Origin of the sequence: Microbacterium sp. TWP3-1-2b2, from assembly GCF_049896145.1 — a bacterium.
GTDB lineage: Bacteria > Actinomycetota > Actinomycetes > Actinomycetales > Microbacteriaceae > Microbacterium.
This window is the reverse complement of the sequence record NZ_JAFCTS010000002.1, coordinates 1-54,474: the sequence shown is the minus strand read 5'-3', so window position 1 is coordinate 54,474 and position 54,474 is coordinate 1. Positions and strand designations below refer to the sequence as shown.

59 protein-coding genes and 1 riboswitch (1 of these 60 only partly in view) are annotated in these 54,474 nt (G+C 66.8%); of the genes, 31 read left to right on the top strand and 28 right to left on the bottom strand.

The genetic code is table 11. The features are described 5' to 3' along the window. Window positions 1-44 carry the final stretch of an ABC transporter substrate-binding protein gene (locus ACP7AR_RS15765; RefSeq protein ID WP_426187921.1) on the top strand. The gene continues 1,294 nt to the left of window position 1, outside the view, so the window shows 44 of its 1,338 coding nt (coding positions 1,295-1,338); its start codon lies off the left edge, out of view; its stop codon occupies window positions 42-44. Between the two features lie 168 nt (window positions 45-212). Further along, on the top strand, window positions 213-1,232 hold the full coding sequence (locus ACP7AR_RS15760; RefSeq protein WP_426187919.1) for a LacI family DNA-binding transcriptional regulator: 1,020 nt from the start codon (window positions 213-215) through the stop codon (window positions 1,230-1,232). A gap of 41 nt (window positions 1,233-1,273) precedes the next feature. Here ACP7AR_RS15760 and ACP7AR_RS15755 read toward each other — a convergent pair whose 3' ends face one another. The 7 genes from ACP7AR_RS15755 to ACP7AR_RS15725 all read right to left on the bottom strand — a co-directional run bounded on the left by ACP7AR_RS15755 (window position 1,274) and on the right by ACP7AR_RS15725 (window position 8,269). Then, window positions 1,274-2,458, bottom strand: coding sequence for a thiolase family protein (locus ACP7AR_RS15755; RefSeq protein ID WP_426187917.1), 1,185 nt, complete (start codon window positions 2,456-2,458; stop codon window positions 1,274-1,276). Window positions 2,459-2,475: 17 nt separating this feature from the next. After that, entirely contained in the window at window positions 2,476-3,666 is a 1,191-nt protein-coding gene (locus ACP7AR_RS15750; protein WP_426187915.1) for a bifunctional 2-methylcitrate synthase/citrate synthase, read from the bottom strand. Window positions 3,667-3,669: 3 nt separating this feature from the next. Further along, the gene (prpB, locus tag ACP7AR_RS15745) at window positions 3,670-4,572 is read right to left on the bottom strand and encodes a methylisocitrate lyase (RefSeq protein ID WP_426187913.1); all 903 of its coding nucleotides are present in this window, start codon (window positions 4,570-4,572) and stop codon (window positions 3,670-3,672) included. Next, window positions 4,572-6,089 (bottom strand): MmgE/PrpD family protein, encoded by a 1,518-nt coding sequence (locus ACP7AR_RS15740; protein WP_426187911.1) that lies wholly within the window; start codon window positions 6,087-6,089, stop codon window positions 4,572-4,574. The genes prpB and ACP7AR_RS15740 overlap by 1 nt, the downstream gene beginning before the upstream one ends. Further along, window positions 6,086-6,772: a GntR family transcriptional regulator gene (locus ACP7AR_RS15735; RefSeq protein WP_426187909.1), complete on the bottom strand. Its 687-nt coding sequence runs from the start codon at window positions 6,770-6,772 to the stop codon at window positions 6,086-6,088. Before ACP7AR_RS15735 ends, ACP7AR_RS15740 begins: the two co-directional genes overlap by 4 nt. A 74-nt stretch (window positions 6,773-6,846) precedes the next feature. Continuing rightward, window positions 6,847-7,212, bottom strand: a complete 366-nt coding sequence (locus ACP7AR_RS15730) for a VOC family protein (RefSeq protein ID WP_426187907.1) — start codon at window positions 7,210-7,212, stop codon at window positions 6,847-6,849. A gap of 94 nt (window positions 7,213-7,306) precedes the next feature. Then, a complete protein-coding gene (locus ACP7AR_RS15725) occupies window positions 7,307-8,269 on the bottom strand; it encodes an EamA family transporter (protein ID WP_426187905.1) in 963 nt (320 codons plus the stop codon). A gap of 39 nt (window positions 8,270-8,308) precedes the next feature. Between ACP7AR_RS15725 and ACP7AR_RS15720 the strand changes: the two genes are divergently transcribed. Further along, entirely contained in the window at window positions 8,309-8,839 is a 531-nt protein-coding gene (locus tag ACP7AR_RS15720) for a CGNR zinc finger domain-containing protein (protein ID WP_426187903.1), read from the top strand. Between the two features lie 19 nt (window positions 8,840-8,858). On the opposite strand, the gene ACP7AR_RS15715 is transcribed toward ACP7AR_RS15720, so the two are convergent. Continuing rightward, on the bottom strand, window positions 8,859-9,461 hold the full coding sequence (locus ACP7AR_RS15715; protein ID WP_426187901.1) for a glucose-6-phosphate isomerase family protein: 603 nt from the start codon (window positions 9,459-9,461) through the stop codon (window positions 8,859-8,861). A gap of 98 nt (window positions 9,462-9,559) precedes the next feature. Here ACP7AR_RS15715 and xylB point away from each other — a divergent pair, with 98 nt between their 5' ends. From xylB to ACP7AR_RS15695, 4 genes are read left to right on the top strand one after another with little or no spacing between them, the layout of a single operon-like run. Next, window positions 9,560-11,068, top strand: coding sequence for a xylulokinase (xylB, locus tag ACP7AR_RS15710; protein WP_426187899.1), 1,509 nt, complete (start codon window positions 9,560-9,562; stop codon window positions 11,066-11,068). A 22-nt stretch (window positions 11,069-11,090) separates the two neighbouring features. Further along, window positions 11,091-12,041, top strand: a complete 951-nt coding sequence (locus tag ACP7AR_RS15705; RefSeq protein WP_426187897.1) for a phosphoglycerate dehydrogenase — start codon at window positions 11,091-11,093, stop codon at window positions 12,039-12,041. Between the two features lie 10 nt (window positions 12,042-12,051). Next, complete coding sequence (locus ACP7AR_RS15700; RefSeq protein WP_426187895.1) at window positions 12,052-12,981, top strand: shikimate dehydrogenase family protein; 930 nt, start codon at window positions 12,052-12,054, stop codon at window positions 12,979-12,981. A 26-nt stretch (window positions 12,982-13,007) separates the two neighbouring features. Beyond that, a complete protein-coding gene (locus ACP7AR_RS15695) occupies window positions 13,008-13,967 on the top strand; it encodes a phosphotriesterase family protein (protein ID WP_426187893.1) in 960 nt (319 codons plus the stop codon). Between the two features lie 191 nt (window positions 13,968-14,158). Here ACP7AR_RS15695 and ACP7AR_RS15690 read toward each other — a convergent pair whose 3' ends face one another. From ACP7AR_RS15690 to ACP7AR_RS15680, 3 genes are all read right to left on the bottom strand, one after another. After that, entirely contained in the window at window positions 14,159-15,163 is a 1,005-nt protein-coding gene (locus tag ACP7AR_RS15690; RefSeq protein WP_426187891.1) for an ABC transporter substrate-binding protein, read from the bottom strand. A 77-nt stretch (window positions 15,164-15,240) separates the two neighbouring features. Further along, the gene (locus tag ACP7AR_RS15685) at window positions 15,241-16,272 is read right to left on the bottom strand and encodes an ABC transporter permease (protein ID WP_426187889.1); all 1,032 of its coding nucleotides are present in this window, start codon (window positions 16,270-16,272) and stop codon (window positions 15,241-15,243) included. Then, a complete protein-coding gene (locus ACP7AR_RS15680; RefSeq protein WP_426187887.1) occupies window positions 16,272-17,774 on the bottom strand; it encodes a sugar ABC transporter ATP-binding protein in 1,503 nt (500 codons plus the stop codon). Before ACP7AR_RS15680 ends, ACP7AR_RS15685 begins: the two co-directional genes overlap by 1 nt. A gap of 196 nt (window positions 17,775-17,970) precedes the next feature. On the opposite strand from ACP7AR_RS15680, the gene ACP7AR_RS15675 reads away from it, so the two are divergent. After that, a complete protein-coding gene (locus ACP7AR_RS15675) occupies window positions 17,971-18,843 on the top strand; it encodes a sugar phosphate isomerase/epimerase family protein (protein WP_426187885.1) in 873 nt (290 codons plus the stop codon). Between the two features lie 4 nt (window positions 18,844-18,847). On the opposite strand, the gene ACP7AR_RS15670 is transcribed toward ACP7AR_RS15675, so the two are convergent. From ACP7AR_RS15670 to ACP7AR_RS15660, 3 genes are read right to left on the bottom strand one after another with little or no spacing between them, the layout of a single operon-like run. Next, window positions 18,848-19,267: an RbsD/FucU domain-containing protein gene (locus ACP7AR_RS15670; RefSeq protein ID WP_426187883.1), complete on the bottom strand. Its 420-nt coding sequence runs from the start codon at window positions 19,265-19,267 to the stop codon at window positions 18,848-18,850. A gap of 9 nt (window positions 19,268-19,276) precedes the next feature. Then, window positions 19,277-20,248, bottom strand: a complete 972-nt coding sequence (locus ACP7AR_RS15665; protein ID WP_426187881.1) for an aldo/keto reductase — start codon at window positions 20,246-20,248, stop codon at window positions 19,277-19,279. Beyond that, a complete protein-coding gene (locus ACP7AR_RS15660) occupies window positions 20,235-21,530 on the bottom strand; it encodes an L-fuconate dehydratase (RefSeq protein WP_426187879.1) in 1,296 nt (431 codons plus the stop codon). The genes ACP7AR_RS15665 and ACP7AR_RS15660 overlap by 14 nt, the downstream gene beginning before the upstream one ends. 125 nt (window positions 21,531-21,655) lie before the next feature. Between ACP7AR_RS15660 and ACP7AR_RS15655 the strand changes: the two genes are divergently transcribed. Together ACP7AR_RS15655 and ACP7AR_RS15650 are read left to right on the top strand one after the other, a co-directional pair. Continuing rightward, on the top strand, window positions 21,656-22,516 hold the full coding sequence (locus tag ACP7AR_RS15655) for a fumarylacetoacetate hydrolase family protein (RefSeq protein WP_426187877.1): 861 nt from the start codon (window positions 21,656-21,658) through the stop codon (window positions 22,514-22,516). Next, entirely contained in the window at window positions 22,513-23,265 is a 753-nt protein-coding gene (locus tag ACP7AR_RS15650) for an SDR family NAD(P)-dependent oxidoreductase (protein ID WP_426187875.1), read from the top strand. Before ACP7AR_RS15655 ends, ACP7AR_RS15650 begins: the two co-directional genes overlap by 4 nt. Window positions 23,266-23,464: 199 nt before the next feature. Here ACP7AR_RS15650 and ACP7AR_RS15645 read toward each other — a convergent pair whose 3' ends face one another. Continuing rightward, entirely contained in the window at window positions 23,465-24,364 is a 900-nt protein-coding gene (locus tag ACP7AR_RS15645) for an amidohydrolase family protein (protein ID WP_426187873.1), read from the bottom strand. A gap of 47 nt (window positions 24,365-24,411) precedes the next feature. On the opposite strand from ACP7AR_RS15645, the gene ACP7AR_RS15640 reads away from it, so the two are divergent. Continuing rightward, window positions 24,412-25,098: a FadR/GntR family transcriptional regulator gene (locus ACP7AR_RS15640; RefSeq protein ID WP_426187871.1), complete on the top strand. Its 687-nt coding sequence runs from the start codon at window positions 24,412-24,414 to the stop codon at window positions 25,096-25,098. A 24-nt stretch (window positions 25,099-25,122) separates the two neighbouring features. Here ACP7AR_RS15640 and ACP7AR_RS15635 read toward each other — a convergent pair whose 3' ends face one another. Next, window positions 25,123-25,791, bottom strand: coding sequence for a transaldolase family protein (locus ACP7AR_RS15635; RefSeq protein ID WP_426187869.1), 669 nt, complete (start codon window positions 25,789-25,791; stop codon window positions 25,123-25,125). A 123-nt stretch (window positions 25,792-25,914) separates the two neighbouring features. On the opposite strand from ACP7AR_RS15635, the gene ACP7AR_RS15630 reads away from it, so the two are divergent. From ACP7AR_RS15630 to ACP7AR_RS15605, 6 genes are read left to right on the top strand one after another with little or no spacing between them, the layout of a single operon-like run. Further along, window positions 25,915-26,859 (top strand): ribokinase, encoded by a 945-nt coding sequence (locus tag ACP7AR_RS15630; protein WP_426187867.1) that lies wholly within the window; start codon window positions 25,915-25,917, stop codon window positions 26,857-26,859. A gap of 23 nt (window positions 26,860-26,882) precedes the next feature. Continuing rightward, a complete protein-coding gene (gene rbsD, locus ACP7AR_RS15625) occupies window positions 26,883-27,281 on the top strand; it encodes a D-ribose pyranase (protein WP_426187865.1) in 399 nt (132 codons plus the stop codon). Continuing rightward, complete coding sequence (locus tag ACP7AR_RS15620; protein WP_426187863.1) at window positions 27,282-28,118, top strand: GntR family transcriptional regulator; 837 nt, start codon at window positions 27,282-27,284, stop codon at window positions 28,116-28,118. A gap of 30 nt (window positions 28,119-28,148) precedes the next feature. Continuing rightward, window positions 28,149-28,430 carry a hypothetical protein gene (locus ACP7AR_RS15615; protein WP_426187861.1) on the top strand — a complete coding sequence of 94 codons (282 nt, stop codon included), beginning with the start codon at window positions 28,149-28,151 and terminating at the stop codon, window positions 28,428-28,430. 22 nt (window positions 28,431-28,452) lie between these two features. After that, window positions 28,453-29,508, top strand: a complete 1,056-nt coding sequence (locus tag ACP7AR_RS15610) for a PLP-dependent cysteine synthase family protein (RefSeq protein WP_426187859.1) — start codon at window positions 28,453-28,455, stop codon at window positions 29,506-29,508. An 18-nt stretch (window positions 29,509-29,526) separates the two neighbouring features. Further along, window positions 29,527-30,033, top strand: a complete 507-nt coding sequence (locus ACP7AR_RS15605; protein ID WP_426187857.1) for a glycine cleavage system protein R — start codon at window positions 29,527-29,529, stop codon at window positions 30,031-30,033. Between the two features lie 105 nt (window positions 30,034-30,138). Here ACP7AR_RS15605 and ACP7AR_RS15600 read toward each other — a convergent pair whose 3' ends face one another. Beyond that, window positions 30,139-31,152 (bottom strand): aldo/keto reductase family protein, encoded by a 1,014-nt coding sequence (locus ACP7AR_RS15600; RefSeq protein ID WP_426187855.1) that lies wholly within the window; start codon window positions 31,150-31,152, stop codon window positions 30,139-30,141. A 53-nt stretch (window positions 31,153-31,205) separates the two neighbouring features. Further along, window positions 31,206-31,934 carry a FadR/GntR family transcriptional regulator gene (locus ACP7AR_RS15595; RefSeq protein WP_426187853.1) on the bottom strand — a complete coding sequence of 243 codons (729 nt, stop codon included), beginning with the start codon at window positions 31,932-31,934 and terminating at the stop codon, window positions 31,206-31,208. A 146-nt stretch (window positions 31,935-32,080) separates the two neighbouring features. Here ACP7AR_RS15595 and ACP7AR_RS15590 point away from each other — a divergent pair, with 146 nt between their 5' ends. The 4 genes from ACP7AR_RS15590 to ACP7AR_RS15575 are packed head-to-tail and all read left to right on the top strand — an operon-like array spanning window position 32,081 to window position 36,502. Then, on the top strand, window positions 32,081-33,301 hold the full coding sequence (locus ACP7AR_RS15590) for an aminotransferase class V-fold PLP-dependent enzyme (protein WP_426187851.1): 1,221 nt from the start codon (window positions 32,081-32,083) through the stop codon (window positions 33,299-33,301). A gap of 44 nt (window positions 33,302-33,345) precedes the next feature. Continuing rightward, the gene (locus ACP7AR_RS15585) at window positions 33,346-34,659 is read left to right on the top strand and encodes an ABC transporter substrate-binding protein (RefSeq protein ID WP_426187849.1); all 1,314 of its coding nucleotides are present in this window, start codon (window positions 33,346-33,348) and stop codon (window positions 34,657-34,659) included. Between the two features lie 2 nt (window positions 34,660-34,661). Beyond that, on the top strand, window positions 34,662-35,612 hold the full coding sequence (locus ACP7AR_RS15580) for a carbohydrate ABC transporter permease (RefSeq protein WP_426187847.1): 951 nt from the start codon (window positions 34,662-34,664) through the stop codon (window positions 35,610-35,612). Beyond that, entirely contained in the window at window positions 35,609-36,502 is an 894-nt protein-coding gene (locus tag ACP7AR_RS15575) for a carbohydrate ABC transporter permease (RefSeq protein WP_426187845.1), read from the top strand. The genes ACP7AR_RS15580 and ACP7AR_RS15575 overlap by 4 nt, the downstream gene beginning before the upstream one ends. A gap of 9 nt (window positions 36,503-36,511) precedes the next feature. Here the strand turns inward: ACP7AR_RS15575 and ACP7AR_RS15570 are convergent, their stop codons facing one another. Further along, the gene (locus tag ACP7AR_RS15570; RefSeq protein ID WP_426187843.1) at window positions 36,512-37,129 is read right to left on the bottom strand and encodes an NAD(P)H-dependent oxidoreductase; all 618 of its coding nucleotides are present in this window, start codon (window positions 37,127-37,129) and stop codon (window positions 36,512-36,514) included. A 72-nt stretch (window positions 37,130-37,201) separates the two neighbouring features. On the opposite strand from ACP7AR_RS15570, the gene ACP7AR_RS15565 reads away from it, so the two are divergent. Continuing rightward, window positions 37,202-37,777 carry a TetR/AcrR family transcriptional regulator gene (locus ACP7AR_RS15565; protein WP_426187841.1) on the top strand — a complete coding sequence of 192 codons (576 nt, stop codon included), beginning with the start codon at window positions 37,202-37,204 and terminating at the stop codon, window positions 37,775-37,777. 18 nt (window positions 37,778-37,795) lie between these two features. Here the strand turns inward: ACP7AR_RS15565 and ACP7AR_RS15560 are convergent, their stop codons facing one another. Both ACP7AR_RS15560 and ACP7AR_RS15555 read right to left on the bottom strand, forming a co-directional pair. After that, window positions 37,796-39,337, bottom strand: coding sequence for a DUF4407 domain-containing protein (locus tag ACP7AR_RS15560; protein ID WP_426187839.1), 1,542 nt, complete (start codon window positions 39,335-39,337; stop codon window positions 37,796-37,798). An 80-nt stretch (window positions 39,338-39,417) separates the two neighbouring features. Next, window positions 39,418-39,987 (bottom strand): TetR/AcrR family transcriptional regulator, encoded by a 570-nt coding sequence (locus ACP7AR_RS15555; protein ID WP_426188562.1) that lies wholly within the window; start codon window positions 39,985-39,987, stop codon window positions 39,418-39,420. Window positions 39,988-40,044: 57 nt separating this feature from the next. Here ACP7AR_RS15555 and ACP7AR_RS15550 point away from each other — a divergent pair, with 57 nt between their 5' ends. Then, entirely contained in the window at window positions 40,045-40,680 is a 636-nt protein-coding gene (locus ACP7AR_RS15550) for an NAD(P)H-dependent oxidoreductase (protein ID WP_426187837.1), read from the top strand. Here the strand turns inward: ACP7AR_RS15550 and rlmN are convergent. Beyond that, window positions 40,629-41,891, bottom strand: coding sequence for a 23S rRNA (adenine(2503)-C(2))-methyltransferase RlmN (rlmN, locus tag ACP7AR_RS15545; protein ID WP_426187835.1), 1,263 nt, complete (start codon window positions 41,889-41,891; stop codon window positions 40,629-40,631). The genes ACP7AR_RS15550 and rlmN overlap by 52 nt on opposite strands. Window positions 41,892-42,013: 122 nt before the next feature. On the opposite strand from rlmN, the gene ACP7AR_RS15540 reads away from it, so the two are divergent. Next, window positions 42,014-42,652 (top strand): bifunctional 4-hydroxy-2-oxoglutarate aldolase/2-dehydro-3-deoxy-phosphogluconate aldolase, encoded by a 639-nt coding sequence (locus ACP7AR_RS15540; protein ID WP_305687532.1) that lies wholly within the window; start codon window positions 42,014-42,016, stop codon window positions 42,650-42,652. Between the two features lie 2 nt (window positions 42,653-42,654). Continuing rightward, window positions 42,655-43,401, top strand: coding sequence for a sulfite exporter TauE/SafE family protein (locus tag ACP7AR_RS15535; protein WP_426187832.1), 747 nt, complete (start codon window positions 42,655-42,657; stop codon window positions 43,399-43,401). 23 nt (window positions 43,402-43,424) lie between these two features. Here the strand turns inward: ACP7AR_RS15535 and ACP7AR_RS15530 are convergent, their stop codons facing one another. Together ACP7AR_RS15530 and ACP7AR_RS15525 are read right to left on the bottom strand one after the other, a co-directional pair. Beyond that, entirely contained in the window at window positions 43,425-44,258 is an 834-nt protein-coding gene (locus ACP7AR_RS15530; protein WP_426187830.1) for an SDR family oxidoreductase, read from the bottom strand. Window positions 44,259-44,277: 19 nt separating this feature from the next. After that, on the bottom strand, window positions 44,278-45,039 hold the full coding sequence (locus tag ACP7AR_RS15525) for an SDR family NAD(P)-dependent oxidoreductase (RefSeq protein ID WP_426187828.1): 762 nt from the start codon (window positions 45,037-45,039) through the stop codon (window positions 44,278-44,280). A gap of 97 nt (window positions 45,040-45,136) precedes the next feature. Here ACP7AR_RS15525 and ACP7AR_RS15520 point away from each other — a divergent pair, with 97 nt between their 5' ends. The 3 genes from ACP7AR_RS15520 to ACP7AR_RS15510 all read left to right on the top strand — a co-directional run bounded on the left by ACP7AR_RS15520 (window position 45,137) and on the right by ACP7AR_RS15510 (window position 47,100). Next, window positions 45,137-45,496, top strand: coding sequence for a DUF488 domain-containing protein (locus ACP7AR_RS15520; protein ID WP_426187826.1), 360 nt, complete (start codon window positions 45,137-45,139; stop codon window positions 45,494-45,496). A gap of 138 nt (window positions 45,497-45,634) precedes the next feature. Further along, entirely contained in the window at window positions 45,635-45,913 is a 279-nt protein-coding gene (locus tag ACP7AR_RS15515) for an AbrB/MazE/SpoVT family DNA-binding domain-containing protein (RefSeq protein WP_426187824.1), read from the top strand. Then, window positions 45,910-47,100 carry a macrolide family glycosyltransferase gene (locus ACP7AR_RS15510; protein WP_426187822.1) on the top strand — a complete coding sequence of 397 codons (1,191 nt, stop codon included), beginning with the start codon at window positions 45,910-45,912 and terminating at the stop codon, window positions 47,098-47,100. The genes ACP7AR_RS15515 and ACP7AR_RS15510 overlap by 4 nt, the downstream gene beginning before the upstream one ends. 60 nt (window positions 47,101-47,160) lie before the next feature. Here ACP7AR_RS15510 and ACP7AR_RS15505 read toward each other — a convergent pair whose 3' ends face one another. Next, entirely contained in the window at window positions 47,161-48,303 is a 1,143-nt protein-coding gene (locus ACP7AR_RS15505; protein WP_426187820.1) for a hypothetical protein, read from the bottom strand. A gap of 139 nt (window positions 48,304-48,442) precedes the next feature. Here ACP7AR_RS15505 and ACP7AR_RS15500 point away from each other — a divergent pair, with 139 nt between their 5' ends. Further along, complete coding sequence (locus tag ACP7AR_RS15500; protein ID WP_426187818.1) at window positions 48,443-49,168, top strand: phosphotransferase; 726 nt, start codon at window positions 48,443-48,445, stop codon at window positions 49,166-49,168. After that, on the top strand, window positions 49,165-49,560 hold the full coding sequence (locus tag ACP7AR_RS15495; protein WP_426187816.1) for an MmcQ/YjbR family DNA-binding protein: 396 nt from the start codon (window positions 49,165-49,167) through the stop codon (window positions 49,558-49,560). The genes ACP7AR_RS15500 and ACP7AR_RS15495 overlap by 4 nt, the downstream gene beginning before the upstream one ends. A 96-nt stretch (window positions 49,561-49,656) precedes the next feature. Here ACP7AR_RS15495 and ACP7AR_RS15490 read toward each other — a convergent pair whose 3' ends face one another. The 3 genes from ACP7AR_RS15490 to ACP7AR_RS15480 form a co-directional block, all read right to left on the bottom strand. Continuing rightward, window positions 49,657-50,454 (bottom strand): energy-coupling factor transporter transmembrane component T family protein, encoded by a 798-nt coding sequence (locus ACP7AR_RS15490; RefSeq protein ID WP_426187814.1) that lies wholly within the window; start codon window positions 50,452-50,454, stop codon window positions 49,657-49,659. Further along, window positions 50,451-51,908 carry an ABC transporter ATP-binding protein gene (locus ACP7AR_RS15485; protein WP_426187812.1) on the bottom strand — a complete coding sequence of 486 codons (1,458 nt, stop codon included), beginning with the start codon at window positions 51,906-51,908 and terminating at the stop codon, window positions 50,451-50,453. Before ACP7AR_RS15485 ends, ACP7AR_RS15490 begins: the two co-directional genes overlap by 4 nt. 2 nt (window positions 51,909-51,910) lie before the next feature. Beyond that, window positions 51,911-52,552: an ECF transporter S component gene (locus ACP7AR_RS15480; RefSeq protein WP_426187810.1), complete on the bottom strand. Its 642-nt coding sequence runs from the start codon at window positions 52,550-52,552 to the stop codon at window positions 51,911-51,913. Beyond that, a riboswitch (TPP riboswitch) is annotated at window positions 52,543-52,654 on the bottom strand. Its footprint overlaps the gene before it by 10 nt. A gap of 116 nt (window positions 52,655-52,770) precedes the next feature. On the opposite strand from ACP7AR_RS15480, the gene ACP7AR_RS15475 reads away from it, so the two are divergent. Further along, a partial coding sequence (locus ACP7AR_RS15475; protein WP_426187808.1) for a D-alanyl-D-alanine carboxypeptidase family protein occupies window positions 52,771-54,474 on the top strand: 1,704 nt, incomplete at its 3' end.

Here is a 54,474-nt window from a genome sequence, read left to right as displayed (position 1 = left end):
TCGATCAGGCACAGGAGACCGTGCTGAACGAACTGGGCCAGTAACCCAGGGAGAGTCCGGATGCGGGCGGGTGTTCATTCGCCCGCCCGCATCCGCCGTTAATATGATCCTCCGCGGCACGGCCGTCGTGATCCCGGACGATCACGACGGCATGACTAGAGTGAGAACAACGGCGGCAGTGGTGGCGATGGGCGGGACCGATGGATTCGACGATGCACGACGTCGCACAGCTCGCCGGCGTCTCCATCAAGACGGTCTCGAACGTCATCAACGACTACCCGCACGTCCGGCCCGACACACGTAATCGGGTGCAGGCTGCCATCGACGAGCTGGACTATCGACCGAACCTGTCGGCACGCGGTCTTCGCTCGGGCCGCACAGGGGTCATCGGCCTGGCCGTACCGGCGCTGCGCGAGAACTACTTCGCCGAGCTCGCCGACGCGATCATCCGGGCGGCGGATGCGCGCGGTCTCGGCGTCGTCGTCGAGCAGACGAGCGGCGACAGGGAGCGCGAACTCCAGGTCGTCACCGGTGGCCGCCTCCGGCTCACCGACGGCCTGATGTTCAGCCCCTCGGCGCTCGGCCAGAACGATGCCGGATCGCTGAGCACCGAGTTCCCGCTGGTGCTGCTGGGCGAGCGCATCTTCAACGGCCCGACAGACCATGTCGCGATGCACAACACGTCCTCGGCGCGCGCGGCCGTGGAGCATCTCCTCGACATCGGGCGGCGAAGGATCGCGATCATCGGCGCCGAGCCTGAACGGGGCGATGAAGTCAGTTCAGCGAGCTTGCGCCTGGACGGCTACCTCCAGGCTCTCGAGGGCGCCGGCATCGCCAGCGACCCAGCGCTGATCCGCCCGAGCGCGCACTGGAGCCACTCGGCCGGCGCGTCGATGACGCGTCAGCTGATCGAGGACGCGGTCGCGTTCGACGCGATCTTCGCTCTCAACGACACATTGGGATTGGGCGCACTTCGCGCACTCGGCGAGGCAGGGCTTCGCATACCGGAAGACGTCGCCGTCATCGGCTTCGACAACATCGACGAGGCGCGATTCTCGCTCCCCTCGCTGTCCAGCGTGGACGTCGGCAGCGAACAGATCGCCACGACGGCGGTCGATCTGCTCATCGAGCGCATCGCGGAGAAGGGAGCCCGCCGGCCTCCGCGCACGGTCAAGCCGGACTTCCGCATCATCAGGCGCGAGTCCACCGGCTTCTCCGGCAACGGGAGGTAGCGCGCGGCCGCTCAGACCAGCCGTGCTGTCGGTGCGGCTGTTCAGAGCCGTTCGATGATGGTGGCATTGGCCATGCCGCCGCCCTCGCACATGGTCTGCAGCCCGTAGCGGCCGCCGGTCGCTTCAAGCTGATCGATGAGCGTACCGAGCAGGCGTGTGCCGGATGAGCCGAGCGCATGGCCGAGCGCGATCGCTCCTCCACGCGGATTCAGTTTGGCGGCGTCCGCGCCCAGCTCCGCGGCCCAGGCGAGCGGGACGGAGGCGAATGCCTCGTTGACCTCGTACGCATCGAGTTCGTCGATCGCGAGTCCGGCGCGATCCAGGATGCGGCGCGTGGCGGGAATCGGACCGGTGAGCATCATCATCGGGTCATCGCCCACCACGGAGAATGCGTGGAACCGGGCCCGAGCGCGGAGTCCGAGAGCCTCGGCCCTCTCCGCACTCATGAGCAGCGCTGCCGAGGCGCCGTCTGTGAGCGGCGAGGAGTTGCCGGGGGTGATGCTCCACGTCAGTTCAGGGAACCGAGCCGCAAGAGCGTCGGTGCGGAAGGCGGGCTGGAGCCCGGCGAGCTTCTCGACCGTGGTCCCCTGGCGTACGGTCTCATCGGTTCGGGCGTCCGGCGCCTCCTCGACGTCGATGACCGTGCGATCGAAGAATCCGTCTGCCCAGGCCTGAGCCGCACGACGGTGCGACTCGGCCGCGTACGCGTCGAGTTCCTCGCGGCTGAAGCCCCAGCGCTGCGCGATCAGCTCGGCCGAGACGCCCTGGTTCACCAGACCGTCGGGGTAGCGGGCGCGCAGCCGCGGCGACATCGGCGACCCACCGGTGGCGGAAGACCCGAGCGGAACGCGGCTCATCGACTCCACCCCGCCCACCAGCACCGCGTCGTATGCGCCGGCGATGATGCCCTGGGCTGCGATATGCACGGCCTGTTGACTGGATCCGCACTGCCGATCGATCGTCGCACCCGGCACCGTCTCATCGAACCCCGCCGCCAGCACCGCCTGTCGAGCGATGTTCATCGACTGATCGCCGACCTGGCTGACGCAGCCGAGGAGCACGTCGTCGATCTGCCGGGACTCCAGTCCGTTGCGTTCGAGGATGGCGTTCAAGACCCCTGCCGCGAGGTCGACCGGGTGCACCTCGCTCAGAGCGCCGCCCGGCTTGCCGCGCCCCACCGGGGTGCGGACGACGTCGATCAGAACCGCTTCGCTGCCTCTTGTCATGATTCCCCTTGGTTGGATCAGCCCGCAGCCTCCTCCGGACGCTCCTGCACCTCGACGGCTGCGGTGTCGGGTTCGTACTCCTGGATATGCCGCTCATCCGGGCCGTTGTAGGCGGACAGCGGGCGGATCAGCGCATTGGAGGCCTGCTGCTCGAGGATGTGCGCCGTCCAGCCGGTGATGCGAGCGGCGACGAACAGCGGGGTGAACGTGAGGGTGTCGTAGCCGATCAGGCTGTAGGCCGGCCCTGATGGGTAATCGAGGTTCGGGTAGATGCCCTTACGTGCGACGAACTCGCTCTCGAGCTTGTCGTAGAGCTCGGCGACGTCAGGGCGGTCGTAGTGCGCGACCAGGGTGTCGAGCGCGGCCTTCATGGTCGGCACACGCGAGTCGCCGCGCTTGTACACGCGATGGCCGAAGCCCATGATCTTGCGCTTCTCGGCGAGCGCCTTGTCGAGCCACTTCTCCACTTCCGACGCGCTGCCGATCTCGTCGAAGATGTGCAGCACTGCCTCGTTCGCGCCACCGTGAAGCGGTCCCTTCAACGCGCCGATCGCGCCGACGACTGCCGAGTAGAGGTCGCTGAGCGTCGAGGTGATCACGCGTGCGGTGAACGTCGACGCGTTGAAGGAGTGCTCTGCGTACAGGATCATCGAGCGGTTGAACGCGTCCACGACCACAGCATCCGGCTCTTCGCCGAACGTGAGCCACAGGAAGTTCGCCGCGTAGTCGAGATCGTGACGCGACTCGACCGCATCCAGCCCGTGACGACGACGCTGACCGTACGAGACGATCGCCGGCAGCGCCGCGAACAGCTGCAGGCTGCGCTGCAGGTTCTCCTCCGGGGTGCCGACGGCATCCAGCACGTTGCTGATGCCCGCCGTCTCGATGGCGCCGATCACGCTGACCGCTGTGCGCACCTCGTCCATCGGGTGCGAGTCGAGCGGCAGACGGTCGATCGCGTCCTTCACCACGGGGGCGAGCGCGCGATGCGCGCGCTCAGCGGCGCGCAGCTCTTCCAACTGGGCTGCAGTGGGCAGCTCGCCGTGCCACAACAGGTAGGCGACGGCCTCGAAGGGCTGCGTCGCCGCCAGTTCCTGCACCGGATATCCCCGGTACAACAGACTGTTCGTCTCCGGGTTGACCTTGCTGACCGCCGTCTCGTCGGCGATGACCCCTGCGAGGCCCTTCTTGATCTCGTTGTCAGCCACTGCTCACTCCTTCGTAACGGTGAAGTTGAAGACGCCGGAGTCGAAGTGGTTGTACGACTCGTAGTCGATGAGGTCGTAGAGGTCGGCGCGGTGCTGCATCTCGCCGAGCTTCGAGGTCAAGTGCCCCTCATGGTTCAGCGTATCGAGTGCACGACCGGTCGCGCCCATGGCGATGCGCAGCATCGACACCGGCCAGATGACGATGTTCACCCCCACATCGCGCAATTGGGAGGTCGAGAACAGGTCGCTCTTGCCGAACTCGGTCATGTTGGCCAGGATCGGCACATCCACTGCCGCCCTGATCGCGGCGAACTCCTCCAGCGACCTCATCGCCTCGGGGAAGATCGCGTCGGCACCGGCATCGACCAGCGCCTTGGCGCGTTCCTTCGCCGCTTCGAGCCCGTCGACGGCGGCGATGTCGGTGCGCGCCATGATGAGGAAGTTCTCGTCGCGACGCGCGTCGGCGGCGGCCCGGATGCGTTTGATCGCCGTCTGCTCGTCGACCACGGCCTTGCCGTCCAGGTGACCGCACCGCTTCGGGTTGATCTGGTCCTCGATGTGGGCTCCGGCGAGACCGGCATCCTCGAGGGTCTGGATCGTTCGGGCCACGTTCATCGGCTCGCCGAACCCGGTGTCGGCGTCGATGATCGCCGGCAGTTCTGTCATCCTCGCGATCTGCTGGCCACGGCCGGCGACCTCGGTGAGAGTCGTCAGACCAATGTCCGGCAGACCGAGATCGGCCGAGAGCACGGCGCCCGAGATGTAGACGCCCTCGAACCCCTTCTGCTCGATGAGCCGTGCACTCAGCGGGTTGAACGCGCCGGGGAACCGGAGCAGCTCACCGGAGGCGAGGCGCTCACGGAACAGTCGCCGCTTCTCGGCGGGCGTGGTGGTGGAATACAGCATCAGAACAACCCCTTGGTGGTCGGATCGGGTGCCACGACACCGGGCTTCGCGATGATCGAGAGCTCCGCCACCTCTGCCACGGTGAGCTCCGGCAGACGCTGAACCAGCGAGAGGAACCGTTCGATCTCGACCTCTTCGAGCACCGGCGCAGCCAGCAGACGGAACTTGTTGATGTAGTTCTCGCGCGCGAACGGCCGGGCGCCCAGAGGGTGCGCATCGGCGACGGCGATCTCATCGATGACCTTCGAGCCGTCCTTCATCGTGATCTCCACACGACCGCCGAATGCCTTCTCGCTGATGTCGTTCGAGTGGTAGCGACGGGTCCACTCGGCATCCTCGAGGGTCGTCACCTTGTTCCACAGTTCCACGGTGTCCGGGCGTGCGGCGCGCTCGGGCGTGTAGGAGTCGACGTGGTGCCACGAGCCGTCCTGCAGCGCGACGGTGAAGATGTACGGGATCGAGTGATCGAGCGTCTCTCGGGAGGCGGTCGGGTCGTACTTCTGCGGGTCGTTCGCTCCGGAGCCGATCACGTAGTGCGTGTGGTGGCTGGTGTGCAGCCCGACGGATTCGATCTTCGACGTGTCGACGCCCTCGTTGTGCAGTTTGCGAGCCAGGTCGATCCAGGCCTGAGCCTGGTACTCGGCCGAGTGCTCCTTCGTGTAGGTGTCGAGGATCGCGCGCTTCGCCTCGCCTGCGGCGGGCAGCGGCACCTCGTAGGCAGCATCCGGCCCATCCAGCATCCAGGCGATCACGCCGTCTTCGCCTTCGTAGATGGGTGAAGGGCTGGTCTGGCCGCGCATGGCACGATCGACGGCCTCGACGGCCATCTTGCCTGCGAAGGCCGGGGCGTGCGCCTTCCATGTCGAGATCTCGCCCTTGCGGCTCTGCCGAGTGGCGGTCGTGGTGTGCAGCGCCTGGCTCACGGCCTGGTAGATCGTCTCGGCGTCGAGGCCGAGGAGTGTGCCGATGCCGGCAGCGGCCGACGGACCGAGGTGCGCGACATGGTCGATCTTGTGCTTGTGCAAGCAGATCGCCTTCACCAGGTCGACCTGGATCTCGTATCCGGTGGCGATGCCTCGTACGAGCGCACGTCCGTCGGCGCCGGTGTGCTGGGCGACCGCGAGGATCGGCGGGATGTTGTCGCCCGGGTGCGAGTACTCGGCCGCCAGGAATGTGTCGTGGTAGTCGAGTTCGCGCACGGCGACACCGTTGGCCCACGCTGCCCACTCAGGGCTGGTGCGCTTCTCGATCGAGGCGCCGAACACTGTCGCTCCGGCGCCGCCGGTCGACACAGGGTGGCTGAACGCCTGATCGCGGGCGGCGATGATCGGACCGCGGGTGAGGGATGCCGCGGCAACAGAGGCGTTGTCGATGACGCGGTTGATGATCATGTCGACGACGTCCTGCTCGACCTCGACGGGATCCGCCCCGACCTCGGCGATCTTCCAGGCCAGCTGGTTCTCGCGGGGCAGGTCTTCTTCGCTCTTGTAGACGCGGACGTGGTGGGTGACGGTCATGACTGTCCTTCGTTCTGAGTGATGTCAGGGTTCTGGATGCTGCCGAGGATGCTGGTGAGAGCGTTCCGCAGATGCACATGCGTGGCGTGCGCGGCGAGGTCGCCGTCCCGCTCGGCCAGCGCCTCGGCGATGAGCCGGTGCTCGGCCACAGACGCGGCGAGCCGCGCGGGGATGTCGCGCGACAGCCGACGCACTCGCACCAGGTGGGTTCGCACGGTGCGCAAGGCTGAGGCGATGTAGTCGTTGTCGACCGCGGCATCGACGGCCCCATCGAAGCGGGCGATGAGCGCGTAGTACTCGTCTCGACCGGTGACCGCGTCGAGGGATGCTCCGGCATCCGCGAACTCTGCGGCAAGGCGTGCGAACAGCCCGGCATCACCTCGCATTGCAGCGAGGCGGGCGGCGGATTCCTCCAGTGCGCGACGGATCTCGAAGAGCGACCGGATGTCGTCAGCATCGATGCCGGTGACGACCGTGACCCGTGGGGACTGCTGCTCGACCAGTCCGTCGGCGCTGAGCTGCTGCAGCGCCTCACGCAGCGGCGTGCGGCTGACTCCGAGACGAGCTGCCTGCTCGACCTCGGCCAGAACGGTGCCGGGTGCGAGCTCGCCGGACTGGATCTCCTCCAGCAGAGTCGCATATGCGCGATCGCTGGCCCTGGTTCGCTCGACTGCGGTGCTCACATCCTCAGTGTATACACAATTCGCCCGATCGGATCAGGGGACCACTATTTGAGCGGGCAACGTATACAAAGCACTCAGCCGGCGTCGGTCACACCCTCGTACAGTCCGATGGCGTTGCCATCGGGGTCGGCGATCACGGCCCACCAGCTCGTCTCACTGATGGGCTGTTTGCCCATCAGCAGCGTCGCGCCTGCATCCACCGCCGCCGCAACGGTCTCATCGATCGAGTCGACCTCGACGTACGAGCGCGGCTGGGTGAAGTCGGCGCTGCGTGGAGCGAGTCCTCCCCCGCTGATCTTGTTCGGCGCCTGCCACATCGGGTAGTCCTCGAACCCGGGGATCTCTGCGATCTCCCATCCGAACAGCCTGGAATAGAAGGCCTTGGCCCGCTCCATGTCGCCCACAGGAATGTCGATGTGGGTGATGTCTCCGTGAGCCATGTCGATGCCCTCTCTGTCGCGTCACCGACCCCGATCGAGAACCGGCCCGGCCAGTCTCGTCCGCACTGAGGTCGAGATCAAGAGGCACCTCGGATCACGTCAATGCGGGCTCACCCGCCTCCGCAGCCGCAGGCTCGCCGAGCTTCACGACCACCACGCCGGCCAGCACCAGCGCGGCACCGAGGCCCTGCACCAGGTTCGGCAGCTGCCCCAGCAGCAGCCAGCCGAACAGCAGTGCAGCCACCACCTCGGCGAGCGCGATGAAGGACGCGAGCCTCGAGCCGAGCAGGCGCGTCGAGGCGATGCCGAGTACGTACGCCAGCGCAGTCGCAATGATGCCGATCGCGAGCACCGGCACGAACCATGGGACGGTTCCGAACCGGTAGGTCACATCGTCCGCGTTCCAGGCGATGGGGACGATGCCGACGAGACCCGCCAGAGTCAGACCGATCGCACCGACGAAGAGACCGGCACCCGCCAGAGCGATCGGTGGAAGCCCGGTGTCGCTTCTTCCGGACAGCAGGAAGTACGCCGCCGCCCCGATCATGGCGCCGAACGCCCAGAGCACTCCGCCGAGGTCGACGATGCGGCCGGACAGGACGTCGAGCATGAGGATGAGTCCGATGAAGGCGACGACGGCACCGACGATGCTGCGTGCGGTCGGTTTCTCTCCGCGCCTCAGCCATAGCCACAGCACGACGGCCACGGGCGCGGTGTACTCGATGAGGAGCGCGAGCCCGACATCCATCACCGCGACCGCCTGGAAGTAGAACAGCTGCGTCGCCGTCACCGCGAGCAGGCCGTAGGCGGCGATGATCAGAGCATTGCGGCGCAGCTGCACCCACCGCCCGCGCACCGCGATGATCGTGGGGATCAGCAGCACGAGCGCCGCCACCCAGATCCGCACTGTGACGGCCGCACCGGGCGTCCACCCCGCGTCGATCAGCCCACGCGCCCACGCACCGGACATCCCGAACGAGAACGCCGCGCCGATCGCGAGTGGCAGCCCGAGTCCCCAGCCGGATCGGACGCGCCTGTCATTTGCCAACGTAGCCATGATCAATGACACTAAGACGCGATCATGTAATGTGTCAATATGCTTTTCACGGATGACACGGTCGAGGCGCTGCGGGCCGCAGTCCACCTCGCCAACACCGCCGAGCAGCCGGACACGCTGGTCACCGCAGAGGACTTCGCCGCCTTCCTCGAGGCGTTCCCGTATACGGGGCGGATCGACAGCGACGACGACGAGCTCGCCGAGCTGCGAGCCTTGCGTCCTCGGCTGCGCTCGGTACTGCTCTCATCACGCGACGAGATGGTCGCCGGCATCAACAGCGCGCTCGGAGAAGTCACCCTCGATGCGCGACTGGTGCGCCACGACGGCGCGGATTGGCATCTGCACGCCGTGGCAGACGACCGTCCACTCGCCGAGCGCATCCTCGCGGAGACGGCGATGGGGCTGATCGACGTCGTGCGCGCGGACGAGGGCAGCCGGATCTCGGTGTGCGCCGACGAGGATTGCGGCGGCGTGGTCCTCGACCTGTCCCGCAACCGCTCTCGCCGCTACTGCTCTACGGCGTGCACGAACCGCAACGCCGTCGCCGCGTACCGGGCCCGGCAGCGCTGAGCCCCCGTCCCGACCGCGGCTATGAGCGGTATCCGGTGTGGTCGGGGTTCGCCTTGAGCGCCCAACCGTCGCCGTCTGCGACCACGAGGTTCTTCATGCCGCCGGCCTCAGCGATCACGGCGTAGTCCTGCCCCGCATCCGCGGAGTAGCAGAACAGCGTGACGAACGGCTCGTCCCCCACGTTCACGCTGCGATGGATCCAGTGACCTGGCACGTCGACGGCCTTGCCGGGCGTGAGCTCGACGGCCGAGGTCTGTCCATCCAGGGTCTCCAGCAGCATGACGCCGCGCCCGCTGAGGCAGTAGTACAGCTCGGCCCGGTCGGCGATCGCGTGCAGATGACCGCGAGTGACGGCGAACTCCTCACCGTAGCGACCCGGCAACACCGTGCTCGTGCCCACGATCAGGGCGCCTGGGCCCTCCTGGTAGCGGTGGTCGTCGACCCAATAGACGAGTTCATCCGTACCGCGCTCGCCGACGGCATCCTGCCAGGCCCGCCCATCGCGGTACACGCCGTCCATGTCGCCCAGGTATTTCTCGTAGCGGCGAGACCGCCCCTGGATGCCGCCCTCCGGCGAGATCTCCAGCAGGGTGGGGATGTCCACAGCGGGTGGGGTGCTCACGATGATCTCCTACGACTTGTAACTACAGGACTTGTAATTACAGGTATACTCCAAAACAGCACGATCTGGAAACGCAACCACCGAAGCAGGCACCCACTGTGATCATCGCTCACGACCTCGGCACCACGGGGAACAAGGCATCGCTGCACCATGACGACGGCCGGCTCGTGGCATCCACGACGGTCGGGTACCCGGCGCACTTCGCCGCCGGCGGAGTGGCGGAGCAGAACCCGCAGGACTGGTGGGATGCCGTGGTCTCGGCGACTCGCGAACTCCTCGCCCGCACCGAGACCGCTCCTTCCGACGTGCAGGGACTCGTCGTGAGCGGTCAGATGATGGGAGCGGTTCTCCTCGATGGAGATGGCGCGCCGGTGCGTCCCGCGATCATCTGGGCGGACACGCGCGCGAGTGCGCAGCAGCGGGAGCTGGAGCAGGAGCTCGGCGCAGAGCATGCGTATCTGTTGCTCGGGCACCGACTCAACCCGACCTATTCGATCGAGAAGGTCATGTGGGTGCGCGACAACGAGCCGGACGTCTGGTCACGTGTGCGCCGCTTCTGCATCGCCAAGGATTACATCGTGCTGCGCCTCACCGGACGCCTGGCGACCGACCGCTCCGACGCATCGGGCACGAACGCCTACGACCAGCAGACCGGCGACTGGTCGGATGAGGTGCTCGCCGCTGCCCGCCTTGACCGGTCCCTGTTCCCCGAGATCCTCGACTCCACTGCGATCGCCGGTCCACTCACGGATGCCGCGGCATCCGCCCTCGGACTGCACGATGCTCATGGCCGGCACAGGAGTGTGCGCGTGGTGATGGGCGGCGGCGATGGCCCGATGGCCGCCGTCGGATCGGGCATCGTCGCACCGGAGGACGGCGCGTACGTGAGTCTCGGCACATCCTCGTGGATCTCGTTCGCCTCGAAGGCTCCCCTGATCGACAAGGGGATGCGTACTTTCACCTTCGACAACGTCGTGCCGAACAGCTTCGTCCCCACCGCGACGATGCAGGCCGGCGGCGCCTCGATCCAGTGGATCAGCGAGGCGCTGTCGCCCGATCCGCAGCATCCGGACACCGCTCGACTGACTGCCGAAGCCGGCGGCGATCTCGACACCGAGGACCTCTATTTCCTGCCGTACCTGCTCGGCGAGCGCTCCCCCATCTGGGATCCGAACGCCCGTGGCGCCTTCGTCGGCATCGGTCGCCATCACTCCCGTCAGCACCTCGTTCGCGCAGTGCTGGAGAGTCTCGGATACAACCTGCTCAGCAGCATCCACGCCTTCCGCGAGTCGGGCGCGATGATCGATCGCATCGACGCGGTCGGCGGCGGCGCGCAGAGCGACGCGCTGCTGCAGGTCCTCGCCGACGTGTGGGGCATACCGGTGCGGCGGCGCACGATCGTCGAAGAGGCGAACAGCCTCGGGGCGGCCGTCACCGGTGCGGTCGGACTCGGTCTCGCCGACTTCTCCGCAGCACGCGAGCTGAGCGAGGTGACGGCGGAGTTCACCCCGGATGCCTCCCGCCACAGCATCCACGCCGCACGGCACTCGCGCTTCACCTCGGCCTACGACGCCCTGGCGCCGTGGTTCGCGGGAGCCCCACGATGATGGCGCCCGGAGGGGGCGACTGATGGGCATCATCCTCGCCACCAGCCGCTCGTTCTCGGACGGCGACCTCGACCTCGTCACGCGCGCGACCGACGCCGGCCATGAGATCGTGCGGGGCCCTGCGCACCACGACCTGTCAGCGCTCGCCCCGCTGCTCGCAAGAGCGGACGCCTGGATCGCCGGCACCGGCCCCGTCACCGCCGCCCACCTCGACGCTGCCCCGAACCTCAAAGTGCTCGCCCGCTACGGCGTCGGCACTGAGGCTGTCGATCTCGCCGCCGCCGAGGCCCGAGGCATCCCGGTCACCAACACGCCCGGCGCCAACGCCGACGCTGTCGCCGATCACGCCCTGGGCCTCATGCTCGGCGCGCTCCGCTTCATCCCCGACGGCGACCGTCGCGTGCGCCGGGGCGACTGGGGCGTGCGCCGCGGACGCGAGCTCGGCGCCGCAACCGTCGGCATCATCGGCTTCGGACGCATCGGACAGGGCGTCGCACGGCGTCTGGGCGGGTTCGGTCCGCGGATCATCGCCGCCGATCCCTTCCTCCCCGCCGAACGCATCCGCGATCTCGGCGCCGAGCCTGCAGAACTCGATGAACTGTTCGCATCCGCCGACGTCATCAGCCTGCACGCACCAGGGGGCCAGCGGCTCGTCGATGCTGACCGGCTCCGCAGCATCCGTCCTGGCACTGTCATCATCAACACCGCCCGCCCCGATCTCGTCGACGAAGCAGCCGTGGCGAAGGCACTCGAGGACGGCCGCCTCTCCGGCTACGCCGCCGACACGCTCGACGGCGACACCGCGGCATCCGCCAGTCCCCTGCTCGCCGATGACCTCGCCGACCGCGTGATCGTGACGCCGCATCTGGGCGCGCAGACCACGCAGGCCGTCGACAACATGGGCTCGTATTCGCTCGACGACGTTCTGGCGATCCTTGCCGGCGAACAGCCGACCCATCCCGTCACACGCTGAAAGGCCTCGCATGACTGCTCCCTCATCCGACTACATGGGCTTCGTCGGCGTCACCACCGGTTCGTCGTCGATCATGAAGGTGTTCCCGCTGTGGGCCGACATCCTCGGCCTGCCCACCCGCACGCTCGTCGGGCACGACCTGCCAATGGATGCCACGCCGGAGCAGTACGTCGGGCTCGTCGAGCAGATCCGCGACGACCCGCATCACCGTGGCGCCCTGGTCACAACGCACAAGATGAACGTGTACGCCGCAGCATCGGGCCTGTTCGACGAGCTCGATCCCTTCGCGGTCTCGTGCTCTGAGATATCCAGCATCGCCAAGCGCGGCTCGCTCCTGTCCGGGAGGGCGAAGGACCCCATCACGGTCGACCTCGCGCTGAGCGATTTCCTGCCCGCCGACCACTTCGCCACCACCGGTGCCCAAGTCATCATCCTCGGCGCCGGAGGCTCGGGCACGGCCCTCAGCTGGGCGCTCTCCGAGCGGACGGACGCCCCCTCGCGTGTGGTCGTGACCGCCCGCGACGACGAGAAGCTCGATCACCTGCGCGAAGTGCACCGCCAGCACGGCACCCCTGACGGGTTCATCGAGTATGTGCGCACGGATGCTCCGGAAGACGCCGCCGCTATCGTCGCAGCCGCTCCCCCAGGCTCCCTGATCGTCAACGCCACAGGGCTCGGCAAAGACCGCCCTGGCTCTCCCCTGCCGGATGACGTCGTCTTCCCCGACGCCGCGTACGTCTGGGAGTTCAACTACCGGGGCTCGCTGGAGTTTCTGCATCAGGCACGCGTGCAGGAGAGCGCTCGAGCCCTGCATGTGATCGACGGAGGGCGGTACTTCATCCACGGATGGTCCCAGGTCATCGCCGACGTGTTCGAGCTCGACCTCACACCCGAGATCGTCGAACGACTCGCCGACGCCGCGGAGTCCGCGCGACGATGACGCAAGCGGCGCGTACTCGAAGAGCCATGATCCGCACCGTCCTCGGCGACATCGACCCGACACTGCTCGGGCCGACGAACTACCACGAGCACCTGTTCCAGATCAGCCCCCTGCTACCAGGAGACGAGCTCGACGACGAAGCCGCGTCCGGCGCGGAAGCCGCGCTGCTGCGCGGCAGCGGCTTCGCAGCCATGGTGGATGCCACGCCCTTCGGACTCGGTCGTGACCCCGAAGCGCTCGCACGCATCAGTGACTCCACCGGATTGCACGTCGTCGCCACGACAGGGCGGCACCGTGAGGCGCACTACGGCGACGAGCATCCGATGCAGGTGTGGACGGCCGAACAGCTCGCAGAGCTCCTCATCGCCGACGTGACCACCGGCATGGCCGCGAACGACGCGGAGATCTTCGAGAGCCCCGACGTGCGAACCGCCCGCAACCCGACCGGCTCTCCCGTACGCGCTGGGTTGCTCAAGGCCGGCATCGACTACTGGCGGATCAGCCCGTTCGAACGGACGACGCTCGAGGCACTGGCCGCAGCGCACCGAGCGACGCTCGCACCGATCATGGTGCATCTGGAGTTCTGCACGGCGGCGCACGAAGTGCTCGATCTGCTGGCCGCCGACGGCGTCGCACCCGATCGGGTCGTTCTCGCGCACGCCGACCGGGATCCGGATGTCGGGCTGCACGCGTCGCTCGCTGAACGGGGTGCATATCTCGGCTACGACGGATTCGCGCGGCCGCGCACCCGCAGCGACGCCGAACTGCTGGCACTGAGCGCCGCCGTCGTCGAACAGGGCGGCGGCGACCGCATCCTGCTCGGCGGGGATGTCGCTCGGCGCACCCGCTACGTCTCCTACGGCGGCATGCCCGGCCTCGCCTATCTCGGCGAGCGGTACATCCCGCGCCTGCGCTCCCTCGTCGGCGACGACGCTGTGGACCGGATGCTGGTCGCCAACCCCGCCAGGTTGCTCGCCCTGGCGTGATCCCGGCGGCGCTCCGCCGCACACGTGCAGGATGCGCACACTTGCAGGGTGAATGCACGGATGCAGGGCGACACGCCGTGATCTGGCCCTGCATCCGTACGATCGCCCTGCATCCGTGCACCCGATGCGTTTGCCGGGACACGGAAACGGCCCCTCGCCCGAAGACGAGGGGCCGAAGCCGACCGATCAGATCACTCGTAGAGGACGGCTGCGATTTCCTCGTCTTCCATGTTCTCGGCGTCGTACCAGTACGAGCCGGTGTCGTAGAACTCCTCGACATCGTCGCCGTTGGCGGCGTCGAATGCGGCCTGGACGACCTGCTCACCGATGCCGATCGGGTCCTGGGTGATGGCGCCGGCCATGGTGCCGTTCTTGATGGCTTCGATCTGCGCCGCACCGGAGTCGAACCCGATGATGGTCAGCTTGCCCTTCTCCAGGCCGAGCTCGCCGACGGCGTTCACGACGCCGATGGCCGAGCCCTCGTTGGTGCCGTAGATGCCCTTGAGGTCGGGGTGCGCGGCGATCATGGCCTTGGCGATGTCTGCCGACTTCAGGTGGTCGCCGTCGCCGTACTGGATGTCGACGATCTCGATGTCCGGGTAGTCGGCCTCGATCTTCTCGACGAAGCCATCACGGCGCTCGACACCGGTCGAGTTGATCTGCGAGTGGCCGACGATGCCGACTTCACCCTCGCCGCCGATCAGCTCTGCCATGTGCTCTGCGGCCAGGGCTCCGGCGACCTTGCTGTCGGTCGCCGAGAGGCTCAGGCCCACGTCGCCGTTGCACGGGGCGTCGAAGTAGACGACAGGGATCTCCTTCGACTTCGCCTGCTCCAGCGGAGCGACGCACGCCTCCGGATCGAGAGCGGCGTAGGCGATGGCATCCGGGTTCTTGTCGATGGCCGTGGTGAGCATCTCGAGCTGCTGGGCGATCTCGGTCTCCGCGGCAGGGCCTTCGAAGGTGATCTTGACGCCGAGTTCTTCTGCCTTCTGCTCTGCGCCCTTCTTCACCGCCTGCCAGAACTGGTGCTGGAAGCCCTTCGACACCAGCGCGATGTACATCTCGCCGTCGCTGCTGCCGCCGCCGTCGGGGGCGCCCTCTTCGATGATGTCGCCGCCGCCGCCTGCGCAGCCCGCCATCACGAGCGCGGATGCGGCCATGAGTGCCGCGAATGCGGTCTTCTTGCCAAATCGCATGGAAACTCCATTGTTCGGTGATTACTTGTGGATGCCGGCCTCACGGTCGGCGCTGTGGTGGATAGGGAGGGAAAGGATCAGGTTCGCTGGCGGTTGCGCAGCGAGTCGAGGAAGACCGCCAGCAGCACGACCACGCCGACGACGATGTTGCGCCATTCGGTCTGGATCGACAGGATGCTGAGGCCGTTGACGAGCACACTCATGATGAGTGCGCCGATGACCGTGCCGATGATCGATCCGCGACCGCCGAGCAGGGACGTACCGCCGATGATCACGGCGGCGATCGCCTGCAGCTCGTAGCCCGTACCGATCTGCGGCTGCGCCGAGTCGAGGCGAGAGGCGATGACCACACCGGCGATCCCGGTGAAGGCACCGGCGAACATGTAGACGAAGATCGTCCAGCGTCGGGTGTTCACACCGGAGAGCCGCGTTGCCTCCTCGTTCGAGCCGATCGCGAAGGTGTAGCGGCCGAGCAGCGTCTTCGACAGGACGAGGAACGCGATGATAGCGAGCACGGCGGTGATGAGGACGGCGTTCGGGATGCCGGGAATGATGGCACCGAGCGCGATCCGCTTGAAGTCGGGGGCCGACGTCGAGAAGTAGATCGGGGCGACGTTGGAGATGACCAGGGCGAGACCGCCGGCGATCATCATCATGGCGAGCGTCGCGATGAACGGCGGCAGCCGCAGGAACGTGACGTTGAACCCGTTGACGAGGCCCATCAGCACACCGGTGGCGATACCGCCGATCACGCCGATCCAGACCGGGAGACCCATATTCGTGATGAGCACACCCGTCATCACCGAGCAGAGAGCCATACCTGTGCCCAGCGACAGGTCGATGCCTCCCGTGATGATGACGAACGTCGTCCCGAGGGCGAGGATGCCGATGACCGCCGTCGACAGCAGCACAGAGGCGATGTTGCTGAAGGTGAAGAAGTTCGGACTCGCGAGTGAGAAGAAGATCAGCAGCACGACCAGCGTGCCGAACGCCAGGGACTGCTGCACCTGACGCTTGAGGAAGGCACGAGTGTCACGCTTGTCGGTGTTCTCGGCCATTGCCTGCTGGATGACGGTCGTCGTCGATCCGGACTGTTCTGGGGTGCTCATCAGTCTTCCTCCCCGTGGGCTGCGAGTTGCATGATCTTCTCCTGGCTGGCTTCTTCGTTGCGGAGCGTTCCTGTGATCCGACCGTTCGCGAACACGGCGATGCGGTTCGCGACGCGGAGGATCTCGGGCAGCTCCGATGAGATGACGATGATCGACTTCCCGGCATCCGCCAGCTGCTGCATGAGGCGGTAGATCTCTTCCTTGGCGCCGACGTCGATGCCGCGGGTCGGTTCGTCGAAGATGAGGATGTCGCAGTCGCGCATGAGCCATTTGGCGATGACGACCTTCTGCTGGTTTCCGCCGGACAGCAGCTTCACGACCTGGTTGACGGACGGGGTCTTCACACGAAGCTGCTGGACGTACTCCTTGGTGCGCTGCTTCGCCTTGCTGTCGCCCATCCACCCGATGGCGCCTGCGTACGAGTCGAGCGAGGCGAGAACCGTGTTGAAGGTGACGCTCTGCTCGAGCATGAGTCCGAGGCGCTTGCGGTCTTCGGAGAGGTACCCGAGGCCGAGTTTGACCGCGTCCGCCGGTTGATTGATCTTCGCTGCCCGTCCGCCGACTTCGATGACGCCGCCGTCTCGGGGATCGGCTCCGATGATGGCGCGGGCCGTCTCGGTGCGTCCGGCGCCCATGAGGCCGGCGAATCCCAGGATCTCTCCCTTGTGGAGCTGGAACGACACGTCTTTCAGCAGCGTCCTCGTCGTGAGTCCCTGCACGTCGAGCACGACAGGATCGCCGAGATGCTCGCGCGCCTCTGGGCGGGTTCCCTCGTCGATCACACGCCCGACCATCATCTCGATGATCTTCGGCACGCTGATCTCGCTCTTCTCGAGTGATCCGATGTATCGCCCATCGCGCAGCACCGAGACGCGGTCGGCGAGACGACGCAACTCGTCCATACGATGCGAGATGTAGACGATGCCGGTGCCGCTGGCCTTGAGCTGCTCGATCAGGACGAACAGCGTCTCGACCTCGCTGTCGGTGAGGGCGGAGGTCGGCTCATCCATGATGAGCACCTTCGCGTTGAACGACAAGGCTTTCGCGATCTCCACCATCTGCTGCTCGGCGACCGTCAGCTCACCCACCAGCTGTCGCGGGTTGAGGTTGATGCCGAGTCGGCCCAGCAGTTCGGCCGTCTGCTTGTTGAGTCTGCGCTCGGACAGCAGGAGGGCGGAGGTGGGCTCGCGGCCGATGTAGATGTTCTGCGCCACGGTGAGGTCGGGCATCAGGTTGAGTTCCTGATGGATGATCGTGATGCCGAGGTGCTGCGCCTGCAACGGGCTGGTGAGCTCGACCTCCTTACCCTCGAAGGCGATGGTGCCCTCGTCGCGTGTGTAGATCCCGGACAGGATCTTCATGAGCGTCGACTTGCCCGCACCGTTCTCGCCCACGAGCACGAGCACTTCACCGGCGTGCACTTCGAGGTGCACATCCTGGAGTGCCTGGACCCCGGGGAAGCCCTTGCTGATGCCGTCGACCCTGAGGATGGGATCGCTCATGTACTCACCTGCTTCCTTGGAGGTCGTGTGCGGATTCCGTGTGATGGAATCCATTTCAAACATCGGGTCAATTCTGTACCAGCGTCATCTCCGACGCAAGTTGTATCTAAATGTACCTACTCGAGTCCTGCCATGCTAGACCTGTAATAACAACTTTGTCACGGATGCGCGCGAACGCGCAGAGAGAAGGACGCACATGCTCATCGGCGCGCACGGACTGGTCTTCACGGGATCCTTCGAAGAGGCGGGCCTGCGGCGCGCCATCGAGGGCACGAAGCAGGCAGGCTTCGATCTGATCGAGATCCCTCTGATGGACGCTTCATCTTTCGACTCGGACCTCGCCGCGCGGATGCTGCGCGACAACGACCTCGCCGTGACGGCATCCCTCGGGCTGACCTCCGCGACCGACCTCACCAGCGAGGACGCGGCGGTCGTCGCATCCGGAGTCGCGATGCTGGAGCGCTGCCTCGACCACGTCGCCACGATGGGCGGCGACGTGCTGTGCGGTGTTATCTATTCGGCGATGGGCAAGTACATGTCGCCGGCGACACCGAAGGGCATCGAGAACAGTCAGCGTGCGATCTCAGACCTCGCTGCCAAGGCTGCAGCCCGCGGCATCCGCCTCTCGCTCGAGGTCGTGAACCGCTACGAGTCGAACGCCTTCAACACAGGGCGAGGTGCGCTCGGCTTCCTCGACGGCGTCGCAGGCGATGTCAGCGTGCACTTGGACACCTACCACATGAACATCGAGGAATCGGATTTCTTCCAGCCCGTGCACGACGTCGCTGCGGCGGGAAAGCTCGGCTACGTGCACATCGGCGACAGCCACCGCGGCTACCTCGGCACCGGCACAGTCGACTTCGCGACCTTCTTCCGCGCGCTGCACGACGTCGACTACGACGGCCCCGTCGTGTTCGAATCGTTCTCGTCAGCCGTGGTCAGCGCCGAGCTGAGCAACACGCTCGGCATCTGGCGGAACCTCTGGCAGGACTCGGACGATCTCGCCGCTCACGCCAATCGCTTCATCCGCGACGCCATGCACGCCGTGGAGAGCATCGATCGGCACTGACCGCCTACGCGGACGCGTGCCCGACCACACCCTTGCGCAGCAGCGCATTGCCGTACTTGCGGGTCTCGCCGGTGCGCACCATGAGGTAGGCGGGCGCGGCGATCTCGTAGTAGGCGAAGCGCTCCACGAACCGGGTGGTGTCGACGGTGGTGCCGGCGGCATCCATGAGTTCGCACTGCACGTCCAGCACCTCGCCGTCGGCGGATTCCATCAGGTCGAGGCCCGGCGCATCGTCGAGCGGGATCACCGTGCGGATCGCCGCCAGCACCTCGGGCGTCGTGGTGCCGGGCAGATCGATCGCGCGTTCGCCCAGGGCCCAGGCGGGAAAGTGCGCATCCGCGATCACGACGGCATCGGAGTGCCCCATCCGATCCAGGTGCAGCAGCAGTTCGCCGGTGAGCAGCGGGTTGATTCCTTCGAGCATGATTCCTCCTCAGACGGTGGATGCCGGGATGAGCCGATCCTCGACGAGCTCATCCCAGAACTCGTCGGGAATCGTGAGAGCCGCGAGTTCGGCGTTCTGCCGCACCTGCTCAGGGCGTGAGCTGCCCAGCACCACCGACCGCGTCGACGCGTCCCGAAGCGGGAACTGGACGGCCGCCGCAGGAAGCGGCACGTCATGCGCGCTGCAGACGGCGACGATGCGCTGCAATCTGTCCCAGATCTCGTCCGGCACGCCACCGTATTCGTAGCGACCGTCCCGTGTCGGCTCGGCCTTCGCGAGCAGTCCTGAATTGAACACGGATGCCGCGACCACCCCGGTGCCGCGATCGCGGCACGCGGGCAGCACGTCGACCGCGGCCGGCTGCTCGAGCAGCGTGTAACGCCCGGCGATCATGATGATGTCGAGGTCGGCCTCTCGCACCGAACGCGCCAGCGCCGCGGATGCCATCGATCCGATGCCGATCGCCTGCACACCGCCCTCAGCGCGCACCGCCTCGAGAGCGGGGAAGGCCTCGGCGAGCGCGAGGTCGAGGTCATTGCGCTCCGGATCATGCAGGAAGACGAGGTCGATCCGGTCGAGCCCCAATCGCTCACGCGATTCATCGAGGGACGCGCGGATGCCGGCATCCGAGAAGTCCCACACGCGCTGCAGGGCATCCGGCACGAAGAAGTCGTGGGCGGTGTCGAGACCGCCGTCGAAGTCGGGGTTCGGTCGAAGGAGACGGCCGGCTTTGGTCGAGACGACGAATTCGTCACGTGGCTTGGTCTGCAGGAAGGCCCCGAGACGTCGCTCCGACAGTCCCAGGCCATAGTGCGGTGCGGTGTCGTAGTAACGGACTCCGCTCTCCCACGCCGCCTCGAGCACTGCCCATGCTTCATCGTCGGAGAGCTCACGGAAGAGGTTTCCGACATTCGCGGCGCCGTATCCGAGCGTGGGCAACTGCAGTTCAGTCGATGACATGCTCGCCCTTCCAGGTGTACTTCGCGATGCTCTCCGCCTTCATCTCCATGCTGGCACCGGGAGTCGTGGGTGCCATGTACGAGCCGCCTTGGATGTCGGTGGGCACGACGAAGTGCTCGTGCAGGTGATCGACGAATTCGATCAGACGACCCTCACGGGTGCCGGTGACGGCGACGAAGTCGAACATCGACAGGTGCTGCACGGCCTCGCACAGTCCGACGCCGCCGGCGTGCGGGCACACCGGAACACCGAACTTCGCGGCGAGCAGCAGGTTGGCGATGTTCTCGTTGACTCCGGCGACGCGTACGGCATCGATCTGCATGACCTCGATCGCGTTCGCCTGCAGCAGTTGCTTGAAGATCATCCGGTTCTGCGCATGCTCCCCCGTCGCGACGCGGATCGGCGCGATCCCTCGGGCGATCTCGGCGTGACCAAGGATGTCGTCGGGGCTCGTGGGCTCTTCGACCCAGGTCGGGTTGAATTCGGCCAGCGCGTTCACCCACTCGATCGCCTCCGAAACCTCCCAGCGCTGATTCGCGTCGATCGCGATCGGGAAGTCGGGTCCGACGACCTCGCGGGCCTTGCGGAAACGGCGGATGTCGTCGTCGAGGTCTGCGCCGACCTTGAGTTTGATCTGGGTGAAGCCGTCTGCGAGCGCCTCGCGCGCGAGGCGCTCGAGCTTCTCGTCTGAGTAGCCGAGCCATCCGGGGCTCGTGGTGTAACCCGGGTAGCCGGAGGCGAGAAGTTCGGCTTCGCGCTCTTCCCTCCCCGCGACACCTGCGCGCAGGATCTCGAGCGCATCCTCGGGGGTGAGCGCGTTGGTGAGGTAGCGGAAGTCGACGAGATCGACGATCTCCTCTGGCGTCATTCTCGCGAGCAACTGCCAGAGCGGCAGGCCCGCACGCTTGGCCTTGATGTCCCAGAGAGCGTTGATGACGGCGCCGATCGCCATGTGCATGACGCCCTTCTCCGGGCCGAGCCAGCGCAGTTGCGAGTCACCGATGATGTCGCGGAACGTGGTTCCCATGTCATCCAGAAGAGGCTCGATCTCACGGCCGACCAGGTGCCCGGCGAGTGCATCGATCGCCGCGACCTGCACATCGTTTCCTCGTCCGATCGTGAAGACGAAGGCGTGGCCCTCGATGCCGTCTGCGGCGTCGGTGCGGATCACCGCATACGCTGCCGAGTAGTCCGGATCGGGATTCATCGCATCCGAACCGTCAAGGCTCAAAGACGTGGGGAAGCGGATGTCGGTGGTGTCGAGTGCGACGATACGGCTCACGGGGATTCCTCTCCTCGTGCAGCACGAATATTCTGCACGGATCTCTTGGAGTGTAAACATCGGATGTCTATACTGTCAATCAGATGGGCCGTCAGCCGGCGGTTCCCCTGAGAGGCTGGAGAACCATGAAGTTCGCGCGGCTTGGCGCCCCTGGATCCGAGATTCCCGTCCTGGTCGACGGTGATCGACACTTCGACCTCCGATCGGTGACATCCGATGTCGACGGGGATTTCCTCGCGACCGACTTCCGTGCGCGAGTGGATGCGGCGCGCGCCGCCGGCGAGCTCGCCGAACTCGAGGGCGCCGCGGATCTCCGCATCGGCTCGCCGATCGCACGCCCGAGTGCCGTCATCTGCATCGGCATGAACTACGCAGCGCACGCGGCGGAGTCGGGTTCCGAGCCGCCGAAGATCCCGATCATCTTCCTCAAGACCCCGAACACCGTGGTCGGGCCGAACGACGACGTGACGATCCCCCGAGGCAGCGAGAAGACCGATTGGGAGGTCGAGCTCGGCATCGTGATCGGCGCCCGAGCGGCTTACCTCGATTCCCCCGAGGAGGCCGATGCGCACATCGCAGGCTACGTCGTCGCCAACGACGTGTCGGAGCGCTCCTTCCAGATCGAGGTCTCCGGCGGACAGTGGTCGAAGGGCAAGATCGCCCCCGGATTCAACCCGACCGGCCCGTGGCTGGTCACCCCGGACGAGGTCGATGTGGACGATCTGAACCTCAAGAGCTTCGTGAACGGCGAGCCGCGTCAGGACTCGAACACGTCCGACATGATCTTCGACGTGCGCACCATCGTGCACCACCTCTCGCAGTACGTGACGCTCGAGCCGGGCGACCTGATCCTCACCGGCACACCTCAGGGCGTGGCACTGTCCGGCAAGTACCCGTATCTGAGGGCCGGCGACGTCGTCGAGATCCAGATCGATGGGCTCGGGCACCAGCGGCAGAACTTCGTGGCATGGGAGGCGAATCGATGAGTGCTCCTCTGGACAGTCTTGTCGCGATCGTCACGGGCGGAGCGTCAGGCATCGGCGCGGCGATCGCGACGCGTCTGCATGCGGACGGCGCTCAGATCGCAGTTCTCGACCGCGACACGTCGGGCGCCGACGAGCGCTTCGCAGCGTTCACGGCCGACATCTCTGATCGTGCAAGTGTGGATGCCGCGGTCGCCGCCGCCGCCGCGAAGTTCGGCCGCATCGACATCGTCGTGAACAACGCGGGCATCGGTGCCGTCGGAGACGTCACCGCGAACGACGACGAGGAGTGGGCGCGGGTGCTGTCGGTCAACGTCACCGGGATCGCAAGGGTGACCGCGGCGGCGCTCCCCTGGTTGCGGAAGTCCCCCGCTGCCGCAGTGTGCAACACAGCATCCATCGCCTCCACCACCGGTCTGCCGCAGCGCGCGCTGTACACGGCGTCGAAGGGCGCGGTCTCTGCGCTCACCCGCGCCATGGCCGCCGACCACCTGCGCGAGGGCATCCGCGTCAACGCCGTGAACCCCGGCACGGCCGACACCCCGTGGGTGGGTCGCCTGCTCGGCCAGGCCGTCGATCCTGACGCCGAGCGCGCAGCACTCGAAGCGCGTCAGCCGCACGGACGACTGGTCTCACCCGACGAGGTGGCCGCGGCCGTGGCGTACCTGGTGAGCCCTTCCGCGGCATCCACCACTGGCACGTTCATCGAGGTCGACGGCGGCATGGCGCAGTTGCGCCTGCGGTCGGAGTAATCCCGAAGACACGGACCCCGGGTCGGACGGACGCACCCGGGTCAGCGGCGCCGCGCGAAGTGTCGCACGATGCCGCATCCACGCGAGATTGGCGACCATTCGCGACACCTCCTGGCTCCCCTCAGACGTAGAGGTGTCGCGGGATGCCGCCTCGGTGCGGTTTTTGCGACCATTCGCGACACCTTTCGCGCGCGAGCCGCTACCCCAGCCGGTAGAAGCTCTCGGCGTTGCGCCACATGATCGCGTCGACGTCGAGGTCTCGAGCGACCGCCCACGATGCGACCGCCTCCGTCCAGGCCCCGATCGCGCCCGCATCCAGCGCAGCACGATTCTCGCCATTGCCACCATTCCAGCCGGATGCCGTGACCGCCGACACCGGCCAGTCGCTGCCGATCATCAACCTGTCGGGTCCGAACGCCTCCAGCGCGACATCGAAGAACGGCTCCAGCTGCTCAGCGCTCCACGATCCGCCCGCTTCGGCAGGCAGTCCGGAGAGCTTGCAGTGCACCTGGGCGTGCGCGGCAAGCGCGTGCATCGACGCCGCCCACTCCGCGGAAGGCGCTTCGGGCTCCACCGCGGTCCCCACCGAGGGCTTGCCGAGATGATCGAGCACGATGCGAAGCTCCGGTACCGCAGCCGCCAATGCCTCCACGTCACGCGACTGCGCCTCGCCGCGAACGCACGCATCGAAGGTCAAACCTCGGTCGACAAGAGCCGCGGCACCCGAACGGAACGCCTGCCCTCCTGCGAACCCTGCCGGCTCACCCTGCAGCAGATGCCGCACGCCGACGACGAGAGGGCGCGCAGCGACAGCATCCAGGTGACGCTCCGTCTCGGTTCCGCGATCCAACCGGGCCCCCGCGACGATCGCGCGCACGCCCACCTTCTCGGCGAGCGAGGCCACCCAGTCGGTCTCGTCGAGGTACTGCGCCTCGACGCAGTCGGCCTGCACGAACACGAAACCACGCTCGTCCTCGACCCCGTCGACAGCGGTCGCGATCTCCTCCGCGGCGAAGCGTGACAGCAACGGACCCTCGAGCCACGGGTAGTCCAGGAGCGCCGGGTCCCACAGGTGCAGATGTGAATCGAGAACGCGCATGGCACCATCCTGCCCCAGACATCCGATCAATCGCTAGGATGACGACCATGGCTGTTACCGATGAGGCGATCGAGAAGATCAAGGCGATGATCGTGTCCGGCGAGTTGTCCCCCGGAGACCGCCTCCCACCGGAGAAGGAGCTCTCAGAGCGGCTCGGCCTCTCGCGCAATTCCATGCGTGAGGCGGTGAAGGCGCTCGAGGTCATCCGCGTGCTCGATGTGCGCCGCGGCGACGGCACCTACGTCACCAGCCTCGAGCCGCACCTGCTGCTCGAGGCGATCTCGTTCGTCGCCGACATGCATGACGACGACTCGCTGCTCGAGATCTTCGCGGTCAGGCGGATGCTGGAATCCCAGGCGACAGGGCTCGCCGCAACCCTCGGCACCGCGGATGCGATCGCCGAGCTGCACACGGAGTTGGACGGTATCGACTCCGACGTCTCGATCGACGCGCTCGTGGAGCATGACATCCGGTTCCACCGCGACATCGTCCGCATGGCCGGCAACGCCTACCTCGCCAGCCTCATCGAAAGCCTCAGCGGCCAGACCGTTCGTGCACGGATCTGGCGAGGACTCACCGAGCAGGGCGCGGTCGAGCGCACCCTCTCCGAGCACCGCGGCATCGCCGAGGCGATCGCGCAGCGCGACCCGAATCTCGCGACATCCCTCGCCACCGCGCACATCGCGGGCATCGAGCGCTGGCTGCGACAGGCGGCCGCGGTCACCGAGGCATAGCCTCGGCCTGCACTTCCCGCCGCGCTAAGCGCCGATGCGGCCCATGGCGGCCTCGAATTCTGCGGCCGAACTGTCGCTCACGGAGTGCTGCAGCACCTCATCCAGCACGTCAGGCGCGGCAGTGAAGTACGGCACACCGGCCAGCCGCAGCGACACGACGTCGTCGGCAGACCTGAGACTCGCCGCGAGCACGTTCGTCGCGCTTCCCGCGCACACGGCCTGCATCTGCGGGATCAGCGCGTCGCCGTCGACTCCTGCATCGCGCAGCCGCCCGAGATAGGGCGCGATGTACGCCGCGCCGATGCTCGCCGCGGCGAGGGCCTGCGCGACCGAGTACACGGCGGTGATGAGCACGGTCGCTCCGTCGGCCACGAGGGCGGATGCTGCGGCGAAGCCCTCTGCGGTCGCCGGCACCTTCACCGCCACTCGATCGCCGAGTGCGCGGATCGTCTCGGCATTGCGCAGGAGTTCGGCACGGGACGATCCCCAGGTCTGGAAGAAGATCTCGCGCGCACCCTCCGACTCCCACTGCGCGTAGAGCGAGGGGATCTCGGCCGCGGTGCGACCGCCGCGCTCGAGGATCGTGGGATTCGTGGTCACGCCGTGCACCACCTGCGCCGTCAGCAGTCTGGAGACCCGCTCCGTGTCGGCGCTGTCGACGTACAGGCGCGGGGAGATGACGTTGACGGGCATGGGATCGACTCCTAGTGACGAACCTGTCGTTACAGGTTCGGATTCGGCTAATGTAATGACAGGACTCGGCGAAGTCAAAGACGGTGCCGAGAACGACGCGTGCCGCAGAGGATCAGGAGCCCCATGACCGTCTCACCCACCGAAGGACGCAACGGCGTCGTCATCGTCGGCAGCGTCACGGCGGATGTGACCACATTCTCACGGCGGCTGCCCGCGCGTGGCGAAACGATCCTGGGCGATCAGTTCACCATGATGCTCGGCGGCAAGGGCGCGAACCAGGCCGTGGCCGCCGGCCGCGCCGGTGCCAGAACGAGTTTCGTGGGATGCGTCGGCGACGACCTCTTCCACGACCTGGTCGTCGACGGGCTGACAGAGGCCGGCGTCGACCTCACTCATCTGCGCACAGTCCCCGGTCCCACTGGCATCGCGCACATCCGCGTCGACGCATCCGCGCAGAACGACATCGTGATGGTGCCGCTGGCCAACGCCGAGCTGAACACCGATCAGATCGACGCCGCTCTCGACGCGCTCTCCCCTACCACCTCCGTGCTGCTGACCCAGCTCGAGACACCGTCAGCGCTGACGGCGCACATCACCGCCAGAGGCCGCGAACTCGGCATGACGGTGATCCTCGACCCCGCGCCCGCCGCGCCTCTGCCCGCAGAGGTGTGGGCGAGCATCGACATCGTCACGCCGAACGAGACGGAGGCGTCGGTGCTCAGCGGGATCAAGGTGACGGATGCCGCGACTGCAGAGCAGGCCGGACGCTGGTTCCTCGCTCACGGTGTCGGGGCCGCCGTCATCACGCTCGCCGAGCAGGGTTCGTGCGTGGTGACGACAGACGGCGCGTCGATCGTCCCCCCTCTGCCGGTCGAGGCCGTCGACACCACTGCGGCCGGAGACGCCTACGCCGGCTACCTCGGCGCCGCTCTCGCGAACGGCGCCTCGCTGACCGATGCCGTCCGGCTCGCCACGGCTGCCGGCGCCCTCACCGTCACCAAGCCGGGCGCCTCCCCCAGCCTGCCCGTCCGAGCCGACGTCGATGCCTTCCTGGCATCCCGAGTCTGACTGCCACCGACCAGGAGCCCACGATGCGAAAGACCTCCACGACGATCAATCCCGCCCTTTCGCGCGTCATCAGCGAGACGGGGCACACCGACCTCATCGTCGTGACGGATGCCGGGCTGCCCATCCCGCCCGGATCGGAGCGGATCGACCTGGCTTACCGCCCCGGCGCCCCGGCGTTCTTCGATGTGCTCGACACCGTGCTCGCCGAGATGGTCGTCGAGGGGGCGACGGTGTCGGCCGAGGTCGCGGACCAGAGCCCAGAGGTGCTGGCCGGACTCCGCGAGCGGCTGCCCGGCATCGAGATCGAACTCGTGCCGCACATCGAGTTCAAGAAGCAGACGCATGCCGCCCGCGCATTCGTGCGCTCCGGGGAGTTCACCCCGTACGCCAACGTCATCCTGCACGCGGGGGTGGCGTACTAGATGTCCACCATCGCCCGGACCCAGCCGGCACCGGCGGACACGATCGACCGGCACTCCGCGGCTCCCATGTACGACCAGCTGCGTCAGCTGATCATCGACGGCATCACCAGAGACGGACTGCAGCCCGGTGATCCCCTCCCCGGAGAGCATCGGCTGTGCGAGCGCTACGGCATCTCGCGCACGGTCGTACGGCAGGCGCTCGCACAGCTCGAGCATGAGGGTCTCGTCGAACGCGTGAAGGGCAAGGGCACCTTCGTCTCCCGGCCGCGCACGAGCGAAGCGCTGGTCCACACGCTGATCGGCCTGTTCGACGATGTCGAGCGACGCGGAGGACACGTGCACAGCGACATCCTCCGCCATGAGCGTGAGGATGCCGATGCCGACGTCGCCGCGGCCCTCGAGGTACCGGTCGGATCGCCTGTCATCGCGCTGGAACGGCTCCGCCATGTGGACGGTGAGCCGTGGTCCCTGTCCACGACATGGATGCCGGAAGCCGTCGGCACCCTCACCCTCGATGTCGATCTGTCAGAGGCCTCGCTGTATCGCCTGCTCGCCGAGCACGGCGTCCGCGCCACCGACGGCGTGCGCTCGGCCGAGGCGACCGTCGCGACCCACGACCAGGCACAGCGGCTCGATGTCAGCGCCGGGTCGGCCCTGTTGCGGCTGCGCAGCATCAGTCGCGACGCGGAGGGGGTTCCGATCGAGTACTTCATCGCGCTGCACCGCGGAGACCGCTCGCGGTTCGAGTTCCAGCTGCGCCAGGAGCAGTCGCAGGCGTCGCTGCTCCACGTCGACGGCGACGGCGGAACCTCGCGAGCCGGTACAGTCTCTCTCTGAGGGCGATTGATCCCCTCGGAAGGGACGATCATGGTCGAAGAGCAGCCCAACCAGCATGACGATTCTGCACCGCCGCTGGCTGACCTGAGTACCCGCCCGAGTCCGGTTCCCGGCCCTCTCACGAAGCCGGCGCCCGTCATCCGCGCCCAGAAGAAGCGCAGGCGCTGGGTCATCGTCGTCGCCGTGCTGGTCGTGCTGGCGGGGCTGATCGCCGGCGGCATCGCGTGGAGCAACTCCCTTCAGGCCGCCCCGCAGTCGTCGAACACTGCGCTCGGCGACGAGCATCCTCCGGTACTGCCTCTCGCCGGTTGACGGCACAGCTACGCTCGAATCCATGACCTCATGGACCAGCACTGCGATCTCCCTGCTGGAAGCAGACGCCAACCGCAGCGCCGACACCCACCTGCACGTCTTCCCGCTGCCGGTCGAGTGGGGCATCGACCTGTACCTCAAAGACGAGTCAGTGCATCCGACCGGCTCACTCAAGCATCGGCTGGCCCGCTCACTGCTGCTCTACGGTCTGGTGAACGGACGCATCAAGGAGGGCACGACGCTGGTTGAGGCATCCAGCGGATCCACTGCGGTGTCGGAGGCGTACTTCGCGCGGATGCTGGGCCTCGACTTCGTCACGGTCGTGCCGCGTTCGACGAGCCCGGAGAAGATCGAGCTGATCGAGTTCTACGGCGGCCGCTGCCACTACGTCGATCGCCCACCCGAGATGTACAGCGAAGCCGAGCGCCTCGCCGCCGAGTGCGGCGGTCACTACCTCGACCAGTTCAGCTACGCGGAGCGGGCGACCGACTGGCGAGGCAACAACAACATCGCAGAGAGCGTGTTCAGTCAGCTCTCGCGCGAACGGCATCCTGTTCCGGAGTGGATCGTGGTCGGTGCGGGAACCGGTGGAACGAGCGCCACATTCGGCCGGTACGTCCGCTACCGCCAGCATCCGACCAAGGTGGCCGTGGTCGACCCTGAGGGCTCGGCGTTCTACGGCGGTTGGAGCACGGGAGCCGCCGACTACACGACTGGCACACCGAGCCGCATCGAGGGCATCGGTCGGCCGCGCGTCGAGCCGTCGTTCGTGCCGGGTGTGATCGACGAGATGCTGCAGATCCCGGATGCTGCGTCGATCGCCGCCATCCGCCTCCTCAAGGAACGCACCCTGCATTGGGCCGGCGGTTCGACGGGCACGAACCTCGTCGGCGCGTTCCAGCTCATCTCGCGGATGCGTGCCGCGGGGAGGACGGGCAGCGTCGTCACGCTGATCTGCGACGGCGGCGCCCGCTACGCCGGCACCTACTACTCCGATGAGTGGGTAGCGGCGCAGGGCTGGGACCTCGCCCCGCATCGCGCGCAGCTCGACCGGTTCCTCGAGACGGGCGCCTGGTAGCGGGGCTACGCTGGCCGCATGACCACTCTGATCCTCACCGTCGCCGGATCCGACCGCCCGGGCCTCGTCGCAGCCGTCGCTGACGTCGTCGACGCCCACGGCGGCAACTGGGAGAACAGCCAGCTCGCCGAACTCGCCGGAGTATTCGCCGGGGTCATCCAGGTGTCGGTGACGTCCGAGCGCCAGGACGAGCTCACCTCAGCGCTGCAGGCCCTCGACGGCCTGCTCACGGTGGCCGTGCATGCGGGATCGGATGCCGCGACCGCTGCCGCGCAGTCGATATCGCTGCAGATCCTCGGCAATGACAGACCCGGCATCGTCCGCGAGGTCTCCGGCGTGCTGCAGGCGCACGGTGTCAGTATCGAGACGATCGACACCGAGACCAAGGATGCTGCAATGGCCGGCGGTCGGCTGTTCGAAGCGTCCGTGACGGCCGAGGTCCCGGCATCCGCCGATCTCGACGTGCTGCGTTCGGATCTCGAGCGACTCACGTCCGAGCTTCAGGTCGACATCACCCTGACCTGACCACCCGCACCTTCGTTGAGACCCCAGGTTGCTGCCGAGACCCCAGGTTGTAGGCGTGAACAACCTGGGGTCTCGGCGAGAACCTGGGGTCTCGGCGGAAGAAACTCAGACCAGGCGCGACTTCGGGGAGACCGAGTACGTGGCTTCGGCGTCGCGGTTGACCGTGTCGCCCAGCGCCGTGTCGATCGCGGCCAGCGTGTCGGCGTCGAGCGTCACGCCGGACGCCTTGACCGTCTCGGCGAGCTGCTCGGGACGGGATGCTCCCACCAGGGCCGCTGCCACGTTCTTGTTCTGCAGCACCCACGCGATCGCGAGCTGCGGCATCGAGAGGCCGGCCTGCTCGGCGATCGGCTTGAGCTTCTGCACTGCGGTGAGGATCTCGTCGCGCAGGAAGCCCTTGATGAAGTCAGCACCGCTGTGCGGGTCGGTCGCCCGAGAACCATCGGGCACCGGCTGACCGGGCAGGTATTTGCCGCTGAGCACGCCCTGCGCCATGGGCGACCAGACGATCTGCGAGATTCCGAGCTCTTCGGATGCCGGCACGACCTTGCCCTCGATCACACGGTGCAGCATCGAGTACTGCGGCTGGTTCGAGATGAGCTGTACGCCGAGCTGCTTCGCGAGCGCGTGGCCTTCGCGCAGCTGCTCCGCCGTCCATTCACTGACGCCGATGTACAGCGCCTTGCCCTGCCGGACGACATCGGCGAAGGCCTGGAACGTCTCCTCCAGCGGCGTCTCGTAGTCGAAACGGTGCGCTTGGTACAGGTCGACGTAGTCGGTGCCGAGTCGCTTGAGCGATCCGTTGATCGACTCGAGGATGTGCTTGCGGGAAAGCCCGGTGTCGTTCGGGCCCTTCGGACCGGTCGGGAAGTAGACCTTCGTGAAGATCTCGAGCCCCTCGCGGCGCTGGCCCTCGAGCGCCTTGCCGAGCACGACCTCCGCAGCGGTGTTCGCGTAGGTGTCTGCGGTGTCGAATGTCGTGATGCCGGCATCCAATGCCGCGTGCACGGTCTGCACCGCAGCGTCGTCGCCGACCTGTGATGCGTGCGTGACCCAGTTGCCGTAGGTGATCTCAGAGACCTTGAGACCGCTGTTGCCGAGATAGCGATAGTTGACCATGTCTCAACGCTAGCGGCTGACGGAAAGAGCGGGGTCGGCTTCGTCTCGATGCGTCATCTCGGCGTTGCTGGTTGATGCTTGCGCAGCCAGAACTCCGTCTGGGCCACATGTCCGGCAGCGGCCGCCGAGGCTGCCACCGGGTCCCGGGCCTCGAGTCCGCGCAGGATCGATCGATGCCCGGCGTCGGAGAGCACCTTGATCTGCGCGGCATCCTCTGTCGTGAAGATCCGATAGGCGCGCGAGCGCGCCCGCAGCACATCGAGCAGCATCGCCAGAGCGTCGTTTCCCGCGATATCGGCGATGGCGGAGTGGAACTCGTGATCGAGCTCGGAGAGCTCCTCATCGTCGGTGACCGCCTCCAACCGATCGAGAAGCGCATCCAGCCGCCCGATCGTGTCCTGGTCGACGCGCGCTGCCGCAAGGCTCGCGGCATGAGCTTCCAGCGCACGGCGCAGTTCGTACAGCTCGATGATCGAGTCCAGGGGCAGCAGTCCCACTGTGAGGCCGAGGCCCTTGATCAGATCTGCCGCGTGCAGCTCTGACACGTAGCTGCCGGACCCGTGTCGCGTGTCGATCACGCCGAGTGCAGCGAGTGTGCGGATCGCCTCGCGAAGAGGACCCCTCGAGACGCCGAGCCGCTCGCACAGTTCGCCCTCGCTGGGTAGTCGGTCGCCGGGGCGCAGGTCACCGTCGGCGATCAATGCACGCAGACCGTGCAGCGCCGTCTCCATCGCACCCATGTGCCTGCTCTCTCTCTCGGGCGCCGGTGAGCGCCGCTCCACATTCGGAGTCTGCCGCGCCGACCCCGCTGCACCAAGTTGTATTACGACTTTGCTAAATGTACGTCTTTGAATCGCCTTTCGGGTCGGATTATGGCAAAGTTGTGCAACAAGTTTCCTTTCGTCTGATCTTCCCCGAACGAGGCACCATGCAGCAGCCGACATCCACCATCGCCCCGGTGCAGCTGGCATCCGGTATGCGTGCCCGTGATGCCTGGCCTCTCGATCCCGCGATCATCCACCTCAATCACGGCTCCTTCGGCGCGGTCCCGACCGAGGTCGTACAGCATCAGAACGAGCTGCGTGCGCAGGCAGACCGCAGTCCCGTCGGGTGGTTTCCCCGCATCGCCGAGCACGTGGCGGAGGCTCGCGCCAGAGTCGCCCCGTTCGTCGGGGCCCGCGCAGAGGACACCGCATTCGTTCCGAACGCGTCTGCCGCCGCGACCGTCGTCTACAACAGCCTGCACCTCTCCGCAGAAGATGAGATCCTCGTCACCGACCACGGCTACGGCGCGATCACGATGGGTGCGGCCCGACTCGCACGGCGCTTCGGCGCCCACGTGCGCACGGTGCACATCCCGCTGTTCGCCACCGCGGAGGAGATCATGGAGCTCTTCCGCCAGGCGATCACCGGGCGCACGCGCCTGATCGTGGTGGACCAGATCACCTCCCCCACCGCCCGCGTGCTCCCCACCGCCGAGATCAGCGCGCTCGCGCGGGAGCGCGGAATCCGCGTGCTCGTGGACGGCGCGCACGCGCCCGGACTCGTCGCCGATGCCGCGGCGGTCGGCGGCGGCGACTGGTGGTTCGGCAATCTGCACAAATGGCCCTGCGCCCCGCGCGGATCCGCGGTTCTCGTCACCGCCGATCCCGACCGGCAGGAACTGTGGCCGCTCATCGACTCCTGGGGTGCGCCGGAGCCCTTCCCCGGCCGCTTCGACACGCAGGGCACGATCGACGCGACGACATACATCAGCACCCCCGCCGCCATCGAGTTCGTCGAGCGCGAGTACACCTGGGCGCGGACCCGCACCACGATGCGCGAACTCGCCGACATGGGAGCCCGCATGATCGCCGACGCCGTACAGCCCTATGTGGCGGAGGAGGCACTCGTGCAGCTCCCCGCGGCCGCCGACGCCATGCGCCTGATCCGCCTCCCCGACGGGCTCGGCAAGACCCGTGAAGAGGCCGACGATCTCCGGATGACGTTGTTCGACAGCGTCGGCGTCGAGACGGCGTTCACCAGCTTCGAGGGTCGCGGCTACTACCGCCTCTCCGTCCACCTCTACACCGAGGTGAGCGATTTCGAGGCGTACGTCGAACGCTGCATCCCCGAGATCCTCCGCGCGGCCGAGGCCGCGGAATCCTGACCCGAATCCCCGAGAACAATCACCACACACGAAAGAGGTACGTCATGAAGCGCACTCGTCTGACGACGATCGCCGGCGTGGGCACAGTCGCCCTGCTGGCCCTGACCGCATGCTCCGGCGGCGGCTCCGATTCCTCCGCCGATGGCGGCGACGTCGAACTGCAGATGGTCGAGAGTCTGACCAACCCCGCGCGCACCGAGCTGCTGCGGGGCCTGCTCGACGACTTCGAGGCCGCCAACCCCGGCGTCACGGTCAAGCTGGTCTCGCCGCCCACCGAGCAGGCCGACCAGACCATCCAGCAGATGCTGCAGTCCGGTTCCGGCGTCGACGTGCTCGAAGTGCGCGACATCACCGTCGGCCCGTTCTCGAACAACGGCTGGCTGTACGACATGACCGATGACCTCGCGAGTTGGGACGGCTGGGATGCCCTGACCGACAACGCCAAGGCTGCTGCCGAGGGCGATGGCAAGAGCTACTTCGTCCCGTACGGCTTCTACGGCCTCTCGCTGTTCTACCGCACCGACCTGGTCGAGGAGGCCGGGTTCGACGGCCCGCCCACCAGCTGGGAAGAGCTCCTCGAGCAGGCGTCAGCCATCCAGGACCCGGCGAACAACACGTACGGCTACGCGTTCCGCGGTGGCCAGAACGGCAACACGAACGTGGTCGCCGCCATCGAGGCCTACCTCGTCGACGACCTCGATCCGAGCAACGCCTTCCTCCTCGAAGACGGTTCGACGATCTTCGCGGCGCCTGAGGCGCAGGATGCCGTCGACACGTACTTCGACCTGTTCGAGCAGGGTTCGCCGCCGTCTGCTGTCTCCTGGGGCTACCCCGAGATGGTCGCCGGGTTCACGAACGGCTCGACCGCCTTCCTGCTGCAGGATCCAGAGGTCATCGCGACCGTGCAGGAATCGAACCTCACCGAGGACCAGTGGGACACCGCACCACTGCTGACCGGCCCTGACGGCAAGGCCGCACAGCCTCTCGCCGTCGCCGGCTGGGGTGTCGCCGAGGCGAGCAAGCACAAGGCGGAGGCCGTGGAGCTCGTCGAGTTCCTCTCCTCTGCCGAGCCCGCCACCGAGTTCGCGCAGGCCAACAGTCTGGTGCCGATCATCGCCGAAGCGTCCGACGACGAGTTCTACTCGACCGGTCCGTGGACGAGCTACGTCACGATGACAGAGAACCCCGACACCTACGTCAACGTGCAGCAGCCGCGTGGCGAGAGCTGGTGGAGCGAATGGATTCAGAAGTCCGACCAGGATGTGCAGAACGTGCTGCTCGGCAACATGACCACGGCCGAACTGCTCGAGTCGTGGGATGCGTACTGGGTCGAGAAGTACGCCTCTGAAAAGGGCTGACCATGACCTTGCTGACACGTTCGGGGCGCTCCACCGGTGAATCCGGTGGGGCCGCCCCGGCGCGGCCGGGGAAGAAGGTCTTCCGCAGTCGACATGCCTGGACGATCCTCGGCTTCCTGGCCCCCGCCATCCTCTTCGTCTGCTGGTTCACCTACTACCCGATGCTGCAGGGCATCCGGATGGCGTTCCACGACTGGAACCTCTGGGACCTCACCTCGACCCCGTTCGTCGGCTTCGACAACTTCGCGCGCGTCTTCAGCGATCCGGTCTTCCCGCAGGTCGCGTGGAACTCCGTGCTCTGGGTCATCGGATCGCTGGTGCCGCAGTTCGTCATCGGCTTCCTGATCGCCCTCGCCCTTCGCACTCGATTCCGCTTCCGCGGGGTCTACCAGGCGCTGGTGTTCTTCCCTTGGGCGGTCTCGGGGTTCCTGATCGGGATGCTGTTCCGCTGGATGTTCAACGCGGAGTTCGGCGTCATCAACGACCTGCTGATGAAGACGGGGCTCATCGACGCTCCGCTGCCGTGGCTCGCCGATCCGAAGCTCGCGATGGTCGCGGTGATCGTGGCGAACATCTGGTACGGAGTGACGTTCTTCGCGATCATGATCCTCGCCGCTCTCCAGTCGGTGCCGGATGAGATGCTCGAGGCCGCAAGCCTCGACGGCGCGGGAAGGCTCCGTCAGCTGTTCTCGGTCATCATCCCCTACATCCGGATGACGCTGATGCTGACCGTGCTGCTGCGCGTGATCTGGATCTTCAACTTCCCCGACATCATCTGGGCGATGACCAGGGGCGGACCGGCGAATCAGACCCACATCATCACGACCTGGATGATCAACTACACCCAGCAGGGCAACTACGGCATCGCGAGCGCGATCGGCCTCATCGTCGTCGGGTTCCTGTTCGTGTTCTGCGCCTTCTACCTGATGGCGATGAGGAGGGCCAACCGATGAGCGCCACTGCACAGATGGTCCTTCCGACGGGCGCGCGTCGTCGTCCGATCGGGAACCGCAAGAAGAAGGTGTCCGGTCTCGGCATCCTGCGCTTCGCAGGGCTCGCCGTCTGGCTGCTGATCACGCTGTTCCCGCTGTACTGGATCGCCCTGACCTCGTTCAAGGCGCCGGCCACGGTCAATGTGTACCCGATCGAGTACTGGCCCAGCCAGCCGTCGATGCAGAACTACGCCAATCTGTTCGAGACGAGCAACTTCGGTGTGTTCCTGGCGAACTCCGCGATCGTGGCATTGGTCGCGGGTGCGACGAGCACGTTCATCGCGCTGCTGAGCGCTTTCGTGATCGCGCGCTTCGAGTTCCGCAGCAAGGGCGCGGTGCTCATCGCGTTCCTGCTCACCCAGATGATTCCCGCCTTCATCGCACTCGGGCCGCTGTATTCGATGATGGCCGACCTCGGCCTGGTCGACAGCAAGTTCGGCCTGATCCTCGTCTACGTCGCGATCTGCATTCCGTTCTCCACCGTCATGCTGCGCGGCTTCTTCGAGAACGTTCCAGTGGCGCTCGAGGAGGCGGCGATGATCGACGGATGCTCGCGGCTCGGCGCTCTGTTCCGCGTGCTCGTGCCGGTCATGACTCCCGGCATCATCGCGGCGTTCATCTTCAACTTCGTGAACTGCTGGAACGAGCTGTTCCTGTCGGTCGTGCTCATGCATTCCGACGAGAACCGCACGGTGCCGGCCGCGTTGAACGGCTTCATCTCGACGTTCAACGTCGACTGGGGCTCGATGTCCGCCGCTGCCGTCGTCACGATCCTCCCGACGATGGTGCTGTTCGCCCTCGCCAGCAAGTGGATCGTCCAGGGCCTGACGGCGGGAGCGGTCAAGGAGTAGCCGCCGCCGTCACGCCGGGGCGCCGACCCCGGCGCGGTCAGCGGTGCTCACTGCGATCTTCTCGCTCAGTTCGCGAAGCTCGGTGGCGAGAAGATCACGGTCCTTCGTGTCGGACTCGTACACGTACGTCGTGGACCCGTGCGTCGCGCCGCAGTACTTCACGATTCCTCGTTCGATCTGAGTGCTGACCGCCTGGGGTATCCCATGCCGTTCGAAGCTCTTCTTATCGTCGCCGGCGACGATGATCAGATGGATCGTGAGGCGATCCAGCATCCCGAACTGCGCCGCCCCCGGTGCCGCGTCGTAAGCCCACCCGCCGACGAAGACGCGGTCGATCCAGCCCTTGAGCAGCGCGGGCATCGACCACCAGTACATCGGGAACACCAGGATCAGGTGGTCTGCACGGTCGATTCGTTCCTGCTCGGCGACGACCTCGGCCGGCACGCCGCCCCTGCCGCGGTACAGATCCAGATCAGCGGTTGCGAATCGCGGGTCGAAGTCCTCGGCCGCGAGGTCTGCGAACTCCGCGTCGCCGCCCGCAGCCCGGATCGCCTCGAATGCTGATCGAGCCGCGTTGTGCGTCAGCGAGTCAGGATCGGAATGCGAGACGACGACGAGACTGCTCATGGGTTTCCTCCGGTAGGATTGTTATGTACTAAGCGTAGGTTACTAATAGTACATAAGGTGGGAAGGGGTCGGATGACCAGGCGGAGACTTTCGCGCGCGGACAGGTACGGTCAGCTGGTCGAGGTCTCCTGGGCCCTGGTCCGCTCGGAGGGAGCGGATGCTCTGACCCTCGGCCGACTCGCTGAACGGGCAGGAGTCGCGAAACCGGTCGTCTACAGTCATTTCGCCTCCCGTGCCGCTCTCCTCGCCGCTCTCTTCACGGAGTTCGACGAACGCCAGAACGCGATGCTCGAGGAGTATCTGGTCACCGCCGACGTCACTCTTGCAGGGCGCGCGAACGCCATCGCCGACTCGTACGTCGAATGCGCTCTCGCTCAGGGTAGAGAGTTGACCGGAGTGCTCGCCGCTCTGGAGGGTTCGCCGGAACTGGAGTCAGTCAAACGCGAGTCAGAGCAGGCGTACTCCGAGCGGTGCCGCGAGATCCTCGAACCCTTCAGCGCCCCAGCCGGGGTGACACACGCATCCATCACCGCGATCTTCGGCGCCGCGGAGGCGCTGTCGCAGGCAGCGGTATCGGGAGCACTGTCCGCCGACACGGCGAAGGAAGAACTCGCGGCGCTGATCGTCACGGTGGTGGGCAGAACCTGATCCGCACGAACCCGCAGATCAGGTCGGTTGGGGGGCCGACTGCTCGGTCACGATCTGCGCACGGTCACGGAACCCTTCGGCGGTCACCTTGTCCAGCGCCACCTGCTTGCGGATCGCGACAGTCTTCTCGTACAGCGTCGGCTCGCCGAAACTCGTGAGCACCTTGACGAGCACCGGAAGCAACTCGATCATGAAGAACAGCGCGGCGATGAGCCAATGCGCCCACAGGATCGCCGGTTCCTTCTCGGAGAGCCGGTTCAGGCCGCTGATCTGACTCAGTAGCCCCGTGGCTCCGGCATTGCCGCCCGCCACGGCATCCGCCCGCGCGTTGTACGCGGCGAGAGCCTGGTCATAGCCGTCTCTTGCGGCGGGCAGCTGGGACTGCGCCTGCTCACGGTTCTGCGACTCGGACGCCGAGGTGTTCTCCTTGGCTGCGGAGCCCGCGGCCTCCAGATCTTCGTTCGCGTCGCGCTGCTGTGCGGCGAGGGCGTCGTACGTCTGCTGGGCCTCGGCGAGCTGAGCCTCGGCGGCGTCGGAGCTCGCGCCCTCGCCGTTCACGCCGGTGCAGCCCGGCACCGTGCCGGCACCCTCGCCCGTGAGCTCGCACTGGTACAGCGCGCGTGCCTGATCGATGACCGCCTGCTGATCGGCCATCTTGGCGCTCAGATCGTCGACGGTCGCCTGTGCCGCGGACTCGGTGGCGGATGACGATTCGGTGCCGGCGACTATCCCGGTGGCAGCCTGGTTCTCCAGCGTCGCGACGCGGTCGGATGCGGCGTCGAGCGCCAGCTTCTCCGGACCGGATTCGAGCGCTTCCTGGTCAGACTGCGCCTGGACGATGTTCGTGGCGGCGACCTCGCGGGAGATGTCGTTGTGGAAGATCTGCAGCACGAGCGGCTCGGCGACGACGAAGCCGATGATCACGGCCATGATCACCCGAGGGATGGCGAGTCCGATGAGCTTCCAGATGTTGCGGGTCGACGTCATGGTCGAGGTGAGGAAGCGGTCGAGGTTGAAGATGATCAGGGCCCAGATGATCGCCAGTGGAACCGCCAGCCAGATGATCGCCTGCACGCCGGTCGTGAGCGCGAACAGCATCGAGATCGCGGAGACGAGAGCGGTGCCGGCGAGCACGAAGAACATCTGCACGAAGCGAGGCGTCTCGCCCGGGACACGGTCGAGGATGTCCCCGTCGGCACCACCCAGGATCGCGAGGGTGCGCAGACGCGAACCGGGCGTGCGGGAGCGACGCGGTCGGCGGACGCGCTGCTGACGCGCCGGCGTCTCGCGGGTGGCGGCAGCGGGTGCAGCATCCGGCTCCACGGCGGCCGGGCGCTGCGGCGTCGCTCCGATGAAGGGCTCGTCGTCGTCAGAAGCCCCGTCGACTGCGGGGGCGTCGTCGACAGAGGGTGCGTCGTCGACGGAAGACGTCGAGTCGGAACCCGTGGGTTCGAACTCGCGCAGGAAGTCGAGATCATCGGTCACAGCATCGGAGTCACTGTCGAGGATGATCTGACCCTGCGAGTCGAGGCGACCCGGTCGATGGGCGGAGTATGGCATCAGACCAATGTAGGAAAGAGTGCCTGTGGACTCGGTGCAAGAGTCCTGCGAGCGGCTCTCAGGAACGTGCACCTGAGGGGTCAGACGAGCCGATCGACGGTCGCATTGAGCGCGTCGAGCGAAGCATCGAGTCTCAGGTGACCGGCGGCCGTGAGCGTGCCGAGTCCGTGCGCGAGACCCCACAGCGCGGCGACGTCGTCGGCGTCACCTAGACCCGCCGCTCGCGCGGCGGCAGCGAGGACGGATTCCAGCTCATCGATGAGCGGCGCCATGGTCTCGGTCGGCGCCCCAGGTACACACACGGTCGGGTCGTAGATGACATCGAAGGAATTCGGATGCTCCGCCGCGAAGCGGATGTACGCGGCGCCCGCTCCGACAAGCGCAGCGCGTGGAGTGTCGGCCAGAGTTCCCTGACGAACTGCGTCAAGGAGTTCCCCCATGCTGCGTTCGGCGAGAGTCTTCAGCAACCCGCGCCGGTCGGTGAAGTGGTGATAGGGCGCATTGTGGCTCACGTCGGCTGCGCGCGCGACCTCGCGCAGGCTGATCTCGGCGGCCGGCATCCGTTCGAGCAGTTGCATGGCCGCGGCTTCGAGGGCGCGCGCCAGGTCACCGTGGTGATAGCCGGTTTTCGAACTTGACACAAGCAACATCATTGCTTATCTTGACAGTGTCCACCTAATAGACAGTGTCAAGATAGGAAATCTCCGATGCCATCCGCTCTCATCATCGACGGTCATCCGAACGCTGAATCCCTCACGGCATCCATCGCCCAGCGCTATGCCACCGGCTACGGCGACGCTCGGCTGCTCACCCTTCGCGACCTCGACTTCGATCCGCACATGCGGTTCGGCTACCGACAGCGCATGTCACTGGAACCCGACCTCGCAGACGCCAAACAGGCCATGCAGGAGGCGAAGACGATCATCATCGCGACCCCGCTCTGGTGGGGATCGGTGCCAGCCCTGCTCAAGGGCTTCTTCGACCGCGCTCTGCTGCCGCAGCAGGAGTACCGGTACACCTCTCTCGGCCTGCCTCAAGGGCTGCTTCGGGGACGACGCGGGCGCATGTTCCTCCTCGCCGATACCCCCTGGTATGCAGCGCCCGTACTCGGGCTCCCCGCCTCCGCGCACGTTGCGAAGAGCACGATGAAGCTCTGCGGCGTCCGCCCCTTCCGCGTGCATCGCCTACTCGGCGTTCAAGGTGCGGACGAAGCGCGAATCGCTCGGTGGCTCGTCAACGCCGAACGCACCGGAGCGTCAGACGCACGGCGAGACGCCGACCGACCGAAGACTCATGCCATCGCGGCCGAGGCTGCTTCGTCCTCGGTGGTCGCGACGAGCTGACCGCAGGCTCCGTCGATCTCCTTGCCGCGGGTGTCGCGGAGGGTGGTCGGCACGCCGGCGTCGTTGAGGCGGCGCACGAATTCGTTCGTCACCTCACGGGTGGATGCCGTCCACACCGACTCCGGAGTCGGGTTCAGCGGGATCGGGTTCACATGCACCCAACCGCGTCCGCGCTGGTTGAGCTTCTCGGCCAGCAGATCGGCGCGCCAGGCATGGTCGTTCATGTCCTTGATCAACGCGTACTCGATCGAGACGCGGCGACCGGTCTTCTCGTAGTACTCGTACGCGGCATCCAACGCCTCGTCGACCTTCCACTTCGAGTTCACCGGGATGAGCTCGTCACGCAGGTGATCATCCGGCGCGTGGAGCGACAACGCGAAGGTGACCGGGATGCCCTCGTCGGAAAGCTTGCGGATCGCCGGCACCAGGCCGACGGTCGACACCGTTATGCCGCGGGCGCTCATGCCGAGACCGTGCGGCTGCTCTGCGACCATCGTGCGCACCGCATCCATCACACGCTTGTAGTTGGCGAGCGGCTCGCCCATCCCCATGAAGACGATGTTGGAGACGCGCTCCATGCTGTGGTCGTCGGCCTTCTTGCCACCCAGGCCGCCCTCGGCGATCAGACGGTTCGCGCGGACGATCTGCTCGATGATCTCGGCGGAGGACATGTTGCGGGTCAGACCCGCCTGGCCGGTCGCGCAGAACGGGCAGTTCATGCCGCATCCGGCCTGGCTCGACACGCACAGCGTGATGCGCCCCGGGTAGCGCATGAGAACCGACTCCACGAGCGCACCGTCGTGCAGACGCCAGAGGAACTTGATCGTGTCGCCCTTGTCTGTCTCCAGTCGGCGCACCTCGGTGAGCAGCGGCGGCAGCATGCCGGCGACGAGCTCTTCGCGCTGCGCGGCGGGGAGGTCGGTCATCTCGGCGGGGTCGGACGTGTAGTGCGTGAAGTAGTGCGTCGAGAGCTGCTTCGCACGGAATCCGGGCAGGCCGAGTTCCTTGACCTTCTCGATGCGCTCTTCGACAGAGAGGTCGGCGAGGTGCACCGGCGGTTTGCCACGCTTCGGGCTCGCGAACTGCAGCAGCGGACGCCCGCTCTCGTCCTTCTTCTGGGTCCACCCTTCGGTACGGGGACGCACCTGGGTGGCGGCATCCGTTCTCGGGCGTGCGGGACCCGTCGAGCGGATGCGGGAGGACTCAGTCATGCTTCCAAGGGTACGCGGTGGCAGGTGGGAAGCGGCTGGGGTCGAGACCGCAGCGCGCAGAGCCTGTCACTACAGCCTGCAGGATGCACGAGAATAGAAGCGTCACCGATCGAGGAGCTTCCATGACCGACCGTCTTGCCCGTGCCCGTGCCACCGGAGTTCTCGCCGTACTGCGCGCTCCCTCGCCTGAGCAGGCGCTCGATGCGGCAGATGCGATCATCCGCGGCGGGGTCGCCGGCATCGAAGTGACGTACTCCACGCCCGATGCTCCTGCCGTGATCCGCGAGCTCATCGCCCGCCACGGCGATGCCGCCTACGTCGGAGCCGGCACCGTGACGACGATCGAACAGGCGACGGCCGCAGCAGACGCGGGTGCCGAGTTCCTCGTGAGTCCCGGCACACTGCCCGACCTCACCCGCGCCATGCTCGACACCGGACGCGTCGTGATGACAGGAGCGATGACTCCGACCGAGGTCATGAGCGCGCTCGCGCTCGGCGTCGACGTCGTGAAGATCTTCCCCGCATCCCTCGGCGGCCCGTCGTACCTCGGCGCCTTGCGCGGACCGTTCCCCGACGCTCCGCTCATGCCCACCGGCGGCGTGAAGCCCGACAACCTCGCAGAGTGGTTCGCTGCGGGTGCGGTGGCAGTGGGCGCAGGCGGCGACCTCGCGAACTCCGCGTCGATCAAGGCCGGCGACTGGTCCGACCTCACCGCGCGCGCGGAGGCGTTCGCCGCGGCGCTCAGCGCCGCCCGCGCCTGAGCGTGCCCGATCTCCTGCCATGGGCGTGGGTCGTCCTGGCGCTGGCCGCGCTGACGATCGGCCTCGCGAAGACCGCGATCCCCGGCGGCGGCATCCTGCCGGTGGCGCTCTTCGCCGCTGTGCTCCCCGCTCGGACATCGACTGCGGCACTGCTGCTCCTGCTGATCGTCGGCGACATGTTCGCCCTGATCGCATACCGGCGGCACGCGCATTGGCCGACCCTGCTGCGGCTGGCACCGGCCGTCGCCGCCGGCCTGTTGGCCGGCTTCGCGTTGCTCGCGATCGGCGATGACAACATCGTGCGCCGTGCGATCGGCGTCATCCTGCTGGTCATGATCGGGATCACGCTGTGGCGTCGATGGCGTCAGAGCAAGAGGGATGCCGCGCCGGCCGAGCACGGCATCGTGATCGCATCCTCGTACGGAGCGCTCGCCGGCTTCACGACCATGGTCGCGAACGCCGCTGGGCCGGTGATGTCGATGTACTTCCTCGCGATGCGCACCCCGGTGCAGGTGTTCCTCGGCACCTCGGCGTGGTTCTTCGCGATCGTGAACCTCGTGAAGCTGCCCTTCCTCGCCGGTATCGGACTGTTCAGCGGCCCCGTGCTGCTGATGGATGCCGTACTCATCCCGCTCGTCGTCGTCGGTGCACTGCTCGGGGTGCGCGTGGCGCGTCGGATGAAGCAGCAGGTGTTCGACTGGATCGTCATCGTCCTGACGATCATCGGCGCCGTCTACCTGCTGTTCTGATCCATCGCAGCCGCACGCTGACCTCAGCCGAGGAAGATGTCCGGGAACAACCGGTCGTCCGGCGTACCGGGAACGGCGGCGTAGCCGGAGAAGTCGGTCACGCCGTCCGCCTCCAGCACGTCCTCGACGATCAGACTCTGTCCGGTGTACTCGGCCGCCGTCTTCGTGAGCACTGCGTAGGCGGCATCCGCATAGATCTCCGGCGTGCGACTCGCAGCCATCACCTTGTCGCCACCGAGCAGGTTCTGCACTGCCGCTGTCGCGATCGTCGTGCGCGGCCACAGCGTGTTGGCTGCGATCGCGTCCGAGGCGAACTCCGCCGCGAGCCCGAGAGTGACCATGGTCATGCCGAACTTCGCCAACGAGTAGCCGGTGTGCGCGCCGAGCCATTTCGGTGTGGGGTTGAGTGGCGGCGACAGCGACAGGATGTGCGGGTTCTCTGCCTCGCGCAGCTGCGGGATCGCCGCGCGCGACAGCATGAACGTGCCGCGCACGTTGACGTCCTGCATCAGGTCGTACTTCTTCGCGCCGAGGTCGAGCGAACGGGACAGGTCGATGACGCTGGCGTTGTTGATCACGATGTCGATGCCGCCGAACTCGCCCTGCGTCTTCATGACCGCCTCGGTGATGTCATCGTCCTCGCGTACGTCGCCCACGATCGGCAGTGCGTTGCCCCCTGCGGCACGGATCTGGTCCGCGGCCGTGTAGATCGTGCCCTCGAGCTTGGGATGCGGGGTGTCTGTCTTCGCGAGCATCGCGATGTTCGCGCCATCCGCTGCCGCGCGCAGCGCGATCGCCAGTCCGATGCCGCGGCTGCCGCCGGACATCAGGATCGTCTTGCCTGCGAGGTTGCTCATGCTGCTCCTTCTTCTCTGTTCACTTCGGCGCCATCCGGATCGCACCGTCCAGGCGGATCGTCTCACCGTTCAAGTAGTCGTTCTCGACGATGCTCAGGGCGAGCGCCGCGTACTCTGACGGACGCCCGAGACGTGCGGGATACGGCACCTGCTGGCCGAGCGACTCCTGCGCAGCCTGTGGGAGTCCGGCCAGCATCGGCGTCTCCATGATGCCGGGAGCGATCGTGCAGACCCGGATGCTGTGCCGAGCGAGCTCGCGCGCGATCGGCAGCGTCATGGCGTGCACTCCGCCCTTCGACGCCGAATACGCCGGCTGACCGATCTGCCCGTCGAACGCGGCGACGGACGCCGTGTTGATGATGACGCCACGGTCGCCCGAGTCGGAGGGTTCGTTCTTCGCGATCACGGCGGATGCCTGCGAGGTGACGTTGAATGTGCCGACGAGGTTGATGCGGACCACGCGTTCGAAGTCCGCGAGTACTGCGGGCTTGCCGTCGCGATCGAGCACCTTCGCGGGTGGTGCGATGCCGGCGCAGTTCACGACGATGCGCAGCGGAGCCGCGGCGTTCGCGGATGCCGCGGCGGATGCGGCATCGTCGGGACTCGTGACGTCACCAGGGGCGAACGTGCCGCCCAGTTCTGCGGCCAGCTCCGCGCCCTGAGATGAAGGAAGATCGAGCAGCGTCACGTGCGCGCCGGCTGCGGCGAGCGCGCGGGCGGTGGCGAGGCCGAGGCCTGAGGCGCCGCCCGTGATCAGTGCTCCGGATCCCTGGACCTGCATGTGTTCTCCTTCGAACGGGTGTGCAACTCAGTTCCAGCATACGCAGTTCTCAGTTCCACCCTGGCGTCGCGGTGCGAACAGGTGTTGGGTGGAGGGTATGGAACTGCGTCGCAAGCGAGCCTACGACAACGCCGAGGCGGCTGACGGGTTCCGTGTGCTGGTGGACCGGCTGTGGCCGCGAGGCCTGGCGAAGGAAAGGGCTGAGATCGATCTGTGGGCCAAGGACACCGCTCCCAGCCCCGAACTGCGCAAGGCCTGGCACGCGGCATCCGACGATGACTGGGGCGTATACGCCGACCGCTATCGCGCGGAACTGGGGAATGAGACCGCACCCGCACTCGAAGAGCTCGCGGCCGAACTGAAGCAGCACGGAGTCGTCACCCTCGTCTACGCCGCACATGACGAGGAGCACAACCACGCGGTCGTGCTCGAGGCAGCGTTGCGGCCGCTGCTGTGACCGCACTTGCTTGTTCACAACTCCTCAAGTTTCGCTGACATGCGGTGCCCCCGGCGAACAAGTCGGCGTTCTGCAACCATTTCTTGGGGAGTTGTGGGCGCACCACCTCGTCACGACGACATGTATAACATGTATTCCATGTCAAAGACCAGTGGTGAGTTCGAGAGCTCTGAAGCCGATCACGCCCTCTCCGGCCCGGGCGGACGGATGTTCTACGGCGCCGTGACCGTCGGCGAGAGAGGTCAGGTCGTGATTCCCGCACAGGCCAGGCGTGACCATGACATCGCGCCGGGCGACAAGCTGATCGTGCTCGGTAGTCCGGACGGGTTGGCGCTCATGGGTGCTGATCGTCTGCTCGACCTCCTGGGCGACACGACGGTGCTCGCGGATCGGGTACGAAGAGTGGCACGGTCATGAGCCGCATCCTCTTCATGGGGCCCCACGGGCACGGGCACGTCACTCCGATGCTCGGCCTCGCCGAGGAACTCGTCACTCGTCGTCACGACGTCGTCTTCGCAGCTCCGAGCGAATACGAGAAAGGCGTCGCCGCGAGCGGTGCATATTTTCACCGCGTGCGGTCCGAGTGGGAATCACTCGATGCTGACTCGATCCCTCAGATGCATGGTCGAGAGATGGTCCGCGCCATGGGCCTGCTGCTCGACGAGACGAAGGCGATGGTCGCACAGCTCGCTGACCAGCCGCGCCCCGACCTCGTGGTCCACGACGGGACGCTCGGATGGTGGGGGCGGATCCTGGCACACCGCTGGAACGTCCCATCGGTCGAGACGTGGCCGAACTTCGTCGGGAACAAGCATTGGAACATGAGCCGCTATGTGCGGATCAACCCGTTCAGCCCGAGATTCCTCGTGACGATGCTCCGTATCGGCCGGTACATTCGTTCCGAGGGGATCCCGGACGTCGGCGCGTTCATGCAAGGACGTTTTGCGGCTGCGCGGATCGTGACGCTACCGCGGTCGTTCCAGCCGCGGGGTGAGACCTTCCCCGACCACGATTTCGTCGGGCCCATCATCGCGGACCGATCGTTTCAAGGCGAGTGGAAGGCTCCCGCGCCGGGCGTGCCCGTCGTTCTCGTGTCGCTCGGGACGGCGTACAACAATCAGCCCGAGTTCTTCCAGATGGTCGTGGAGTCGGCGCGTGAGCGCCCGTGGCATGTCGTGATGGCGGTCGGCAACCAGGTCGACATGGATGGCTTCGGTGACCTCCCACCGAACGTCGAGCTGCACCAGCGGGTGCCCCAACTTGCCGTGCTGAAGCGCGCCCAGGCATTCGTCACCCATGTCGGAATGGGGAGCACCCTCGAATCCCTTGCCCTGAAAGTACCGATGATTGCTGTTCCGCAGATGGCGGAACAGCAGGCCAACGGTGACCGCATCCGCGACCTCGGTCTCGGAGAATCGCTCGGTCACACGGCGCTCACACCCGACGCGCTCTGGAATGCGATCGACCGCGTCTCGCGCGACGGGCAGATCGCACAGCGACTCGCCGACATGAGCGCCGAGATCGAGGCGTCGGGCGGCGCCAAGGCAGGCGCGGATGTCGTGGAGCGGATCCTCACGACATCGTCACGGAACTCACGGCGATAGGACTTGGGCATGATGACACCCTTCCAGCGGCGCCTCACAGCACCACAGGTCAGGTGTCGCCTATCCGTTCAGTGCACCTGAGAGTCCTTCGCGGATGCTCGGCCAAGGTCCCGACGCGGCGTCCGAGCGACGAGCCATGGCGTAGCCCCAGGTCGCCAGGGCGAGCAGTGGTCCCCACAACCAGAACGGGAACATGAACAGGGACACGACAACGTCGCCGACGCTGCCGCCGCTCAGCGCGACCTCGATCGTCGGCAGTATCAAGTCGACGCCGCCGACGGTGAACAACGCCGCGACGATGGATGCCGGAACCACGGCGAGCGAGATCGGCACCGGGCGTCCCCCAAGACCTGCCATCCACCGCGGGAAGCGCTGACCCCATGGACGGATGAGCCCGAGTGTCAGCACGCCACCAGAGAGCATCGCAGCACCGAGGCTGAGCCCGATGAGAAGCGTGCCCGTTTCCTCGGCGAAATCGATCCCGCTTGGTGCAAGCAGAGGCCAGGGCGTCAGCCACGACGCCCGAGCGATCGAGTACGGCAAGGCGCAGCATGCGGCGACGACGGTGACCGCGGTGCGATGGCGAAGCAACCACTCGGCGAAGGAGCCGCGATGCGCAATCTCACGCATCACCGATCGAGTGATGAGGGCAACCGCTGCAATCAGATATACGACCGCGTACAGCAGCCAAGGGAGTTGTCGGACGAACGCGGGCCCGAGCTCGCCCACGACAGCTGCGCCCCTCAGCCCTACGAACACCCATGTCGCGATGGCAGCGATCACAGCGATCACGACCACACCCCACGAGGGATTGCGCCACACGAACAGCGCACTCAATACGACGACGCCGACGACGACGAACGCCACGAAGGAGTAGCCGGCGATCGGGATCAGCTCTCCGGGAGTCAGCAGAATCATGACGGCAGCGACGACGACGACCGCGATTCGCAGCACCGTCGGCGCCTGACCGGTGCGCGTTGCGGCGGGCTCGAGCAGTCCGACGGCGAGGCCTGCGAGGCCGATAGCGAGGCCGAGCGTCGCCTCCACCGCGTCGGGAAGCACTCGCCCAGCAAGCCCAGGAGCCGCACCCTCTACCCAGTCAAGTGAGCCGGGGATGATGAGGCGGACGCCGCCGGCGATGGTCAGCACGGCCGAACAGAGGACGACGACGAACGTCAGGAGACGATGGGTGCGCAAAGTCATGGCTTCACGGTACGAGCGCGGCACCGTCGCGAGCATCACCTACTGAGGTGGTCGTGCCTCACCCGCGCGAGTGAGCTTTCATTCGAGTTGTGAAGGCGACAATCAGGAAGATCGGGGCGATGACCGAGAGAATGGTCACGTGAGCATCCCCTCCACGCACATCGAAGTGCCGCAGCGCGTGCGCGAGCTCGCAGGTCGCGCGGCGCTCGCGCCCGTGTGGCACAACAACATCGGTGGGCTCACGTACCGCACCGACGATGGGCGCTTCATCAAGTACGGTCCCCTCGATGCCGAGGCGAACATGCGCGACGAGGCGGAGCGCATGCGCTGGGCCTCCCGGTGGACCCCGGTGCCAGAGGTCATCGAACAGGGAGAGGATGCCACCCACGAGTGGCTTGTCACGGTCGCCGTTCCCGGCGAAAGCGCTGTCGTGGCCCGGTGGATCGCCGAGCCCGCAACGGCTGTGAGAGCCGTCGGTGAGGGTCTGCGCGCGCTGCACGATGCACTGCCGATCGGCGAATGCGCGTGGAGCTGGGGCGTACCCGCCCGAATCGCGAATGCCGGAGCCCGCGGCATTCGCGTACCCGAAGCACTGCACGAGGCGCCGGCCGTCGATCGCCTCGTCGTCTGCCATGGCGACGCGTGCGTACCCAACACCCTGCTCGACGCCGGCGGGCGCTGGCTCGCGCACGTCGACCTCGCCGCACTCGGCACCGCCGACCGCTGGGCAGACATCGCCGTGGCATCCATGAGCACGACGTGGAACTACGGCCCCGGGTGGGACGACGCACTCATCGAGGCGTACGGCCTCGAGCCCGACCGCGAGCGACTGGCGTACTACCGCGACCTGTGGAATGCGACATGACGGCTCATCCGATCATGTTCGAAGATGACGACCCGCTGCTGGCACGGGCCCGAGCCATCGCGCTGGCCCTTCCCGAGGCCGCGGAGAAGGTCAGCCACGGACGCCCGGCGTTCTTCACGCAGAAGGTGTTCTGTTACTTCGGCGGCTCCGTCCGCATCGATCAGGAGTGGGTCGCCCACGATGCGGCGATCATGGTGCGCCCCGATCCCGCCGACGAGCCCGCGCTCCGTCAGGATCCGCGATTCTGGGTGCCGGCCTATCTCGGCCCATCCGGTTGGCTGGGGATCGATCTCGACGACGCGACGGACTGGCGGGAGATCGCCGAGCTCATCGACGCCTCATTCCGCGTCACCGCGCCTCGGCGACTCGTGCGCGAGCTCGACGAACGCTGAGAGCGACGTCGCCAGCGCTACACATTTCGACATCCGCGTCATCGATCGATGTAGCGGATGCCGAAACATGTAGCGGATGGTCGTGGAAAGAGGATCTCAGCTCCACACGAACCGGAACGTGCCGAGCAACACCGCCGCAGCCAACGCGAGCGCCATGATCACCGCGCCCCCCAGCAGCGCGACTCCGTCGCGCGCGTGCAGACGCGACGGCCGGGCCCAGGTGCGCGGGATGCCGGAGCCGAAGCCGCGCGCCTCCATCGCCATCGCCAGCTTCGTGCCGCGGCGCACCGCGAAGACGAGCAGCACGAATGCCATCGAGAAGAACCGCCGGAGCGCGCCGCGATCGCCGACGCCGCGCGCACGGCGCGCAAGACCCATCGTGCGCCAGTCGTCGAGGAACAGCCCCAGCATCCTCGTGCCGGCGAGGACACCGAGCACGAATCGGCTGGGCAGCTTCGCAACCTGGGCGAGAGCATCAGCCAGTTCGGTCGGATCGGTGCGCCCGAACAGCAGGATCGTCGGCAGCCCCAGGGCCACCACGCGCAGACCGACAGCGATGGCGAGCTGGATCGAGTCCTCGCTGATGGTCGCGAAGCCGAAGCTCCAGTAGATGCGCCCGGCCGGCTCCGCGTACAGCAGCATGCTGAGCCCCGCCACAGGTGCGAAGATCACGATCGGCAGCATCCGCCTGAGCACCGTCGAAAGCCGCATCCCGGTGAGCGGCAGGCACAGCAGTTGCAGTCCGATCGCGGCGATACCGCTCACGACATCGATCGACGCGAACAGCGGCACCGACAGCAGCAGCGCGAGCACGAGCTTCGTCACCGGGTTCACGCCGTCGAGCCACGACCGGCGCAGAGGTTCCGTCGACACCGCGGTGCGCTGCGCGGTCACGAGGTCGACTCCAATACGATGCGATGCCCGCCGAGGTGGCGGACCACGCCCTCGTCGTGCGTCACTGCGACGACAGACGTGCCCGAGGCGATCTCCTCCTGCAACAGCGCGACCAACTCGATCCAGCCACGTCGATCCTGACCGAAGGTCGGTTCGTCGAGCACGATCACCTCGGGAGAGGCCGCGAGCACCGTCGCGACCGAGAGCCGACGTTTCTGCCCGCCGGACAGTGTGAAGGGATTCGCGAGTGCGAGATGCGAAAGATGCAGGCGCTCGAGCAGCGCGTCGACAACGGATGCGGTGCGCTCGGCGTCCCAGCCGAGTGCCTTCGGCCCGACAGCGAGCTCGTCGCGCAGCGTCTGGGTGAGGAACTGATGCTCCGGCTCCTGGAACACCGTGCCGATTCGGGTGAGCAGCTCGCGCGATGTCCACCGGATCGGCCGGCGGCCACCACGCCCGGAAAGCGACGATGCCGCGACCACCTCACCCGCGTGCTCCGGGAGGAGGCCGGCCAGCGTGAGAGCGAGCGTCGATTTGCCTACGCCGTTCGGTCCGGTGATGACGGTCGCACTCCCCTGCGGCACGCGCACGTCGAGCCTGGACTGCACGACGGAGCGCGGTTGGCGCGCGACGGCGAGGCCCTTCGCCTCGAGAACAGCGGATGCCGCGCCAGACGGGGACGGCAGCACCGGCAGCTCGACAGCCTGATCGGGCACCCACACCCCGGCGTCCGCCAGGGCTCGACCGTGCTCGGCGAACACCCGCGCCGGCGAGCCGTCGGCGAGCAGCCCTCCATCGGCCGCGAGCACGATCACCCTGGTCATGAGGTCGATCCAGACCGGAGTGCGGTGCTCCACGACGATCAATGTCGCACCCGTGGCGTCGACGACCCGTTCGACACTCGCCCGCACCTCGGCGATCCCATCGGGATCGAGGTTCGCGGTCGGCTCATCGAGCAGCAGCAGCCCCGGACGCATGGCAAGCACGCCCGCGAGCACGAGCCGCTGCTTCTGCCCACCGGAGAGCTCCTTGGTGAGATGGCGCAGCGGCACCTCCAGACCGACGGCTTCCAGCGCCGCCGCTACGCGGGAGGGGATCTCTGATGCCGTGACGCCGAGGTTCTCGCATCCGAATGCCACATCGTCGCCGACCTTCGACAACACGATCCCGGCATCCGGGTCCTGCATGACGAGACCGGCCTGACCTCGACGCGACTCGGGGCTGGCGCCGTCGATCAGAAGCGATCCGGTGCGCTCGCCCTCATCAGCATCGCCGAGCACCCCTGCGAGGCCCGCGAGCAGGGTCGATTTGCCCGCGCCGGAGGCACCGAGCAGCAGCACACGCTCCCCTGGCTCGATCGTGAAGGAGACGTCGCCGACGGCGGGAAGCTTCCGTCCGGCGTAGCGCCAGCCCCAGCCCGCGGCCTGCACTCGCGCCGGGGTGGCGGTGGCCATTGTCAGACCTCGCGTGCGAGTTCTCTGCCGGCGGCGAAGCGGCTGAGCGCTCCGGTCTTCGCCAGTGCGCGCACGAGGAGCCACCCGACGACGCCCGCGAGGATCGCGCCGGAAAGGGCGACGCACACCAGGTAGATGGTGTTGAACTCGAGGGATTTGAGGATGTTCGGCGAGCTGCCGTAGAACAGCTCGAACACCCAGGCCGCCACGCCGGCGCCGACACCGGCGAGAGCTGCGACTCCGAGGCCGAACCGGCGATACAGGAACAGCGCGAAGATGAGCTCGGCGCCGAGACCCTGCACGAGTCCGGACAGGACGGTGGAGACGCCCCACACGTTGCCGATCAGCATCGAGACGATCGCGGCGACCACCTCGACGACGAGCGCGGCGCCAGGCTTGCGGATCACGAGGCCGCCGATGACACCGCCGATCAGCCAGATGCCGACAGCGATGCCGCCGAGTCCGGGGGTCACCGCATCCGCCGCCCCGAACCAGGCTCCGCCGACGACGTTCCATCCCCAGAAGAGCAGGCCGATCGCGACACCGAGGACGGCGGCGACGACGATGTCGACGACGCGCCAGCGCCACGGATTCGTGCCTGCGCCGTCGCGTGCAGCATCGGGCGTGCGTGTAGACGTGCTCATTTGAACTCCTCCCTGCGCTGGCATGACCCAGATCAGGTTCGACGGTCGAAGCGCTTGTCGCTCCCTCTCAGCCCGGCTCGCCGGACTCCCGTGGTTGTGTTGACGATCATACCCAGGTTCGAAAACCTCGGTACCGCCACCAGGACGGTACCAGCATCCGCTCACAGCATCGCCCGCGTCTACACGCAGCATCACGCTGCATTCGGTACCGTGAACAGGTGACCATCGATGACGCGACGCCCGATACCGGGACCCTCACCCGGCGTGGACTTCGCGCAAGCACGGGCACCACGAAGACCGTTCGCCCGCCCGCACTGCCCTTCAGCGACACCGCGGACGCTTCTGTTGCGGATGCTGCCGACAACGAGGCACCCTCGGATGCGTTGGAAACAGGGCGATCACCCGCGCCGGACGCTGAGCCGGCACCGGGCGATGCCGCCCTCGATGACATTCAGACGGTGCTGGCGTCAGACGATGACCTCGATGCCGATGGTGCCACCGCGTCCGATGTGCAGTGGGCGGATGGCGAACGGACGGCCACCGCTTTCACCTGGCTCGACACCGACGAGGTCGCGGACGCCACCCACCCTGCCGATCTCGATCCAGTAACGATGCGTGAGGCGGCGCCCGATCTTCTCGCTGATGCACGGCTGCGCCCCGCGCTGCTACGCGCCCGCTGGCTGGTACCGATCGGTGCTCTCACCGCGCTCGTGCTCGCATATGCGGCGACCGTGCTGCTGTGGCCGCTGCACGAGGTGCCGCCGACTGTCGAGGCCGTGGAATTCCAGACGGTCGCCGCACAACCCGCGACGCCGACCTGGCCCTCTGCCGGTAGCGCAGGCGTCGGTATCGCCGGTGTCTCGTCGATCTCGTCCGCCGCGGATGCCGTATCGATCGCCAGCGTGACGAAAGTCGTCACGGCGCTGATGGTGCTTGACCGGATGCCACTGCAGCTCGGCGAACAGGGACCCGAGTTCTCCTTCAGCTACAGCGACAGCGTGGACTACTGGGACTATCGTCGCGCCGATCAGTCGGCACTGGACGTCCCGGTCGACGGTGTGCTGACCGAGTATCAGATGCTGCAGGGCACCCTGCTCGGGTCTGCCAACAACTACATCGATCGCCTCGCACGCGAGATCTGGGGATCGGATGCGAGCTTCGCCGAGGCCGCAGCCGACTGGCTCGCCGACCGCGGGTTGTCCGGCATCACGATCGTCACGCCTTCCGGTTTCGATGAGGGAAACGTCGCCACTCCGGACGCCCTGCTGCGCCTCGGCGAACGCGCCATGCAGAACCCGGTCTTCGCCGAGATCGTCGGAACGGCCAGCGTCGACATCCCTGGAGCGGGCCTCGTCACGAACACGAACGGCATGCTCGCGGACCCGGGTGTCGTCGGCATCAAGACCGGAACCCTCGAGGGTTGGAGCATGCTCACTGCGAAAGACGTCGTGGTCGGCGACACGACCGTGCGTCTTTTCGCCGCCGTGCTGAATCAGGGCAGCAATGACGAACGCCTCGCCGTGACACGCTCGTTGTTCGCCGAAGTCGAGAAGGCGTTGCAGGACACGCCCCCTGCGGTTCCGGCCGGCACCGTCGTCGGGGAGGTCGAGACACTGTGGGGAACCAACGTCGATCTCATCACCGACGAGGATGCGACCGTGGTGCTGTGGAACGGAGCATCGGCCGACATGAGCGCGACGCTCGCGATGGGTGAGGGACGCGCTGTCGGCGATGAGGTCGGAACTCTCGACGTGAGTGGCCCGGTGGATGCCGTCGAGGTCACCGTGTCGCTCTCAGACGAAGTCTCCGGTCCGAGTCCTTGGTGGCGCCTGACCCACCCGTTCGAGCTTCTCGGCGTTGGGGGGGGGCGGGGGCCGCCGGGGCCCCCCCCACCAGCAAACACCCCCCCCAACACCCACCCC

Excerpts from the sequence above, each read along its gene's own strand:
- ACP7AR_RS15605 (WP_426187857.1), top strand. The coding sequence starts at position 29,527 with ATGACCACTCTGATCCTCACCGTCGCCGGATCCGACCGCCCGGGCCTC.
- ACP7AR_RS15620 (WP_426187863.1), top strand. The coding sequence starts at position 27,282 with ATGTCCACCATCGCCCGGACCCAGCCGGCACCGGCGGACACGATCGAC.
- ACP7AR_RS15485 (WP_426187812.1), bottom strand. The coding sequence starts at position 51,908 with ATGGCCACCGCCACCCCGGCGCGAGTGCAGGCCGCGGGCTGGGGCTGG.
- ACP7AR_RS15760 (WP_426187919.1), top strand. The coding sequence starts at position 213 with ATGCACGACGTCGCACAGCTCGCCGGCGTCTCCATCAAGACGGTCTCG.
- ACP7AR_RS15600 (WP_426187855.1), bottom strand. The coding sequence starts at position 31,152 with ATGGTCAACTATCGCTATCTCGGCAACAGCGGTCTCAAGGTCTCTGAG.
- ACP7AR_RS15725 (WP_426187905.1), bottom strand. The coding sequence starts at position 8,269 with ATGGCTACGTTGGCAAATGACAGGCGCGTCCGATCCGGCTGGGGACTC.
- ACP7AR_RS15610 (WP_426187859.1), top strand. The coding sequence starts at position 28,453 with ATGACCTCATGGACCAGCACTGCGATCTCCCTGCTGGAAGCAGACGCC.
- ACP7AR_RS15585 (WP_426187849.1), top strand. The coding sequence starts at position 33,346 with ATGAAGCGCACTCGTCTGACGACGATCGCCGGCGTGGGCACAGTCGCC.
- ACP7AR_RS15675 (WP_426187885.1), top strand. The coding sequence starts at position 17,971 with ATGCTCATCGGCGCGCACGGACTGGTCTTCACGGGATCCTTCGAAGAG.
- ACP7AR_RS15540 (WP_305687532.1), top strand. The coding sequence starts at position 42,014 with ATGACCGACCGTCTTGCCCGTGCCCGTGCCACCGGAGTTCTCGCCGTA.
- ACP7AR_RS15650 (WP_426187875.1), top strand. The coding sequence starts at position 22,513 with ATGAGTGCTCCTCTGGACAGTCTTGTCGCGATCGTCACGGGCGGAGCG.
- ACP7AR_RS15555 (WP_426188562.1), bottom strand. The coding sequence starts at position 39,987 with ATGTTGCTTGTGTCAAGTTCGAAAACCGGCTATCACCACGGTGACCTG.
- ACP7AR_RS15630 (WP_426187867.1), top strand. The coding sequence starts at position 25,915 with ATGACCGTCTCACCCACCGAAGGACGCAACGGCGTCGTCATCGTCGGC.
- rlmN (WP_426187835.1), bottom strand. The coding sequence starts at position 41,891 with ATGACTGAGTCCTCCCGCATCCGCTCGACGGGTCCCGCACGCCCGAGA.
- ACP7AR_RS15700 (WP_426187895.1), top strand. The coding sequence starts at position 12,052 with ATGACTGCTCCCTCATCCGACTACATGGGCTTCGTCGGCGTCACCACC.
- ACP7AR_RS15645 (WP_426187873.1), bottom strand. The coding sequence starts at position 24,364 with ATGCGCGTTCTCGATTCACATCTGCACCTGTGGGACCCGGCGCTCCTG.
- ACP7AR_RS15525 (WP_426187828.1), bottom strand. The coding sequence starts at position 45,039 with ATGCAGGTCCAGGGATCCGGAGCACTGATCACGGGCGGCGCCTCAGGC.
- ACP7AR_RS15560 (WP_426187839.1), bottom strand. The coding sequence starts at position 39,337 with ATGCCATACTCCGCCCATCGACCGGGTCGCCTCGACTCGCAGGGTCAG.
- ACP7AR_RS15670 (WP_426187883.1), bottom strand. The coding sequence starts at position 19,267 with ATGCTCGAAGGAATCAACCCGCTGCTCACCGGCGAACTGCTGCTGCAC.
- ACP7AR_RS15590 (WP_426187851.1), top strand. The coding sequence starts at position 32,081 with ATGCAGCAGCCGACATCCACCATCGCCCCGGTGCAGCTGGCATCCGGT.
- ACP7AR_RS15755 (WP_426187917.1), bottom strand. The coding sequence starts at position 2,458 with ATGACAAGAGGCAGCGAAGCGGTTCTGATCGACGTCGTCCGCACCCCG.
- ACP7AR_RS15495 (WP_426187816.1), top strand. The coding sequence starts at position 49,165 with ATGACGGCTCATCCGATCATGTTCGAAGATGACGACCCGCTGCTGGCA.
- ACP7AR_RS15655 (WP_426187877.1), top strand. The coding sequence starts at position 21,656 with ATGAAGTTCGCGCGGCTTGGCGCCCCTGGATCCGAGATTCCCGTCCTG.
- ACP7AR_RS15685 (WP_426187889.1), bottom strand. The coding sequence starts at position 16,272 with ATGAGCACCCCAGAACAGTCCGGATCGACGACGACCGTCATCCAGCAG.
- ACP7AR_RS15520 (WP_426187826.1), top strand. The coding sequence starts at position 45,137 with ATGGAACTGCGTCGCAAGCGAGCCTACGACAACGCCGAGGCGGCTGAC.
- ACP7AR_RS15565 (WP_426187841.1), top strand. The coding sequence starts at position 37,202 with ATGACCAGGCGGAGACTTTCGCGCGCGGACAGGTACGGTCAGCTGGTC.
- ACP7AR_RS15480 (WP_426187810.1), bottom strand. The coding sequence starts at position 52,552 with ATGAGCACGTCTACACGCACGCCCGATGCTGCACGCGACGGCGCAGGC.
- ACP7AR_RS15515 (WP_426187824.1), top strand. The coding sequence starts at position 45,635 with ATGTCAAAGACCAGTGGTGAGTTCGAGAGCTCTGAAGCCGATCACGCC.
- ACP7AR_RS15690 (WP_426187891.1), bottom strand. The coding sequence starts at position 15,163 with ATGCGATTTGGCAAGAAGACCGCATTCGCGGCACTCATGGCCGCATCC.
- ACP7AR_RS15695 (WP_426187893.1), top strand. The coding sequence starts at position 13,008 with ATGATCCGCACCGTCCTCGGCGACATCGACCCGACACTGCTCGGGCCG.
- ACP7AR_RS15720 (WP_426187903.1), top strand. The coding sequence starts at position 8,309 with ATGCTTTTCACGGATGACACGGTCGAGGCGCTGCGGGCCGCAGTCCAC.
- ACP7AR_RS15615 (WP_426187861.1), top strand. The coding sequence starts at position 28,149 with ATGGTCGAAGAGCAGCCCAACCAGCATGACGATTCTGCACCGCCGCTG.
- ACP7AR_RS15530 (WP_426187830.1), bottom strand. The coding sequence starts at position 44,258 with ATGAGCAACCTCGCAGGCAAGACGATCCTGATGTCCGGCGGCAGCCGC.
- ACP7AR_RS15740 (WP_426187911.1), bottom strand. The coding sequence starts at position 6,089 with ATGACCGTCACCCACCACGTCCGCGTCTACAAGAGCGAAGAAGACCTG.
- ACP7AR_RS15550 (WP_426187837.1), top strand. The coding sequence starts at position 40,045 with ATGCCATCCGCTCTCATCATCGACGGTCATCCGAACGCTGAATCCCTC.
- ACP7AR_RS15705 (WP_426187897.1), top strand. The coding sequence starts at position 11,091 with ATGGGCATCATCCTCGCCACCAGCCGCTCGTTCTCGGACGGCGACCTC.
- ACP7AR_RS15575 (WP_426187845.1), top strand. The coding sequence starts at position 35,609 with ATGAGCGCCACTGCACAGATGGTCCTTCCGACGGGCGCGCGTCGTCGT.
- ACP7AR_RS15730 (WP_426187907.1), bottom strand. The coding sequence starts at position 7,212 with ATGGCTCACGGAGACATCACCCACATCGACATTCCTGTGGGCGACATG.
- ACP7AR_RS15665 (WP_426187881.1), bottom strand. The coding sequence starts at position 20,248 with ATGTCATCGACTGAACTGCAGTTGCCCACGCTCGGATACGGCGCCGCG.
- prpB (WP_426187913.1), bottom strand. The coding sequence starts at position 4,572 with ATGCTGTATTCCACCACCACGCCCGCCGAGAAGCGGCGACTGTTCCGT.
- ACP7AR_RS15680 (WP_426187887.1), bottom strand. The coding sequence starts at position 17,774 with ATGAGCGATCCCATCCTCAGGGTCGACGGCATCAGCAAGGGCTTCCCC.
- ACP7AR_RS15505 (WP_426187820.1), bottom strand. The coding sequence starts at position 48,303 with ATGACTTTGCGCACCCATCGTCTCCTGACGTTCGTCGTCGTCCTCTGT.
- ACP7AR_RS15510 (WP_426187822.1), top strand. The coding sequence starts at position 45,910 with ATGAGCCGCATCCTCTTCATGGGGCCCCACGGGCACGGGCACGTCACT.
- ACP7AR_RS15580 (WP_426187847.1), top strand. The coding sequence starts at position 34,662 with ATGACCTTGCTGACACGTTCGGGGCGCTCCACCGGTGAATCCGGTGGG.
- ACP7AR_RS15640 (WP_426187871.1), top strand. The coding sequence starts at position 24,412 with ATGGCTGTTACCGATGAGGCGATCGAGAAGATCAAGGCGATGATCGTG.
- rbsD (WP_426187865.1), top strand. The coding sequence starts at position 26,883 with ATGCGAAAGACCTCCACGACGATCAATCCCGCCCTTTCGCGCGTCATC.
- ACP7AR_RS15635 (WP_426187869.1), bottom strand. The coding sequence starts at position 25,791 with ATGCCCGTCAACGTCATCTCCCCGCGCCTGTACGTCGACAGCGCCGAC.
- ACP7AR_RS15570 (WP_426187843.1), bottom strand. The coding sequence starts at position 37,129 with ATGAGCAGTCTCGTCGTCGTCTCGCATTCCGATCCTGACTCGCTGACG.